This window comes from Clostridium gallinarum (assembly GCF_014836325.1).
Lineage (GTDB): Bacteria > Bacillota > Clostridia > Clostridiales > Clostridiaceae > Clostridium > Clostridium gallinarum.
This window is the reverse complement of sequence record NZ_JACSQZ010000013.1, coordinates 1-57,671: the sequence shown is the minus strand read 5'-3', so window position 1 is coordinate 57,671 and position 57,671 is coordinate 1. Positions and strand designations below refer to the sequence as shown.

Below are 57,671 nucleotides of genomic sequence, written 5' to 3'. Positions count from 1 at the left end.
ATAGTTTGTTTTTCTTAACATATGCATTAACTCAAATACCATTTGGAATTGTAGGTGATAAATATGGAAGAAAAGTTGTTATTTCTATAGGTTTTGTTCTTTTTGGTATAACAACTTACTTAAGTGGAATAGCATCAGCTTTCGGAGTATTTATGATTTATAGAGCCTTAACTGGCGCTGGAGAAGGTGCATACTATGGTCCAGCGTATGCTATGGCAACAGAGGCAATACCAACTAAAAAGATAACTTTAGGAACTGCAATAATAAATAGTGGTATGGCATTTGGTACATCAGGTGGATATTTATTATCAAGTAAATTAGTCCTTGAAAATGGAGAACATTGGAGTAAACCTTTTCAAATAATGGCTATTCCAACAATTATAGTTGGTATTCTATTCTATGTGTTATTGAAAGAAAAAGTAGTTAGACCAGAGGATCAAGCAAATACTGGTGAAATTAAAGTTAAAGAAGTGCCTAAACAAAAAGTATCATTAAAAACTATATTTTCTAATAGAAATCTAGTTTGTACTTTTATATTATGTTTCTTCTCAATATATGCTAATTTCGTTATTCTTACTTGGCTTCCAAGTTTCCTTCAAGCAGAACGTGGTTTTGAAGGTACCAGTGTTGGATTTATTGCCTCTTTAGTTCCTTGGGCTTCAATACCAGGAGCATTAATATTTGCTAACTTATCAGATAAGTTTAAGTCTACTAAAAAATTTGTATTTTTCCTTGTTCCAATATCATTATTAGCGGTATTTGGAATAGCTTTTGTAACTAATAGAACATTATTAATAGTAGTTTTAATAGTATATGGTTTAACTGGAAAATTAGCTTTAGATCCAATTTTAGTTGCATTTACAACTAAAAATGCTCCTAAAGCATCTTTATCAACTACATTAAGTGTATATAACTTTGTTGGAATGTCAGGTTCAATAATTGCACCTTACTTAACAGGATGGATAGCAGATACATTAGGATCAATGAAAGTTGGCTTCTATTTAGCTGCAATACTTTTATTAATTGGTATGATAGTATTTACATTTACAACTGAAAATAAAGAAGAAATAACAGAATAGTTATTGGAGGAGTAAAATATGAGTGGAAAAAGAATAGTAGTTGCTCTTGGAGGAAATGCAATTTTAACTGATGATCCATCAGAAAAGGGACAAAGAGAAGCAATAAAATCAACTTGTGATAAACTTATAAATTTGATAGAAGAAGGAAATGAGTTAATTATATCTCATGGAAATGGTCCTCAAGTAGGAAATTTACTTTTACAACAAGAGGCTATAAATGATGAAAAAAATCCAGCTATGCCTTTAGATACTTGCGTTGCAATGACACAAGGAAGTATAGGATACTGGCTACAAAATGAAATGAGTAATAAATTATATGAAAGAGGAATTAATAAAAAAGCTATTTCATTAATAACTCAAGTATCTGTAGATGAGAATGATTCAGCATTTAAGAATCCTACAAAACCAATAGGACCTTTTTTAACTAAAGAGGAAGCAGAAATTGCAGCTGAAAAAGATAATTCTGTTTATATAGAAGATTCAGGCCGCGGATACAGAAAGGTTGTCCCATCACCAAAACCAGTTGGAATAGTGGAATATGAATCTATAATAAAACTATTAGAAAATGATAATATAATTATTTCATGTGGTGGGGGTGGTGTTCCAGTAATTGAAAAAGAAAATGGATATATTGGAGTAGAAGCCGTTATAGATAAGGATTTAGCTTCTGAAAAATTAGCTGAATTAGTAGATGCAGATAGATTAATTATATTAACTGGTGTTGATAATGTATATGTTAATTTTAATAAGCTTAACCAAGAAAAGCTTACGAGTGTCACAGTAAGTAAATTAAGAGAATATATAAAAGAGGGGCAATTCCCTAAGGGAAGTATGCTTCCTAAAATTGAAGCTGCAATTGAGTTTGTTGAAAATTCAAATAATGGATTAGCAGTAATAACATCTCTAGATAAATTGGGGGAAATAAACAAAGGTGAAGGTACAATTATTACAAGAGATTAATCTTGTATAAAAATTTCCTAAGGAGGAGCAATTATGAAATTTAAAAAATTAAATATGACTTATAAAATAATGATTGCTATGATACTAGGAGTAATAGTTGGGACTATAGGAAAAGAAAAGGTCGAAGGTATAAAAATATTAGGAGATATTTTCTTAAGACTTATACAAATGTCAATTATATTCTTAGTAATGGGACAAATTATAGAAGCTGTAGGGAATTTAAATCCAAAGGAACTAGGAAAGCAAGGTATAAAGGTAATTACAATATTTTTTTTAACATCAGTCTTAGCAGCTGTTTTAGGAATATTGTTTGCATTTATTTTTAAGCCAGGTATTGGATTAAAGATAAGTTCAGTAAATAATATAGATTCTCTTAAAGATGCAAATATAGGGACAATGTCTGAATTACTACTAGGTTTTTTCTCAAATAACATAGTAAAATCAATGTCAGATGGTGTTATAGTACAAGTTATAGTATTTGCCCTATTGTTTGGATTAGCTTTAAGTTTTTATAGAAGTGAAAACAAAGAAAGTAAATTAATTAATATAATTTCAGAGTTTAACAATGTAATCTTAAAAATGATTTCATTGATAATGAAGATTGCTCCAATAGGAATTTTTTCATTAATAACTTCTACCATAGGACAAAACGGTATAGAAGTAGTTATCCCACTTTCTAAATATATTTTAATTTATGCATTAGCAACTTTAATATATTTATTATTATTCTTTATTGTAAGTTCAAGTTATTGCAAGATTAATTTAATAAGCTTAATTAAAGGTATGTTTGGAATATCAGTAATGGCTTTAGCAACTACATCATCAGCAGTAACTTTACCTACAGAAATGAAAGATGCAAAAGAAAAATTAGGTATAAGTGAAAATGTTAATAAATTAGTTTTACCTTTAGGAATGTCTTTAAATAGCAATGGTTCAGCAATGCATATGGCATTTACTATTATTACTATATCACAAATATACAACATAACATATTCTCCATCAGAATATGCATATATAGCTTTACTAGCTACATTAATATCTTTAGCAAATGCAGTAGTTCCAGGAGCAGGACTAATATCTTTAGCAATAATAGTACCTCAACTTGGATTACCATTAGAAGCTGTAGCTATATTTGCAGGAGTTGAATGGTTTGTTGGTATGCTTAGAACAATTTTAAATGTTGATTCAGATACTTTAACAGCATTAATAGTTGCTAAAGGAAGCAATGACATAGATTATAGTGTTTATAGGTAAAGGTAATTTTATATAAATAACTAAATTTCATTTTAATGAAATTAATCAAAAAAGATCCCTTTTGTTAATAATTTAAATTTCAAATTATTAACGACCTCTCTCCAGCATAGAGGGGTCTTTTTTGTATAATTTTGCGAAGCAAAATTATAAATTGATAATGCATAATTGATAATGGATAATTAAGGAGGGTTTGCACAGCAAAACTTAATTTACATTTGTGCAAAGCACCTTTTGTTCAAAAATCCAAAGGATTTTTTTCCTGAATTATGCATTATGCATTATCAATTATCCATTATAAAAATGTTCGCATTTTTATTCTTATGTTTATATATAAAATAATTAGCACATAATATTCTTAAATAACTCTTTGATAGGAGAATATATATGAAAATAAGACTTGGATATGTTGCTATATCAAAAACATTAGGAAAGAAAGTAACAAGTTCTAGTACGGTTACCTTTGCAAATTATAAGAAAATAGTATCTGAAGAAAAAAAGATAGAAAAATTAAAAACAGTAGCATTATCAAATTTAGTAGCTCTTGAAGACATATTAAAATTTAATATAGAAAATAATATACATTTTTATAGAATAACTTCAGCATTAATACCTTTAGTTACTCATCCAGAAGTAGGCTATTGGGGACATAGGGAAATGTTAAGAAAAGATTTTGAATACATAGGTAAATTAATTAAGGAATCTAATATGAGAGTAGATACTCACCCAGATGAATTTAATGTTATTAATAGTAAGAATCCTAAAGTAGTTGAAAATACTCTTATTAATTTAAGTAGGCAAGCAGAATGGTTTGAAGATATGAACTATAAAAATGGAAAGATGGTAATTCATGTAGGTGGTGCAACTGGAGGAAAGAAAGAGGCTTTAGATAGATTTATTATAAATTTTAATAATTTTCCTAAGAATATAAAAGAGAAGCTTATAATTGAAAATGATGATAAAACTTATACAGCAAAAGAAACCCTAGAATTATGTAAGAAAATTAATGTGCCTATGGTTTTAGATATACATCATCATAATTGTAACAATAATGGTGAAGATATTAGGGACTTATTAGAGGAGATATTAAGTACTTGGGATAAAGAAAATCTTCCACCTAAAATGCATTTTTCATCACCTAAGGATACTAATTTAGTTGATAAGATTGATAAAAAACATTCTGATTACATAAATCCTATAGACTTTATAAACTTTGTAGAAATATTAAAATGCTTTAATAGAGATATAGATATAATGTTAGAGTGTAAGGAAAAGGATATAGCTTTGTTTAAACTTTATGAAGATATAAAAGAGCTTAATACTAGTTATAAATGGATTGATAAAACAACAATGCTAGTAAAATAAAAAAGACATCTAGTAATTTTTCGAATTATTAGATGTCTTTTAAGATACAGTAATTTAATATAATATCAACTATTGTGATAATATGTTGTTAAGTGTAAATAAAGTAATAAAAAACATATAAATAATATTTACTTAAATAAACTTGAAAAAAAGTATTAAATTAGAAAAAAGTTATTGACAAAGATTACTTGTAGGAATATAATGGTAAAAGAATAAAGTGAGAAAAGGGGTAGGAACATGTTAAACAGTATATTTAATCTAGGAATGTTAGTGAAAAATAATAAAAGTAAAAACAATATTAAAAATATTAGTAATCCTATCTCGGCGTATAAATTTAGTTTTTAGAATTTATACAAATATGCTTTATTAAATTATATATCATTAGTTTTACAGGATATATATTGAAATTTATATAAAGATAATTAGAGCCAAGGGTTATTAACCTTGGCTTTTTGTTTTGTCAAAAAGGCTAAGGATAACTTTGGCCTTTTTTCTTTTAGGAAAGGAAGAGAAGGATGAGGAACAAATAAGCAAAAAAACTAAAAATATTATATATTAAGGGGGAAAATTTATGACGAGAATACTTAAATATGTTTCAAAATACAAATTATTAGTGATATTTGGGACATTATCAATGCTTATAGTAATTGGGGTAGATTTATTTATGCCTTACCTGCAACAAGTCTTTGTTGATGATGGGGTTATGGCTGGTAATAATAATGTAATAATTAAGGTTTTAATTGGAATTTCAATTATTACAATAATAAAAGCAATCCTTGGATATGGAAAGGAATTTCTTTATGATGTTTTGAGTGTAAAAGTACATCAAGATATTAAAAATGATCTTTTCAATCATATTCAAAAGTTAGAATTCAAATATTTTGATGATATGAATACTGGCGAGCTTATGTCTAGAATAGGAGAAGATGCAGAAAATATATGGCAAACAATAGGATTTGGTCTTAGATTATTTATAGAAAATGTAATTTACTTTGTAGTTTCTACAATTATTCTATTTAAATTAAATTTTGAACTAGCAATTGCTTGCTTTATTATAATGATTCCAATAGGATTTATAGCAATGAAATTAGAAAGTAAGTTTGGTAAGTGTTATGAAGAAATTAGTGATCAAACTGCTAAGATCAATACAACTGCTCAAGAAAATATAGCAGGAGTAAGACTAGTAAAGGCATTTTCAAGAGAAAAATATGAAATAAATAAATTTTTAAAAATGAATAGAAATTATTATAATTTAAATATGAAACAAGGTAAAATAATTGGAGATTACTTTCCACCAATAGAATTCCTAACTAATATATCACTAGTTATAATGATAGTTTTAGGTGGATTTCTTGTTATGGAAGGTGATATTACTGTTGGAGTTCTAGTAGCCTTTAGTGGATATATATGGAACTTAATATGGCCTATGAGAATGCTTGGAGAATTAATAGATTTACTTTCAAGAAATACAGCATCAGCTAAAAAAATATTTGAAATAATGGATAGAGAACCTGAAATAAAAAGTAAAAAAGAAAGCTATAAAAGTGATTCTATTAAAGGAGATATAGTTTTTGACAATGTAAGTTTTAAATATAATGATGAATATGTTTTAAAAAATATAAATTTAGATATTAAAGCTGGTAGTACAGTTGCAATAATGGGAACTACAGGATCAGGAAAATCAACATTAATTAATTTAATAGGAAGATATTATGAAGTAACTGATGGAAATATAAGGATAGATAATGTTGATATAAGAGATTACAATTTAGATTTCCTAAGAAAAAATATGGCTATTGTACCTCAAGACACATTTTTATTTTCAGATTCTATAATTAACAATATAAAATTTAGCAATGATAATGCAGAATATGAAGAAGTAAGAAATGCAGCTTCTTTATCTTGTGCATTAGAATTTATAGATGGACTAGATGATGGTTTATATACTGAAATAGGAGAAAGAGGTATGGGGCTTTCAGGGGGGCAAAAACAAAGAATATCAATTACTAGAGCATTAGTAAGAAAATCAAAAATTTTAATTTTAGATGATTCTACATCGGCTTTAGATATGGAAACAGAACATCAGTTATTAAAAAACTTATTAAAAAGAGAAGAGAAAAGTACAACATTTATTATTGCTCATAGAATATCAGCAGTAAAAAATGCAGATATAATATTATATTTAGAAAATGGAGAAATAAAGGAAAAAGGAACTCATGAAGAATTATTGAGGCTTAAAGGTAAGTATTTTGATATTTATTGTAATCAATTTAAAGATTTTAATGAAATAGTAGAGGAGGTAGTTTAATTTGGAGAATAATTCTATAAAAAAAGATGAAGAAGTAATAAGAAGAAGTAAAAGTGAAATAACAGTTAAATTATTCAAATATCTTAAGCCTTATAAGTTAAAATCTTTTATAGTTATAGTATTAATGATACTTGTTATGATATCTGGAATAGTTAATCCTTTGCTTTTAGAAATAGCAATAGATGATTATGTAGTAAATAAAAATGTAAGTGGTTTATTTATAATAGGTGGAGCTTTAATTGGATTAAATTTACTGGCATGGATTTTATCTAAAATTAGATGGACTCTTATAACATCTATAACGAATAATATTTTAGTAAATATAAGACATGAATTATATAGTCATATACAATATTTATCCTTTGATTTTTTTGATGGAAGACCAGTTGGAAAAATACTTTCAAGAGTAGTATCTGATGTTAATGCTTTAAAAAATTTATTTTCTCAAAGTATTCAATCACTTATACCACAATTATTAAACCTTGTATGTGTTGCTATTATTATGTTTATTATGAATTTTAAATTAGCATTAGCTTCTGTAACATTATTACCTTTACTTGGAATTGCTATGTTTTGTATAGAAATATATTCAAGAAGAAGATGGGAAGTTTATAGAAATAAAAGATCAAATTTAAATGGATTTACTCATGAAGATTTTTCAGGTATAAAAATAGTACAAGGATTTGCTAAAGAAGAAGGAACAGAAAAAAGTTTCAAATCAATGGTAAAAGAATTGAGTGATTCCTTTACAAAGGCTGTTATGTTAAATGATTTCTTCTGGCCACTTGTAGAATTATCCTGGGGTGCGGGGACATTAGTAGTATTTGCAGTTGGATATAAATTGGTAATGAATGGTGAAATAAAGATAGGAACATTAATAGCATTTTCAATGTATGTAGGAATGTTTTGGAGACCTATCATGAACCTTTCAAGCTTTTATAATACATTAATAACTAATTTTTCAGCTGCAGATAGAATTTTTGATATTTTAGATATGAAACCAATTATAAAAAATACAGAAAATGCAAAGAAAATAGGAAAGATTAAGGGCTTTGTAGAATTTAAAGATGTAGACTTTTCTTATGATGAAAATACTAAAGTTCTTAAAAATGTAAACTTTAAAGTTAATAAGGGAGAAAAAATAGCATTAGTTGGAGCTACAGGAGCAGGAAAATCAACAATTGTATCATTATTAAGTAGATTTTATGATCCAACTTCAGGAGAAGTTTTAGTAGATGGGAAAAATATTAAAAATGTTGAATTAGAATCTTTAAGAAGTCAAATGGGAATAATGCTTCAAGATACATTTTTATTTTCAGAAACTATAATGGAAAATATAAGATATGGTAGATTAGATGCTACAGATGAAGAAGTTATTAATGCTGCAAAAGCAGTTAATGCTCATAATTTCATTATGAAATTAGAAGATGGCTATAATACTGAAGTAAATGAAAGAGGAACTAGACTATCCTTAGGACAAAGGCAATTAGTATCTTTTGCTAGAGCTTTACTTGCAAATCCTAGAATACTTATATTAGATGAAGCTACTTCTAATATAGATACAGAAACAGAAAAGTTAGTACAAGAAGGAATAGAAAAATTACTTCATGGAAGGACATCCTTTGTAGTAGCACACAGATTATCTACAATAAGAGATTGTGATAAAATTATGGTTATAAACGGTGGAGAAATTGAAGAAGTAGGTAGTCATGCTGAATTACTAAAAAATAAAGGGAGTTATTATGATTTGTATATGGCTCAATATAATTTCTTAAGTGAAGGAGCATAATTTAAATTAAAAATTTAAAATTAAGAATGTAGAATTGAGGATAAAAGTCCTAAAGGACTTTTTAATAAAGTTCTATACACAAATTTAATTATAGGAAATTATAAAAGATTATGCCTTATTAATAACTATTTATACTTTCCTTCCTTAAGTTTGGAAGTGTTAAATTATCATATCAAGGTGACTTAGATCTGTAAGGCGTAACCTTGATATGATCTTTTAATACTTTTTTATTAATTAAAATACTTATCAATAGAGTAAATATGGTATACAATTAAGTTTGATAAAATAACTATATAATGTTAAATATTATATAAAAATAAATTTAATACAAGGAGAATTAAAATATGAAAAAGAAAGTAGCCTTTATATGTGTACATAACTCATGCAGATCTCAAATGGCAGAAGCCTTAGGTAAATTATATGGAAGTGAAGTTTTTGAAAGTTATTCAGCTGGAACTGAAACTAAGCCTATGATAAATCAAGATGCAGTAAGAGTAATTAAAGATTTATATAATATAGATATGAATGAAACTCAAAAATCTAAATTACTTAGTGATATACCAGAAGTTGATATTGCTATAAAGATGGGATGCAATGTAGTATGTCCTGTTGTATTTGCTAATCATATTGAAGATTGGGGCCTTGAAGATCCTACAGGTAAAAGTGAAGAAGAGTTTATTAAAACCGCAAAAATTATAGAGGAAAAAATTAAAGATTTAGTAATAAGGATTAAAAATGAAGAGATATAGGAGATGACTACGTTTGGATAATTCTAAAGTATATACTAATAGAATAAATATAATTATAATTGCAATTATCTGTACTTTTTTATGGGGAAGTGCTTTTCCAGCAGTTAAAGTTGGATATGAAATTTTTAATATAGCTCCTAATGATATAGGTGGAAAATTATTATTTGCTGGATATAGATTTTTCCTAGCTGGAATATTTGTATTAATACTACAAATAGCAACTAAACAAAATATTTTTAAATTGACTTTTAAAGAGATAGGTGAAATTTCATTATTGGGATTTGGACAAACTACTATTCAATATATATTCTTTTATTTAGGGATGACTTATACAACAGGTGTAAGAGGTTCTATTATAAATGGAACAAGTACATTTTTTAGTATAATACTAGCACATGCTATATATAAGAATGATAAATTAAATTTTAATAAGGTTATAGGATGTATAGTAGGTTTTTTAGGAGTTATAATAGTTAATCTTGGAGACACATCAGTTTTACAAGGTGGATTTTCTTTTAAAGGAGAAGGATTTATAATGATTGCAGCTCTTATACTTTCTATTGGGTCTTTATATAGTAAGAAAATAAGTCAAAATAAAGATGCATATACTGTAACTGGATATCAGTTAGCTATAGGAGGATTAATTTTAATAATTATAGGTTATACTTTAGGTGGAAAGTTAACAAATTTCACTTTTAAATCTACAGCATTATTAGTATATATGGCATTGTTATCAGCAATAGCTTTTGCATTATGGGCACAACTTTTAAAATATAATAAAGTAGGAGTTATATCAGTATTTAATTTTTTAATTCCTGTTTTTGGAACAATATTATCAGCTATAATACTTAAAGAGAATATTTTTGATATAAAAATTCTAATAGCATTATTATTAGTATGTGCAGGAATTTATTTAGTTTATAAAAGGAAAGAATAAATAGACATAATATAAAGTATTTGCTAAAATGTAGTGAAGAAATAATGTGGAGGTAAACTAAATGATTTCTAAAAAAGCACTAAAAGATGAAATTATAACTTATGATATAATAACTTATAAAGATGAAGATGGTAAGCAAATAGAATATGTTGAGGTTACTCTTGTAGATAGAATTATAGACGTATATATGGATACAAGAGAAGTAAACATAGGAATTCTTGCAAATGAAATAATAGAACAAAATTTATATAAATAAAACGGTAGAATATAGAATTCTACCGTTTTTTAGTTAATTTTCAAATATCCTTTTATTTTATATATTTTAATAATATAATCTTATTAGGGGGTATTGGGAATTTATGTATAAAAGAAATATAAGAAATAGACTTTTAATATTCTTTTTAGTTGTTACTTTTTTACCTATAACAACTTTAGGTGTATCTGCAAATTTAATTTACACAAAAATTGTTGAAAATAAAGTTAATCAGCATACAGACCAAATGATAAATCAAATAGAAGTAAATATAGATAATTATATAAAATCAGTAGAAAATATTCTCATGTATATGTCCAATTCAGAAGATATAAAAAGTTTTTTAAATGAATCTGAAGTAAAAATTGAGAGTAATGAGTCAGAAATTTTAGAAGATAGAATAAGAAGGAATTTGGAAATATACACCAATATAAATTCTGAGATATTTAGTATATTGATTGCTAATAATTATGATAAATATATAAGTAATGAATTAGATAAAAAAACAAGAGATGTTTTAACAAAAGAAATATGGTATATGGAATCAATTAATGAAAGTGAAAAAATACATTTCTTTAGCAAGCCTATTGGAAGAAATCTGAAATCATACAAAAACTATAGTGCAGAAGATGTAATAACTATTAGTAAGGCTGTTGTAGATAGAAATAATAATAAAGCAATTGGTGTTGTAATGGCGGATATTAATTTGAAGAAATTTGATGAAATTATAAGAGACAATTATATTGGTGAAAAAGGATTCTTTTATATTTTAGATGATAATAATAACATAGTATATTCTCCTGTTAATCCAATAGTATATAGAATAAATAGTAATAATTTTGATAATGATAAGGATAGTTTTATAAAATCTATAAATAATGAAATATTTAAAATAAGGTACACTACAAGTAATATAACTGGATGGAAAAGCATAGGAGTATTTTCTCTTGAAGATATATCTAAGGATATATCTTTGATGGAAAGGTTTACTTTGGTTATTGCTGTAGCTACGTTGTTTTTAGCTGTATTTTTTTCTCTTCTATTTACAAATAGTATTGTAACTCCTATTAAAGAATTAAAAACTTTAATGAAGGGGGTAGAATCAGGAGATCTTGATTTAAAATTTGAGGAATATAAATATAAAAACGAATTTGGAGAACTTGGTCATAGTTTTAATCATATGGTAAGTGAAATAAAGAAACTTATTAATATGGTATATAATGAACAAAGAAGTAAAAGAAAAGCAGAAATAGAAACTTTACAAGCTCAAATAAAGCCACATTTTTTATATAATACTTTAGATACTATAGCATGGATGGCGGAAGATTATAATGCGAAGGATATTATAAATTTAGTTGGTGCATTAACAAGAATGTTTAGGATTGGCTTAAATAAGGGAAGGGAGTTAATTAATCTTAAAGATGAAATTGAACATATTAATAGTTACTTAATTATACAAAAGTATAGATATGAAGATAAATTAAATTATGAGTTAGAATTTGATAAAGATATTTTAAAGGATTTAATTTTAAAGCTTATAACACAGCCAATAGTAGAAAATGCTATTTATCATGGAATAAAGGAAAAGAGAGGAAAAGGAAAAATACTTATTAAATTTAATAGAATTTTTGATGATATAGTAATTACTGTGGAGGATAATGGTGCTGGAATTTCAGAAGAAAAGCTTCAGAATATAAATTCTATGTTAGAAACAAGTAATAGTTTTTGTATAGATTCAGAAAGTGGATCAGGATATGGAATATCCAATGTTAATACCAGAATTAAGCTTACTTATGGACAAGAATATGGATTAAAATATTATAGTATAATAGGAGTGGGAACAAAAGTAGAAATAAGATTGCCATTTGAAAATAATTATAAGGGGTAGGGGGAAGTTATCTTTGATTAAAGTTTTAATTGCTGATGATGAGCCAAGAATAAGAAGAGGTATAAGAAATATAATAAATTGGGAAGAAGAAGGTTTTAAACTTATTGGAGAGGCTGAAGATGGAGAAGAAGCTTTATTTATAGCTAAAGAGAAAAAACCAGATATATTATTATTAGATATTTGTATGCCATTCATTAATGGAATTCAACTAATAGAAGAGTTAAATAATATTTTATATAATCCAGTTGTTATAATAATATCAGGACATGATGAATTTAATTATGCTCAAGCAGCTTTAAGATTAAAAGTTTTTGATTATATATTAAAACCTATTGATAGAAATAATCTTAGAAATTTAATTCTTAAAGCTAAAGAAGAGGTTATTTCTAGAATAAAATTAAATGAAAGAGAAAGTTTTAAAGATATGGTACTTGAAAATAATCTTTCTTATTTAAAAGAAGAGTTCTTTAAAGCTTGGTTAAATGGAAAATTAGATAAAAATGAATTAAAAATAAGAATGGAGAATTTAAAAATACATTATTCTGATAATATGGGCTTAATATTAATAAAAATATCAGAAAAGAATTTTGTTGGTATTGTTAATAAAAATGAAAGAGAATTAATTTCATATGGAATTATAAATTTATCCAATGAATTCATGAGTAGTTTTACTGATTTATATGTATTTAGATATTCATCTACAAGAGTAGTTATATTATGTAATGTAGAATCTATAATAATATGGAAAAAAGCTTTATCAGATTTAGAAGAAAAAATAAGTAGCTTATTCAAAATTGATATTATAGTAGAAAATTCATTATTAAATAAAAATCCTATGGAAATTAAGGAGGTTTTCAGTAAATTAAAAAATAATGTCTTAGAAAAGAGTAAGAAAACACCTATAGTTTTAGAAGTAGAAAAGTATATAAAAAAGAATTATGGAGATGAAAAACTATCTATTGAAAAATTATCAAATAAACTTGGAATTAGTCAAACTTACTTAACAAGGTTGTTAAAAAAAGAATTAGGAATGAACTTTATAGATTATTTAACTCATGTTAGAATTCAAAATGCTATAGAGCTTATGAAGGATCCATCTATAAAAATATATGAAATTGCAAGTTTAGTAGGATATAATACCCAGCATTATTTTAGTAATGTATTCAAAAAGAATGTAGGAATGGCACCAAATGATTATAGGGTTGGTATGAACAATGAAGAGTAAATATGAAGATTCTATTTACTTTATAGCAATTATATTACTATTAGTTTTCTTTCTATTTTCTTTTGCTTCAGTTTTTTATAGTAAAGAAAGTATGGATAATAAGATAGAAGAAAAAACATTTGTAATAGGTGTTTCTCAATCTCAATTAATGGAACCTTGGCAAATAAAAATTAATGAAGAAATAAAAAAAGAAGCCAGTAATTATGATAACATACAAGTTATATATTTAGATGCTGTAGGGAGCTCAGGCAAACAAATAAAGGATATTGATAAACTAATGGATTTTGATATAGATTTATTAATTATTTCTCCAACCAATTCTAATGGAGTTACAAAAAAAGTTTCAGAAGTTTATAAGGAAATACCAGTCATAGTTTTAGATAGAGGAGTAGAAGGATATGATTATACCTTATATATAGGACCTGACAATAGTACTCTAGGAAAACAAGTAGGAGACAGTGCTATAGACTTTTTGGGCAGAAATGGTGGAAATATAATAGAAATAAAAGGAGATTTAAATTCAAATGCAACTATTGAAAGAAGTGAGGGATTTAGAAGTAGAATTAATCAAGAGCATAATATAAATCTACTAGATGATATAAGTATAAATTGGAATCGTGATGAAGCAGAAGATAGTATGAAAGAAATTTTTAATAAGTATGATAATATTGATTTGGTTTTTGCACATAATGATGCAATGGCTTTAGGAGCATATAATGCATATAAGAATTCAAACTACAAAAAAGATGTAAAATTTATTGGAATAGATGGATTAACAGGAGAAATGGGAGGATTAAGCTTAGTTGAAAAAGGAATATTTGTTTCAACATTTACTTGTCCAACTGGAGGGAAAGAAGCTATACAATATGCAGTAGATATTTTAAACAAAGAAAAAGGAATTCCTAAAAAGGTTATATTAAGAAGCAATTTAATTACTAAAGATAATCTCAATGAGTACACATTACAAAAAGAGTCAAATGAAGAAAATGAGGAAATAACTTTAGGATTTTGTAATGTTGGATCAGAAGGTGGCTGGAGAGAAGCAAATGTAAAATCAATAAAGAATGCTGCAAATGATTTTGGAATTAATCTAATATACGCTGAAGCAGATTTAAATTATGAAAAACAAGTAGATATATTAAACAGATTTATAGATCTTAATGTAGATATAATTTCCTTTTCACCTGTTAAAGAAGATGGTTTTGAAGAGGTTTTAAGAAGAGCAAAAGAGGCTAATATACCTGTTATTTTAGCAGATAGAACTATTAATATAGAAGATAAAACTTTATATAATACATTCGTAGGTTCTGATTTTAGAGAAGAAGGTAGACGAGCAGCTAGATGGTGTATTGAAAATTTAGATAATGATGTAAATGTATTTGAAATACAAGGTATTTTAGGATCAACACCAACTACAGAAAGAAAAAAGGGATTTGAGGAGATTATAAATTCTTCTAATAGTAATATAAAAATAGTTAAATCAGATAGTGGGAATTACACATTTGAAGGTGGAAAAGCTGTAATGGAGAATTTTCTTAAAGAAAGTTATAAAAAGTATAGTGATTCACAAGTTTTAATTTACTCCCATAACGATGATATGGCTCTTGGAGCAATAAAGGCAATTAAAGAATATGGACTTACTCCAGGTAAAGATATAAAGATAGTATCAATAGATGCTATAAAACAAGGGATAGTGGCAATAAAAGAAGGAGAAATAAACTGTATAATAGAATGCAATCCACTTATTGGACCAGAGATAATGAAAATTTCAAAGGATATATTAAGCGGAAAGGATACAACTAGGATGATAATTACAGATGAAAAGATTTTTGAAGAGAAAAATTTTGATATAGAATGGTTAAATAGGCCTTATTAGAATGAGATAAATATTATATGACGGTGACTTGGAGCTTGCGACGGAACAAGGAATATAATATTTATCTCATTTTTAATTTTGTGCAGAAAAGTGAAAATCAGTTATGTTTTTTATAAATACTTGTATGGGAAAATATGTTAGTATATATCTGATATTAATCTAATATTTTTGAAAGGGGGAAATGTAAATGCGAATGAATAAGTTAAGGCGCTATATATCAACTTTGTTAATGGTAGTATTTGTGCTTTCAATGTTCTTTGAAAACGTTGTCCACTCGTTAAATCTAGCGAGTGAATCAAGTTTAAATGATTTACTTTTATATTATGAGTTTAATGAAACATCGTCTATTTCTGAAACTGTAATTAATGATTCTTCTGGGAATGGAAATAATGGGGTATTAAAAGGAAGTGGTGCAACAATTAGTGATGGGGTATTAACATTGCCAGGGGGAAAAGCTAATAGCAATGCAGCTTATGTTGAAATGCCAAAGGGACTTTTTGATAGCAATGATACTTTAACTATTTCAGTATGGTTAAAAAATGAAACTGGTGCAGGAAACTATAGTGCTATGTTTTTTGGTACTACTGAAAGTTTACCAAGTCAATACTGGCTTTTGAATCCATCAGCACCTAATGGTTCTTTTAAATCTGTATTTACTAATTCTGTGAATGCAAATGAGCCATGGTCAACAGAAAAAGGAATTTCAGCAGGACAAAAAACTGATAGTAATTGGGCTTTATTTACAACTGTAATAACTCCAAAAACTGATAGTAATAATGGGGAATTAAAGGCATATTACAATGGAAAATATATTGGAGGAGATGTTTTAACTAGAAATGTAAGTGATTTTGGTAAGGATTTAGTAGCTTATATAGGAAAATCATCCTATTCAGATATTTTCTATAAAGGCAAAGTGAAGGAAGTAAAGGTGCATAATAAGGCACTTTCAGATGAAGAAATAAAAGAAGATTATTTTAATGTAGCAAGTGAAGAGGCTATAAATAATGCATTATTAGAAGATAGTAATGCTTTAAATATAGAAAATACAAATATTATTGAAGACATATCATTACTACAAAAGGGAAGTATAAATTACTCTAAAATAACTTGGACTTCTTCTAATGAAGATTATATTTCAAGTACAGGTATTGTTAATAGACCAGAGGATAGTGATAAAGAAGTATCTTTAAAGGCAACATTAACCTTGGGTGGAAAGAGCATTGATAAAACTTTTAAATTAACAGTTTTATCAAGCAATATTCAAAATGATTTAAATGAGTTGTTAAGAAATTTTAATTTAAACACAAGCTATGTAGATAAAGATTTTATCTTACCCAATACTGCTGGTAAAGATTCTAAAGTAAATTGGACTAGTTCAAATGAAGATTATATAACTAGTGAAGGAAAGGTAATAAGACCTAAAGTAGGAGAAGGAAATAAAGAAATAACTTTAAAAGCTGAAATTGAATTAAATGGTTCAAAAGCTACAAAGGAATTTTTGATAACAGTTATAGAAGAATATTATGGATACCTAATGAGCTATATAAAATCAGATAATGGTGTTTTAGATAATAGCTTACATTTAGGCTATAGTATTGATGGAAGTAATTTTACAGCATTAAATTCTAATAGTGGAATTTTATTTGCTAAAAATACATCTTCTACTAAAAATGATAATAAAAATGGACTTAAATCTCCATTTATATTTAGAAAAAATAATGGCACATATGGAATAATTGCAACAAATAATGATAGCCATTCATACGTTTATATCTATGAATCTCAGGATTTAATTAATTTTTATAATGAGATGAAGATAGCTTTAAATAAAAGTAATACAAAAGTATTATCGCCTCAATGTTATTATGATAATTCTACTGGGGATTATATTATAAATTGGACGGATGGTAATAATAAGTATAAAAATACAACTAAAGACTTTATAAATGTAAGTCAACCTATTGAAAATGAATATGAAGTCTTAGGTAAAAGTGATAATGTAGCTTTACCTGACAAAGCTATAAATGGGAGTATAATTCAAGTTACAAAGGATGAGTATTTTAAGGTAGTTAATAAACTAGGTATGATATCTAACACAGGAATAGAAGTGGTTAATATCAATATTTCAAATAAAGAAGAACTTAATTTACCAAAAGTAGTAACTGGAAATTACAGTGATGGTTCTACTGCATCACTTTCTGTTGACTGGAGTCAGGAAGATATAGATAAAATTAATTTTAGTAAACCAGGAGTTTATACAGTAAGTGGCTCTGTTATTAGAAAAGAATATGAAAATCCATTTATTGAGGAAAAGGCAGATCCATGGATTACAAAAGGTAGTGATGGATATTATTATTTCACAGCATCTTATCCAATGTATGGTTCAGGTGATAAAAATGGATATAGTAAGATTACTTTAAGAAGGTCAGAAACAATAGAAGGCCTTAGGGAAGCAGAAGAAATAACAATTTGGGATAGTAAGAATTCAAGTAAAATATTTAGATATATATGGGCTCCAGAAATTCATGAAATAAATGGAGTTTGGTATGTATATTTTACAGGAAGTACAAGTTCTAATAATGTTTGGGGAATTAAACCGCATGTTCTTCAGTGTACAGCAGATAATCCAATGGATCCAAATTCATGGATAGAAAAAGGAGTATTCCAAACAACTGAAGAAGATAGTTTTTCCTTTAAAGACTTTTCATTAGATATGACTTACTTTGAAAATAATGGTGAGCATTATGTAATCTGGGCTCAAAAGGGGGTAGCATCAGATTTATATATGGCAACTATTAATCCAGATGAACCTTGGAAGTTAACTTCTAAGCCTATGTTATTAACTACTCCTGAATATGCTTGGGAGAGAATATATGAAAATGTAAATGAAGGAGCAGCTGTAATTAAGAGAAATGGTAAAGTTTTTGTCTATTACTCAGCTTCTGCAACTGGTGTTGAGTACTGTATGGGAGTTTTATCTGCAGATGAAAAATCTGATTTAATGAATCCAGACTCTTGGAGCAAAAATCCATATCCTGTTTTGACATCCAATGATGTTCCAGGAGAATATGGACCAGGGCATAATTCATTTACCATAGATGAAAATGGAAATGATGTTTTTGTTTATCATGCAAGGTCTGAGGAGTGTTATGAAGATAAATGTGAATATGCAAATGAGTCTCCTTTATATGATCCATGTAGACATGCAAGGGTTAGAAATGTCCATTGGTCAGCTGATGGAACTCCAATATTAAAGATGACAAGTGAACAAGCTGTTTCTTTAGAAAATAGAACTATAGAGGCAACTATTACTGTTGAAGGAGTATCAGAAGAAAGTAGTAATATACTTCATTATGACATGACTATTGAAAATGGAAGTTTGATAGATAAAGTAGGAAATAAAAATGGTAATATCAAAAATTTAAAGTATGAAGATATAAAAGATGGTAGCTTAGCATTTAATAATGATAGTGAACCTTTATATGTTGAGATACCAGAAGGTACAGTAAATGGATTAAAGGATATTACAATTTCAGCTATCGTAAATTGGAAGGGTGGAGTTAATGCATCTTGGTTATATACATTAGGAAGTGATAGTGGTAAGTATTTATTTGTTACACCATCTAATAATTCATCTAAACTTCAAGCAGGTTTCGCATATGGAAGTAATTTAAATGGTTGGCAGACTGAAAAGCAAGCATCATATACTTCAAGATTACAAGCTAATGAATGGTCAATGGTTACTATTACTTTCGATTCAGATAATAATACATTATCTCTATATTTAAATGGGAAATTAGTAGGGGAAAATAAAAATATTAGTTATGAATTATCAGATATATTAAAAAGCGGAAGTGTAAATGGATATATAGGAAAATCTTTTTATTCTGCTGATCCTTATTTTAGTGGTGAATTAGCTGATTTTAAAATATTTAGCAAAGCTTTAAACTCAGAAGAAGTTATGGAATTAAATAATGAGAGTGATGATTTGATATTAAATCTTTCAGTAAATTCTGTAGAATATGAAACTATATTAAATGGAAATAAGGATAAATATAATGTAATAAGTGATTTAAAGCTTCCAAATTCAATAGGAGCTGTAAGTATAGAATGGGAAAGTTCAGATGAAAGTGTTATATCAAAGGATGGTAAGGTACTATCATCTATAGAAGATAGGGAAGTAGTATTAAAAGCTAAATTTAAATATGCTAATAAATCTATTGAAAAAAACTTTGATTTCAAAGTATTAAGAGAAATGACTGTATTAGAGAAGTTAAACTATGATAAAGATTTATTAACAATTAATAATATTGATGATGTTAGAGGAAATTTAACTTTATTGAATAAGGGCTACTATGGATCTAATATAACATGGACATCATCTGATGAAAGTATAATTACTTCAAAGGATAATGGAGATATTAAGGCAGGAGTTGTTACGAGACAAGATAATGATGAGGAAGTAAAGCTGGTTGCAACATTTACCTTAGATAATGAAATAGTAACGAAGGAATTTACTGCTAAAGTAAAGGCAAAAGTAAATAATCTTGATTATAAAGGATATATATTTACCTATTTTATAGGAGAAAATTTTGCAAATGGTGAACAAATTTATTTGGGAGCAAGTAAGGATGGATTAAACTGGCAAGAGGTAAATAATAATCAGCCAATTTTAACCTCTGATTTAGGAGAAAAGGGCGTAAGAGATCCATTTATAATTAGATCACCTGAAGGGGATAAATTTTATTTAATAGCTACAGATTTAAAAATTTATAATGGAAATGGCTGGGGAGCAGCACAAAGTAGTGGAAGCCAAAGCATTATGGTATGGGAATCCACAGATTTAGTTAATTGGTCTAATCAAAGAATGGTAGAGGTGGCAATTGATACAGCTGGATGCACTTGGGCACCTGAGGCAGTTTATGATAAAACAACTGGAGAGTATGTAGTATTCTGGGCATCAAAGGATAATGATAGACCTGATGCAAATGGAAATTATCATCATAGAATCTATTATGCAAAGACTAGAGATTTCTATACATTTACTGAACCAGAACTTTACTATTCAATAGAACTAGATAATAATTCAGCAACTGATATAATAGATACAACTATTATTGAAGATAATGGAATGTATTATAGATTTACTAAAAATGAAGTAACAAAGAAAGTGTTCTTAGAAAAGAGTGATGCTATATTCGGAACATGGACTAAGGTAGATTCAAATGTTAGTAGCTTTAATTATGTTGAAGGTCCAACTATATTTAAGTTTAATGATAGAGATGAATGGTGTTTATTATTAGATGAATATGGCGGAATAAAATACTTCCCAGCGATAACAGATAGTTTAGATGGAGGAGAATTTGTAAAGTTAGATAGATCTGAGTACTCATTACCAAAGGGAGCTTCACCATATGGACCAAGACATGGAACAGTAATTTCAGTTACTCAAGAGGAATATGATAATATAATGAAGGCTTATGGAGATGGTAGTTATGTTGCTAAGTATAATTTAGAAATAGCAGTTTCAGAAGCGAGAAAGATAAATGCTGAAGATTTAGAAAATGTAATACCAAGTGTTGTTGAAGAATTTAGACTAAATTTAGAAAAAGCAGAAAGTGTATTAGCTGATGAATCATCGAATCAAGAACAAGTTGATATAGCTACAGAGAATCTAAAGGCAATAATGCTAAAATTACTTTCATCCATTAAGGGAGATAAGGGTGATTTAATTGAATTAGTAGATAAAGTAGAAAGTTTAGAAGATGATAAGTATTTCTTAGAAGGATGGACTAAGCTTCAAAGTGAATTAGAAAATGCAAAGATTGTTATAAATGATGATAATGCATTAGAAGAAGATGTTAATAAGGCTTATACAGCATTATTAGAAGCATATTTAAACTTAAAGCCAAGACCAAATAAAGAAGCATTAACTAATTTAATAAATAGTGCGAAAGCTATAGATTCTTCAAAATATACAAAAGAAAGTGTTGAAGTTCTTAAAGAAGTGTTATTATTAGCTGAAGAAGTATTAAATAATGAAGAAGCTACAGAAGAAGAAGTTCATAATGTTGAAGAGGCTTTAAATGAAGCTATTAGTAACTTAAAGGAAGATAATTCTAATAATTCCGGAGATGACGATAATAACGGAAACAATAATGATGACGATAATAACGGAAACAATAATAATGGTAATAATGGAAACAATGATAATGGAAACAGCAACGGAAATAACAATAATAATAACGGAAATAGTAATGGAAGCAGTGGAAACGATGATAACGTAAATAATAGCGGAAATAGTAATAATGGAAATAATGCAAACAATAACAATAATGGGAACAATAATACCACAGGAAATAATAATTCTAACAATAATAGTAATAATAATGAAAATAACAAGTTGCCAATTACAGGCGGAAGAAATGCTTCAATAATTTTGTTAAGTGCACTAGTATTAATTGGAGGAGGGTTCTTCTTAATAAAGAATAAAAAAAGAAAACAAGAAGAAGATAAATAAAAATTTAAATTAGAAAAGATTGGTTACCTAAGTAATCAATCTTTTTTTATAAAAAATAATGATATTTTTAAGTTTTTATATGTAGAAATAATTATAGTATATAATCTAGTGCAGAATTTTACAAAATATATCCTTTTATTGTAAATACATTTTTTGTATATGATATTAAAATATAATTGTAATCGTAATCAAGAAAGGTTTGTGAGGGGGATTAAAAATGAAAATTAAAAAAATATTATCTTTAGTTTTAGCAGGAGCAATGGCTCTTTCTATTGGATGTACTAGTGGAAAACAAGGAGGTAGTGCTGTAGGGGAAAATTCCGGTGGAGATTCAGGCGGAGATAAAAAATTAGTTGTAGGTTATGCTCAATTGGGAGCAGAAAGTGAATGGAGAACTGCATGTACTAACTCTATTAAGGAAGAAGCTGAGCAAAGAGGAATTGAATTGAAATTTTCTGATGCTCAACAAAAGCAAGAAAACCAAATTAAAGCAATACGTTCATTTATAGCACAAGGAGTAGATGTTATAGGTGTATCTCCAGTTGTTGAATCAGGATGGGAAACTGTATTTAAAGAAGTTAAAGATGCTGGAATTCCATTAGTATTAGTTGATAGAAAAGCTGATGTTTCAGAAGATCTTTATACATCTTACTTAGGTTCTGATTTCGTAGAAGAAGGAAGAAAAGCAGCTGATGAGCTCGCTAAATTAATAGATTCTAAAGGAAATATAGTTGAACTTCAAGGAACTGTTGGATCTTCAGCAGCTGTTGGAAGACAAGAAGGATTCCTAGAAAGATTAAATGAAAAATATCCAGATATAAAAATTATTAAATCTCAAACAGGTGATTTTACAAGAGCTAAAGGAAAAGAAGTTATGGAAGCTTTCTTAAAGTCTGATGGAGAAAATATTGATGCTTTATTCTCACATAATGATGATATGGCAATAGGTGCTATTCAAGCTATTGAAGAGTATGGTAAGAAACCAGCAGAAGATATAAAAATAGTTTCAGTTGATGCTGTTAAAGGAGCTTTTGAAGCTATGATAGCTGGTAAATTAAATGTAACAGTTGAATGTAATCCACTACTTGGACCACAATTCTTCGATGTATGTGAAGATATAGTTGCTGGTAAAGATGTTACTAAATATATACCATCAGAAGAAGGTGTATTTAGACAAGATACAGCAGCACAAGATCTTCCAAATAGAAAATATTAATTTTAAATAATTTTCTTTAATTTAATGTGAGCTGTTGCATAGCTAAGTTTAGAATTTGCAACAGCTTATGTTAAATCTAGAAAAAGGAGATGTAGCAATGAAAGAAAAAGATGTATTACTTAAAATGAAAAATATAAGTATAGAATTTCCAGGTGTAAAAGCATTAGATAAAGTAAATTTTACGTTAAGATTAGGAGAGATACATGCTTTAATGGGAGAAAATGGAGCAGGAAAATCAACATTAATTAAAGTATTAACAGGAGTTGAAAAGTTAGATAGCGGGGATATTGTTTTATTAGGAAATAATATAAATCCTAAATCAACTCATGAAGCTCAAGAACTTGGAATTAGCACAGTATATCAAGAAGTAAACTTATGTAGTAACATATCGGTTGCAGAAAATATATTTATTGGAAGAGAACCTATGAAGTTTGGTATGATTAATTGGAAGGAAATAAATAAGAAAGCTACAATAGCTATGAAAAGATTAAACATAGATATTGATGTAACAAAGAGTTTAGATAGTTATTCTCTTGCAATTCAACAAATGGTTGCAATAGCAAGAGCTGTTGATATTAAGGCTAAAATATTAATATTGGATGAACCTACAGCTAGTTTAGACGAAAAAGAAGTAGAAAAGCTTTTTGAAATAATGAGAAATTTAAAGTCTCAAGGCATAGGAATAATATTTGTAACTCACTTTTTAGATCAAGTGTATGAAGTTACAGATAAAATTACAGTTTTAAGAAATGGAAAATTAGTTGGAGAATATAAAACTCATGAACTATCAAAGGTTCAATTAGTTGCAAAAATGATTGGAAAAGATTATGGTGAGATAAATTCGAATATCAAACCCATTGAAAATATAAATAGTGATAAAGAAAGAGAGGTTTTGTTAGAAGCAATAAATTTAGGTAAGAAAAATGTAATGAATCCTTTTGATACAGTTATTTATAAAGGTGAAGTTCTTGGATTAGCAGGACTATTAGGATCTGGAAGAACAGAACTTGTTAATTTATTGTTTGGTATAGAAAAAGCTGATACAGGTAACATAGTTATAAATAATAAAAAGAGCAAAATAGAAAATCCACTGCAAGCCATGAAAAATGAAATTGCATACTGTCCTGAGGATAGAAAAAAAGCTGGAATAATACCTAATTTATCTATAAGAGAAAATATTATATTAGCACTTCAAGTAAAAAGAGGATGGTTTAAATATATTCCAATTAAGGAACAAGAAAAAATTGCAGAAGATTATATTAAGCTTTTAGAGATTAAAACTCCATCATCAGAAAAACTTATAAAGGAATTAAGCGGAGGAAATCAGCAAAAAGTTATTTTAGCAAGATGGTTATTAACAAAACCAAAGCTTTTAATTTTAGATGAGCCTACAAGAGGAATAGATATTGGAACAAAGGCAGAAATCCAAAAATTAGTTTTAGATTTAGCAAAACAAGGAATATCAGTAATATTTATTTCATCAGAACTAGATGAAATGCTTAGAACTTGTAGTAGATTAATAGTTTTAAGAGATAGAGTTAAAATTAAAGAGCTTATAGGTGAAGATTTAGACAGTAACACCATTATGAATACTATAGCAGGAGGTAATTAATATGAATGCACTTAAAAATATAAAAAAACACCAAGTATTTTGGCCTCTTGTGGCACTATTCTTAGTTTTATTATTTAATTTCTTTTTTACACCAGGATTTTTCAAAATAGAAATGAAGGATGGTCATCTTTTTGGAAGTTTAATTGATATTATTAATAGAGGAGCTCCTTTGATGATTCTATCAATAGGACTAACTCTTGTAATAGCAACAGCTGGAACAGATATTTCAGTTGGATCTGTAATTGCAATTACAGCAGCTTTAGTTGCAAGTTTGATTGGTGGACAAATGACCTTTGTAGATGGAGTTCAAGAATATGTTAGTTTAATTCCAATGCCACTAGCAATTTTAATAGGACTTTTATTGGCTTCTCTACTTGGATTTTGGAATGGGATATTAATAGGAAAAATAGGAATACAACCAATTATTGCAACTATGATATTAATGGTTGCTGGAAGGGGTATAGCTCAGCTTATAACAAAGGCACAAATTATCACAATTTATTATAAGCCTTATTTTTTCTTTGGTGGGGGGTATTTATTTGGATTACCATTTTCAATTTATATAGTGGCAGCATGCCTTTTAATTATTACTCTTCTTGTTAAGAAAACCGCATTTGGTCTTTTTGTGGAAGCATCAGGATCTAACTCTACAGCAAGTAAATATGTTGGAATTAAAGTCGATTGGATTAAGGTTTTGGTTTATACAATATCTGGTTTATGTGCAGGGATTGCAGCAATATTATTAAGCTCCAATATTAAATGTGCAGATGCAAATAACTTAGGACTTTATATAGAACTTGATGCAATTTTAGCTGTTGCTATTGGAGGAAACTCTATGTCAGGAGGTAAATTCTCTATTCCTTGTAGTATAGTTGGAGCATTAATTATTCAAAGTTTAACAACTACTATATATTCTTTTGGAGTTCCACCAGAAGTAACATTAGTTGTAAAAGCACTAGTTGTAATAACTATTTGTTTATTACAATCTGAAGAATTTAGAGCTATATTTAGGAATTTGTTTGATAAGAAGAGGGGGGCTAACAATGCAAAGCTTACTAGTGTTGAAAAACAAAATATTACAAACTAAATACTTACCTATTTTTGTAACAATAATTCTTTTCTTAGGATTATGTGCATTTGGAACTTTTAAATATACTGGTTTCTTTAGATTACAAACCTTCTTAAATTTATTAATTGACAATGCATTTTTACTTATAACAGCAATTGGAGTTACATTTGTACTTATTACAGGAGGAATAGATATATCTGTTGGAGCTGTAATTGCACTTATATGTATGTTGTCAGCAGATCTTCTTGAAAATAAAGGTTGGAATCCATGGATTGTTATATTATTTATGCTTATTATAGGATGTATTTTTGGAACTCTTATGGGAGTATTAGTAACAAAATTTAAAATACAACCATTTATTGCAACATTAGCAGGGATGTTTTTAGCTAGAGGGTTATGTTATCTTGTAAGCATAGATACAATAACTATAAGTAATGAAACTTATGCTAAAATAAGTCAAGCTAGAATTAAAATTGGTAATGGTTTTGTTTCTTGGAGTGTAATTATTGCTTTAGTGGTTTTGATACTTGCAATATATATTCTCCAATATACAAAGTTTGGAAGGACTATATATGCCATAGGAGGAAATGAACAATCAGCAAGATTAATGGGACTACCTGTTGATAGAACTAAAATTCTTGTATATACATTAAGTGGATTTTGTTCAGCTCTTGCTGGAGTTGTATTTAGTTTTTATATGTTATCAGGTTATGGTCAACATACAGTTGGATTAGAAATGGATGCAATTGCTTCAGCTGTAATAGGTGGAATAATGCTAACAGGTGGAGTTGGATATGTATTTGGAACACTGCTTGGAGTATTAACACAAGGAGTAATACAAACAATAATAACCTTTGAAGGTACACTAAGCTCTTGGTGGACAAAGATAGTTATAGCTGCCCTGTTATGTTTGTTTATAATATTACAACGTATATTTATTATTATTAAGGATAGAAAAACTGCCTAATAAAAAATATAGAAGTAGCGTAAATAAATTAAAGAATAGAATAAAATGAATTAATTTATTGTAAGTGGTTATAATATAATTAAGAAGAGGTTTATATAATTTAATTGTGTATGTTTTAGCTAGGGGATAAGCATTAATTAGTGAAAGTTTTGCTTACATCCCCTAATTTTTTTATTCTAGAATAATATGAAGAAAATTTTTATATAAAATAATAGATATTTTTACATATACATAGGTAAACGATTTCTAAGACTAATTAATATACTTATCCAATTATTTTATAAATAACAATGTTTAAATAAGGAGGAATTAATATGATTATTAATGAAGAAAATAAAGTGTTTAAAAAGGGTGATTTAGTTCTTTATTCATCTCATGGTATTTGTAAAATAGATGATATCTGTGAGAAGAAGTTTTCAAATATAAAAAAAGATTACTATATTTTACATCCTATGAATGATAAAAAATTAAGTATAAGTATACCAGTAGATAATGATAAAGTATCAATTTTAGAGTTATTAACTCAAGAAGAGGCAGAAGTAATATTAGAATCTTTTAAAGATGAGGGAATAGACTGGATAGATATAGATAGAGAAAGATCTGAAACTTATAATGATATTATAAAAAGAGGAAATCGTACTGAAATAGCTAAGATAATAAACACATTAATGAAGGAAAAAGCGTCTTTAGAGAGTAATGGTAAAAAGTTTCATGAAAAAGATAAAAAAATGCTATTAGGAATTCAAAGTATACTTTTTTCTGAATTAGCATTTTTATTAAATACTACTTCAGAAGAAATAGAGGAAAAAGTAAGTGGATACATAAATTATTAAAGATAAAATCTTCCTAGAATTTTAGGAAGATTTTTTCATTTTAAAATATGTTTTTTTATATAAATATATACAAATAATAATTATCATAATTTTATAAAAATTCTTATTATGATATAATAATGTTGAAATTAAATATAAGGGGAGAGTTTTAAAATGCCAATGTTAAGATTTAAAGCTATAGAAACTAAGGATGTTTGTACAATAAGCAAAGAATTAATAGATGAATTACAAGAACTAATTCAATGTCCAAGAGATTATTTTAGTCTAGCAGTTGATAAAGCTGAATATGTAAGAGATGGTGAAATTGTTAAAGGTGAGCCTATAGTTGAAGTTTCATGGTTTGATAGAGGTCAAGAAATACAAGATAAAGCAGCTAAAATAATCACTAAATATGTTAATTCAGTAGGATATACTAACCTAGATGTTATATTCTTCGTTTTAAATGAAAGTAGATATTATGAAAATGGAGAACATTTTTAAAAGATAAATATTTTGACAAAGTTTGTTACTACTGATAAAGTTGAATAAGATTAGTTAAGCGAAAGAGGTAGATATACAAATGAAATTTGAAGATCTTAAAATAAAGGAAGAAATTATTAAGGGCTTAAGTTCTATGGGGATAACAGAGCCTACTGATATACAAAAGGAAATTATTCCTTTAGCTATAAATGGAGAAAATTTAATTGGACAATCTGAAACAGGTACTGGTAAAACTTTAGCTTACCTTTTACCAGCAATAGAAAAGATTGATACAACTAAAAAAGAAATGCAATGTATAATATTAGCACCAACTCATGAGTTAGCCATTCAAATAAATAATACAATTAATGAAGTAAAGAAAGCAGCATCTTTAGATATTACTTCTACATCATTAATAGGAAGTGCAAATATTAAAAGACAAATAGATGCATTAAAAACAAAACCTCATATTATAGTTGGATCAGCTGGAAGAATATTAGAACTTATAGGTAAAAAGAAAGTATCAGCTCATACTATAAAAACTATTATAATTGATGAAGTAGATAAGCTTTTAGATAAAAATAACCTTCCTGTTATAAAAAACATAATAAAATCAACTCAAAAACAAACGCAAGTTATGATGTTTTCAGCTACTTTAAATAATAAAACTTTAGATATAGCTAAGACTTTAAAAGACGATATAAAGGTTGTATCTGTTAAAAATAACAAGGTTAATGAAAATATAATACATAACTACATAAAAACTGATTCAAGAAAGAAAATTGATACATTAAGAAAGCTTATACATGCATCAAAGGCAGAGAAAGTATTAGTATTTAATAATGATGTTTATACTACAAATACAGCTATTGAAAACTTAACAGCTAGTAAGATAAAGGTAGCAGCCATTGGTGGTAATAATAAAATGGAAGAAAGAAAAAAAGCTTTAGAAGACTTTAGAAAAGGTAATATTAATGTTCTAATTGCTTCAGATGTAGCAGCTAGAGGATTAGATATAAAAGGAATAACTCATGTTATTAATTTAGATATACCAGAAGATCCTAATGATTACTTACATAGATCAGGAAGAGTTGGAAGAGCAGGAGAAACTGGAGATGTATTTTCTTTAGTTGATGAAAGAGAAGAAAAGATAATAAAGTCTCACGAAAAGAACTTTAAAATCAACATTTTAGAAAAACATCTTTATAAAGGGAATATAGAAGAATAATAGTGGAAAAGTTTGAGTCAATATAGTTATAGTGATTCAAACTTTTTTGCATTTATAGGAACTAATTTGAAATGTTTTAATATAATAAAGTGTTAAATACTATATTAAGGAAGACAGATGAGTTTATTTTCAAGGTTAAGATTATTATTTTCAAATTATACAAAGCATGAAAGAATTGTAGCAGAACTAGAGAATGAAATAAGAAAGCTAAATGAAGAAAATTTAAAACTAAAAAATGAGATAGAAAATATTAATATTAAAAATAAGAATGATAAAGATAGTATTATTTTTAAGCTGAAAAGAGAAAAAGATAAATTAAAGGAAGAAATTGAAAAATTAAAATCCGAGTTAGATTTATTAAATAAAGGATTTAATTTTAAATTATTTCACGAAGAAATAGAAGAGAAAATAATAAAACAACTATCTTTAGCTCAAAAAGAAGTAGATATATGTGTAGCGTGGGTAACTTCATCAGATTTAATAAGCAAACTTGAAGAGTTAAAAACAAATAGAATAAAGATAAATGTTATAGTTACTAAGGATAAATCAAAAGAGAATAAGCCATATTATATAAAAAGTATGGAAAAGTTAGGGGAATTAGCCGATTATTTTAATGTGGTTGAAGTAAAGAGAAATAATTCCAACTATTCAAATCTCATGCATAATAAATATTGCATTATAGATAATTATAAAGTTATTGATGGCTCATACAATTGGAGTGATAATGCCAAGTATAACGAAGAACATATAATTCTAGTAGAAAGCGAATTTGTAGCTGGAATGTATAAAGATAATTTCAATAAATTAAAGGAAAAATATGAAAATAATAAAAATACTTTAGTAAGTTAGAAAATAGTAATTTCTTTAAAGAAGAGACAGTAGTTAATTTTGTGTAAAAACAAAACTAATTACTGTCTTATTTGTTTATAGTATAAATTCTTTTAACACTATAATACCATCTTTAGATATTTAATATAGACATTTATAATTGATTTTGCAAGTTCATATTCGTCATCTATAGCTAATAAAATAAGTGCTCATTTATGGAATTTCACTATTTTATACTGGGAAAATTATAAAAAATAACTTCCAAAAGATATTGTGTCGATAATTTAAAAGAAATGTCGAAAATATTTTAATGATATGTATTGATGCTATAATAAAATTATCTACAGCATGTACATATATAATTTCCTAAATAATAAAAAACAAGAGGGATTAGTAAGAATGAAGGAATTAGTTGTATCTTTATCAAGAATCCAAAAGTTAAAGGAAGAATTAAGTAGGTTAAATAAGGAATACTTAAAGCTTTATGAAGAAATGGAAGATTTAAATAAGGAAAAAGAAACATTAGAAAGTTTATATATGAGTAAACTAGGTTCTTTAATATTCTTAAAGTTTGAAAATGAAATTGAGTATAGAAAACTAAAGAAGAAGCTTAACTTAATAATCCAAAATAAAAATAAAAATGAAAAAATAGATATTAATAAAATAGATACTATATTAAAAAGTGAATTAAAAAGCTTTTATGAAGAGTTAGAAGCCATTAGAGAAAAAATGAAAGTATCCAAAATATATTTAGAGTCATCAACCTTAAGTGAGGAAGAGGTTAAGAAAATAAAAGAAATATTTAGAAGCTTAGCAAAGAAACTGCATCCAGATATAAATAGAAATATAACTAAAGAAGAAATAGAGCTTTGGAATAAAGTTAAAGAGGCTTATGAAAATAATGATTTAGTAAGCTTAATTGTACTAGATGGAATAATAAACAATATAGAAATTAAAGAGGATGTAAGTATTAGTAATATAGAAGAAAATATTGAAAAAATAAAAGCTAATATAGAAAAAATCCAAAATATAAATAAAGAAGCTTTAAGAGAATTCCCATTAAATTTAAGGGAAGTAATTAATGATAAAAGCTTTATAGATAATAAAAAGGATGAATTAAATAAAGAAATAAAAGTTTATATAGATAAAATTAAAGAACTTAATAGGATTATAACTGAAAGTATAGGGGGAGAGTTAAATGAGTAGCTCTTTAACTAAATACAATGGAGGTCTAGCAAACATTATAGATAAAGGAGGACTTAGCCTTCCTTTTGAAACAAATATTTATCTACAAACAGTGCTTGTTGCAGGGATAAATTATTATATAAAAGAAGGATTTTCCTTATTAGAAGGAGAAAAATTAATATTAAAAAGAGAGTCAGATAACAAATATGACGATTATGCAATATCAATATATACAGAGAAAAATGAAAAGATTGGCTATATAGCTAAAAGAAATAACAAGGTATTTGCAAGACTTATGGATGCAGGTAAAATATTATATGCAGAAGTAAGAACTATAAATTACTATTTTGAGAAAATAGATGAAATATGGATAAGAATCTATTTAAAAGATATTTAAAAATAATAAATTAATACCAGATTTTATACCATTCTTAGGATATCTAGATGATGTAATATTACTTCAAATATTAATAGCAATAACAATAAAATTTATACCACAGGATATAATTAATAAATGCAGATTAGAAGCAGAAAATCTATGGAATAATGGAAAGCCTAAAAGGTGGTATTATTCTATTCCAATAATGCTAATATAGATAATCTTAATATTCTTAATACTAAAGAAAATATATAAATAAAATTAAAACATTAGATGAAAGAAGGTAAAATGTTGAAAAAAATAAGTTCAGATTCATGGATTGATAATATAGAAGTTAATAATAAAAATTTTTTAGGAAGAAAAACAGTCGATTATAGCATGTTAAATTACGGAACAATTATTCCAATACGATATTACAATAAATTCTTAGAAAACTTATCAAGTAAATTAGAAAGAGGAAATAGAGTAAAAATAGATATAGTATTGAATGGAGATAAATATCCGGGATCAATAGATATGCCTGATGTAAAAAAAAGAAAAACAGCACCTATTAGAATTAATTATACAGACAAGCTATTAAAAGAAATATTACAAAAAGAATTTCAATCGAGTTATGAATATATTCTTGATTATGAAAAGAAAAATGATAAAAAACCTAATACTATTCCTGATGAATATAAAGAATATATTGATTTTTATAAAGGGGATGAATTAGACACGTTTATAATGAATTTATTACCAATAAATTCACAAGAACCATTTGAAAAGGATAATAAAGACATATATTGTGATGATGAAGAGATAGAAAATGAAGACATAGAAGTAAATAATGAATTTTGGAATGTAACAAATATTAAAGAAGAAATAAAATATATACATAATTATATTTCAAGAAAAGGTTTTAATTATAGTAAAGAATTAGTAGAAAATTTATATTTAAGCATTAAAACTAAACCTTTTGTAATATTATCTGGTATTTCAGGGACAGGAAAAAGTAAAATTGTTCAATTATTTTCAGAAGCTATTGGAGCAAATTATGATAATGGAAGGTTTAAGTTAATACCAGTAAAACCAGATTGGTCAGATGCTACAGATCTTTTAGGATATAGAAATATTGAAGGTAAATTTACTCCAGGTATTATTACATTAGCAGCATATGAAGCTATGAAAAATCCTGAAAATCCATATTTCATTTGTTTAGATGAGATGAATCTTGCTAGAGTTGAATATTATTTTAGTGATATTCTTTCATTAATGGAAACTAAGAGATTAGATGGTAATGGGAATATTGTTACAGAAAAATTAATAAGTAAAGAACAGTTTGGAAGAGATACAGCGTCATTTGATAAATATGGTGATGTTTATATACCACAAAACCTATATATAATTGGAACAGTAAATATGGATGAGACTACATTTCCATTTAGTAAAAAGGTTTTAGATAGAGCAAATACTATTGAGTTTAATAAAGTTGATTTAAATTATAATTTTGAACAAGTGTTTAATGAAGAAATTGAGGGAAGGATTTATCATAATGATTTCTTAAAAGCAAATTATTTAAAGATAGCAGAATGTAAAGATGAAAAAGAAATAGCTATAAAGGTTATTGATAAATTAATTAGTATAAATAATATTTTAGAAATCTATAATCAACATTTTGGATTTAGAGTTAGAGATGAAATTGTATTTTATATGATTTATGCTATAAAAAATAATATTATGGATTTTGATAAAGCTTTAGATTATTGTATTGTTCAAAAAATATTATCTAAGATAAATGGAAGCAATAGTGATGTTTTAGAGATACTAGTTAAAATATTTAATCTTTTAAATAATAGTACTTTTAATTGTGAAAATTATTTAGATGATGTTTCAATAAGAGAAATGACTAAGAAGAGTAAAGAAAGTAATTATAAATTAAGTAGTGAAAAACTTATGTATATGATTAGGAGGTTTGTAAAAGATGGATTTACAAGCTTCTGGCAATAATGTTGAATTAATTTTTATTGAAACAGAAGAAATATATTTTTCTATTAAAGGTAATGTTTCTTCGGTAGGTGTTTCAGAAGAAGCTGATTTTAAAGTATCTTCTTTGGTAGAAATTATTAGTTGCGAATTAAATGAAAAGATGTATTTTAAGGAGTACAAAAATTATGAAATAATAATTGAAGCTAAAAATACTTCTAAAATAAAATTTTACCATGATAATCCTACTATAAGAGATAAGGTAACTCCTACAGGAAGATCAGGAAAAATATTAAGTGGAATTATTAATTTTAGAGGTGATATTGGATATTCAGATTTATATGTATTTGTAAATGGAAGAGAGCATATTAAATTAACAGTTGAAGTCTTTCCAAGTAAAATAGATTATAAGGAAGATTATAAGGCTTTAGTTAATGATGTTAATGAGGAAATTTATAATTTAGCTTATGGTTTTTTAAGTAGAACTTATTTGGGAGCTGAGATAGTTAATAATAAAAATAGTACACATAGTGAATTTTATAGTATCTTAAATTATCTTTATGAGAAATTACTTAAGTCAATAGACATAATAATAAGAAATCCACATCATGGGCTTATTAAAGAAAGTAGAGTTTGTAAGTATCACAATTTAAGAAATAGTAGTATGGAAACTGTAAAGTGGCTTGAAAAAAGACCTCATGTAATAAGAAATATAGATGGTAGATATATACCAAATGAAGCTATTCAAGTTACTAAAACATTAACTTATGATACTAATGAAAATAAATTTCTTAAGTTCATTTTATTAAGTATTATAAGAAAAATAGATAACTTTATTTTAAATTACAATAAGTCAGTTTGGAAAAGTGAAGATGAAGTTATTAGTAAATTATCATCTATGAAAAAACAAATAATTAGAAGAATAAATACCACTTTTCTAAAAGAAGTTAATGAAAGTCATATCAATTCTGTTTCATTAGTTTTTAGTATGGCTAGTGGATATAGAGAAGTGTATAAATATTATTTGATGCTACAAAAAGGATTAAATATTAATAGTAATATATTATCTATTTCAATGAAAGATTTGCCTTTGTTATATGAGTATTGGTGTTTTATTAAAATAAATTCTTTACTTAAAAGAAAGTACAAGTTGATAAGTTCTGACTTTATTAAGATAAATAATGACGGAATAGTTGTTGCTCTTCGCAAGGGAAAAGCTTCAACTTTAGTATATGAAAATCCTAAAACTAAAGAAAAGTTCAGAGTTTTATATAATACTAATACTTTATCAGGAACTATTAATCAAAAGCCAGATAATATTCTTTCTATAGATAAAGAAGGAAGTGCTAAAGCATATGAATTTATTTTTGATGCTAAATATAAGGCTGATTATAGTGAAGCATATATTAATAGGTATAATGGTATAGGACCTAAGGAAGAGGATATTAATACAATGCATAGATACAGGGATGCTATTGTTTATAAAAATAAACATGATAATAAATATAAAAATTGTGTTTTTGGAGCTTTTGTATTATTTCCATATAAAGAAGAGAAGAGATTTAAAGAACATCATTTTTATAAGAGTATAGAAGAAGTAAATATAGGGGGAATACCTTTTTTACCTTCTAGCACTAAACTTATGGAAGAGTTTTTAAATGAGATAATTAATGAGTCTACTTATTCTACTTTTGAAAGATCATTAGAACAAGTAGGTAATGAAGAGTATTTAAGAGACGAATATTTTACAAATAGAAATGTTTTAGTTGGACCTATTAAAGACGAAAAGCATCTTAAGGTAACACTTACTGGAAAGTTTTATCATGTTCCTAAGAAAAGTGTCAATTTTATTAAAAATAATATTCAGTATGTTGCATTATCTAAGCCTATAGGTAAGTTTAAAGATGAAGCAGGTATTTCTTATTATGGTAAGGTATCTAAAATAATAGAAGTTAAGAGAAGTGAAATTACAGCTTTACCTAAAAAATCAGATGAGATTTATTATTTAATTAACATTGAAGAGTGGATTAAGTTGCCTAAAAAGATTGAAGTTAATGGATATCCAATTAGAAGGTGTCTTTATACTAGTGACTATTTACTTAATAAGGCTAAGATAATTTCTGAGTTGTTTATTAAGAGCAAGGAAGAGTATAGAGTTTGGTGTGAACTTAGTAGATTTAGTGAGAAAGCTAAGATTAGATTTGAGGATGGTAGTGAAGAGGTATTACATGTTGAATGTGGTAATGGAATTGATATTGTTGCTAAGGGAGATAGTGTTAAGGTTTGTTATGGAGATAAAACTGAAATTTTTGATGTTTATAAATTCAAGAAGAATATTAGAAGAATTATTAGATTAAATTAAAAAGCGTCTTAGAAAATAAGACGCTTTTTGATTGAATCAAAGTATTTAATTTATTAATGAATACTACATATTTGTAATTAATCATATAATAAAAATAATAGATTATAAATATGTATAATTAGTTAATTAAAATAAAATTTAAAAATTTTTTTATATATAACCTAATTTTGGGAGTTGAAAATAGAAAAATATCTAAAAGTGTAATATTTTAAAAAATATTATAAAAAAACAAGTGAAATTCATATATAAAGTAAATACAAATTCCGACAAAATAATTTTTGTTAATATTATATAATAGAATTGGAAAAATATAATAATGAATAAAAGCTAATTAAGGAGTAATAATGATTAAATATTTTTGTGAAACATGTAATATTGAAGGTGATTTAAGTACATGTTCAATTTGTGGTGAAAGAACACAGATTAAGTCAAAACTATATTGGTGTAAAGAATGTAATGTACCTTTATATGAAGAAATTTGTTCATTATGTGGAAATAAAGGTAAAGAAAGTACTACTGATATAAGACCTGTATTTCCTGAAGAAAGATTACTTTTAGAAATTTTAATTGGTGAGCCATTCAAATTCTTAAAAGAATCAGTATGGAATGGATCAGGAAATAGATATATTGTTAATGGAGATTCATTAAAAGTATCTATATCTGACTTAATGAAGATGGATGATAAAGAAGTTATTGAAAAGTTAGAAGAATTAAATGAACAAAATACATATGAGTATTTTGATAAATATATTGGAAAATTCATCAAAGCTAATTCAGGAAGATTTAATTTTATAGTATCAGAAGCTACTCAATTTATAATTGAGGAAAAAAAGAATTATGGAGATGATGAGACGTTTGTGTCTTTTTCTGGCGGTAAAGATAGTACAGTTGTAAGTGATTTAGTAATTAGAGCATTGGGGAATCCAGCTATAATACATATATTTGGAGATACAACATTAGAATTTCCAATGACAGAAGACTATGCTAAGAGATTTAAAGCAAATCATAGAAAAACACCGTTCTTATCAGCTAGGAACAAAGAAAAGAATTTCTATGATATGTGTGAAGTTGTAGGACCACCTAGTAGAGTTATGAGATGGTGTTGTACGGTATTTAAAACAGGAGCTATAACTAAAAAAATTAATTCTACATTTAAAAGCAAAAATAAAATATTAACTTTCTATGGAATTAGAAGGAGTGAATCGGTAAGTAGAAGTAAATATGATAGATCTGCAGATAGTCCTAAGATTATGAAGCAGAAGGTATCATCGCCAATTATAGATTGGTATGATTTTGATATATGGTTATATCTTTTAACTGCAAATGTAGATTTTAATGATGCATATAGATTAGGTTATTCAAGAGTAGGATGTTGGTGTTGTCCTAATAATAGTTTATGGGCACAATATTTAGCGAAAATTTATATGCCTGAGCAAGCCAATGCATGGAGAAATCAACTAATTACATTTGCTAAAAAAATAGGAAAGCCTGATCCAGAGGTATATGTTGATGAAGGTAGTTGGAAAGCTAGACAAGGTGGTAATGGAGTTGATTATAGTAGTAATATATTCGTTTCATTTAAACCATGTTCAAATGAGAATGAAAGCTTTAATTATGAACTAAATAAACCTATAACCGAGGAGTTATATGAGTTCTTTAAGCCTTTTGGATGGATAAATAAAGAAATGGGTAATGAAAGATTGGGACAAGTTTATGTTACTGATAAAATAGGAAATCCTATTCTTAGATTACAAGGAAAAATTGGAAGCAAACAATTAAAAATAACAGCTTTAAAAGTGCCGTTAGGAAAAGCTAGAAGTTTAAAAGAGATTAGAATGAGAATAGATTGTCAATTAACTAAATATCAAATGTGCTTAGGTTGTTTAGGTTGTGAAAGTGCATGTAAACATGATGCTATTATTGTTAAAAAACCTGCGCATGAAAATGAACTAATATTAAATAAGGTTAATGATACTTATAGAATAATAGATGAAAAATGTGTAAGATGTGGAGAATGCATAAATCATTTTGATGGTGGATGCTACATGAGAAAGGTTCTTATCACAAAAAGAGGTGACATTTAATGAGTAATACTAAAATAAAGATAAGAGGGCATGAAAGTTTTTATATAAGAGAAGGATGGTTAAGAAAAGCAGTAGTAGCCATAGAAGAAGAAGCTTATATTCTCTCTAATATTCAAGTTGCTATAGATAAGTTAGGTGTTGGATCGGCTATGATTAAATCAATTCGATATTGGTTGCAGGCAATTGGTTTAACAGAGGAAAAGAGAGGGGATAAGGGAAAGCGATATCAAGAATTAACTAATTCTTTTGGTAGAGTTTTATATGAAAATGATCCATACTTTGAAGATTTAGGAACATTGTATTTACTGCATTATAAGTTAGTAACTAATAAAGAATTAGCGACAAGTTGGAATTTATTTTTTAATTCGGTAAAAGCAACTGAATTAACTAAGTATAATATGGAAGAGATGTTAAAGCAATTACTATTAAATATAGATCCAGAATATCTAATATCTTCAAGATCATTAAGTGATGATTGTAATTGTATTATAAAAACTTACTTTGCGGAAAAAAATGATTTTGAAAATCCAGAAGATAACATGATTTGTCCTTTTTCAGATTTAGGACTAATAAAAAAGGTAAGTATTCGTGGAAAAGAAGAGGTAATATATAAAACGAAACCGGATAAAGATAAGTTGGATAGATTAATTGTATTATTTGTAATTATGGATAATATAGGAGAAAAAACATCTACTACAATTAAAAATTTAATAGAAGATGAAAATAATATAGGAAAAGTTTTTAATTTAGATAAGAATTCTATAAATAATTATGTAGATATATTAGAAGATGAAGGATATTTAAGAGTAAATAGAACGGCAGGACTTAATACTATCTATCCTACAGATCTAGCAGTGGATATTTTAAATAAATATTATTCGGAATTTTAGGAGAGTGTAACTAGATGAAATATGCTGATTTTATTAAAGGAAATGAAGGGTTTCAATACTCAATAAATATTCAATATGATTTTATGAATCTTAATAAAATAAAGGGATATATTCCAACAAGGAAATCTATAGAGATTTTAAAAGAGTATCTATTAAATACCATTGTTGATGATAGAGATAAATCAACGGTTTTAATAGGCCCATATGGTAAAGGAAAGAGTCATCTATTATTAATATTATTAGGGTTAATGTGCGGAAGTAATGATATAAAAGAATTAAATGATTTAGTTAATAAAATAAAGTATATTGATAATACATGTGCAGAATTTGCAGAGGATGTATTAAGTAATAAAAAATATTTACCTATAATTGTTAATTTTAATTCAGGAGATTTAAATCAGGCATTCTTAATAGCGGTAAATAAAGCACTTAAAATTCAAGGAATTCAAAATATACTTCCAAATACATATTTTGACTCTGTTTTAAGTGTATTAGAAAGCTGGGAAAAGTATGATCAAACTATATCATTAGTAGAAAGTTTAATTAAAGAAAAAACTAAATTTGATTTAAATACATTTAAAAGAAAATTAAAATCTTTTGATACCTTTTCATACGAAGTATTTAAAGAAATATTTAAAGTGGTAACTTCAGGAATAGAGTTTAATCCTCTTATAAATACAGATGTTGTTAAACTTTATGAAGAGATAAATCATATATTAAAAGAACAATATGGATTTAATGGAATGATTATAGTTTTTGATGAGTTTAGTAAATTTATTGAAGCAAGTGTAGATATAAATAGTGCTATGAACTTGAAGATATTACAAGATTTTGCGGAGGTAAGTAATAGATTAAAAGATCCACAAATACATTTAGTATGTGTTACTCATAAGACTATAAATGAGTATATAAGTAAAATTCCTCAAGAAAAAATAGATGCATGGAGAGCTATTGAGGGAAGGTTTAAAGAAATATTATTTAATTCTAGTTCTCAACAAAATTATGATCTTATTTCTAATGCTATTGTTAAAGATATAAATAAAGTTAAAGAAGTTTTAATAGAAAAAGATTTATATAAAAACAAATCAGTTTATAGTGCAAAGAATTTATTTAAATATGATGAAAATGAGTATACAGAGCATATTATAGAAGGATGTTTTCCATTAAGTCCATATTCAACATATATTCTTCCTATAATAAGTGAAAAGGTTGCTCAAAATGAAAGAACTTTATTTACATATTTAAGTAAAGAAGAAAAAAATTCTCTAATAGAGTTGTTAGCAAATAAGAATGAATTTGATTTAGTTACTATAGATAAGTTATATGAGTATTTTGAACCTCTTTTCAGAAAAGAAACATTTAATGAAGCTATATATAATATTTGGTTAAAAACTGATACTGCATTAAAGATTGTTTATTCAGAGGAAGAGAAAAGAGTAATAAAAGCTTTAGGTATACTTTATATTGTTAATGATTTTAATTCATTGCCACCTACAGAAAAAGTTATTAGTAATGTTTTAAATATGGATAAGTCAGTAGTAGAGTCTACTATAAAGAATTTAAGACATTTAAATATTTTAATTTTAAGAAGAAGTACTGAAACTTTAGATTTTATACCAATAACATCTGTAGATATAAAAGGTAAAATAGATAATCTAGTTTCAACTAAATTTAAATTACCGAATCTATCAGAAACATATAATGAACTTGTTAATTTAAAGTATTTATTACCTAAAAAATATAATGATACATATAAAATGACAAGATTTTTCAAACGAACTTTTATGACTATAAATCAAATTATGGCTTATATGAATGCTGAAAAATTACTATCTGATTATGAAACTGATGGGATAATAATAGATTTAATATATGAAAATAGTATTGATAAAGAAAAAGTGAATAAATGGCTTGATGAAATTGATGATAATAGAATTATTGTTACTATTCCAAAAGAAGTTATAAAAATAAAAGAAGATATATCAGAATATGAGGCTATTTCATATTTAAAGGCAGATGAGGAGTTCTTAAAGGAGGATTCAGCAATCGAAAGTCAGTTAGATATACTATTTGAAGATGTTGTTCAAAAAATAAGTGATTATATAAATAAGGTATATGATATTTCACAAAAAAATAGCTTCATATATATTAATAATAAAAGATATAGTGGATTAAAACCATATAAATTATCTGCTAAGCTTTCTAAAATTTGTACATGTAATTTTTTAAAGTCTCCTATTATAAACAATGAATTAATAAATAAGCAAGAGATAACAGCTCCTATTAAAAAAGCGAGAAATATAATTATAGATATGATTTTAAATAAATCTTATTTAGATTTTGATTCTAGCAAAAATGCTCCTGAATGTACTTTGTTTAGGGCAACTTTATTAAACAAAGGATTGCTTGAAGAGGAAAAATATTACAACGAAGATATAAAATTAATATTATCAGAAATTAAAGATTTTATTTTCAAATGCAAGAATAAAGAAATCTCATTTGGAGAATTATACAGATCTTTAACTAGTAATGAAAAGAAAATAGGAATGAGAAAAGGTGTTTTACCTATTTATTTAGCATTTATATTAAAGGATTATAAAGAAGAAGCAATAATATATTTAAAAAATGGTAGAAGTAAGAAGGAGGTAGTTTTAGATTCAACAATAATTGAGAATATCAATACAACTCCAAATGATTACTTAATAAAAGTAGAAAAAGTAACTGAAGAAAAAGATTTATATATTAGTTCTTTGCTAAATATGTTTAGTAAATATTTGAATAAAAAATCAAATAATAATTATGTTGATATTGTAAATGGAATGAGGAGATGGATGCAATCTCTGAGTTTATATTCACAAAATCACCAAAGGAATATTAATAGTGATGAATATTTAAGAAGTGAAATTATAAATTTAAGAAAAGAATTAGTTAAGTATGAAATTAATTATAGAGGATTTATATTTAATGATTTGCTTAAATATTTAAATGTAGATTCTTATCATGAATGTATTAATGAACTTAAAGATATAAAAGAATATTTAGATACTCATGATGAAAAAGTAAGACAATATTTAATAAATGAAACAAATAAAATAATAGATAGTAATTATAAAGGATCATTGTCAGGAAATCTGAATACGTGGTATAGTTCTTTATCAGATGAGCAAAAAGGACATCTATATAATACGGAAACTAATGATTTATTAAGATTTATTCAAAAGTCCAATAACAATGAAATAGATATAATAAATAATTTAGTATATATTTTCTCAAATTTAGCAGTAGAAGATTGGAATGATAATTCTATTAACGTGTATTTAAATGGAATAAGAAGTAGTAAAGAACAGGTAGAAAATTATGAATTATCAATTGATAGCGATAATAACAACGGTTTAGTAAAAATCGTTTTTGAAAGTGATGATTCTGAAACAATAGAAAAAACATTTAATAAAGTTGAAGTATCACCACTAGGAAGTACATTGTGTAATGCGATAGAAGAAATTATTGAAGAGTATGGTGATTCAGTTAATGATAATGAAAAGAGAAATATTTTAATGGATATTTTATCAAATTATATTTAGTAAAGAAGAGGGGGAAACCCCTCTTTGGCGCGAAAGGAGAAGAAATGGATAGACAAATATATTTAGATAATGCAGCAACAACATTTCCTAAGCCAGAAGCTGTATATAATTTTATAGATGAGTTTTTAAGAGAAAAATGTGTTAATGCAGGAAGAGGATCCTATAAGTTAGCACAGGATGCTACTAAATTAATAGATGAAACAAGAAAATTAATATTAGAATTAGTTAATTCAAGAAAAAATGATAAAGTTATATTTTCACCATCAGCAACTATAGCAATTAATCAAATTTTAAGAGGATTAGAGTGGAGTGAAATTAAAAATGTGTATGTTTCACCATTTGAACATAATGCAATAATGAGAACACTACATTCATTACGAAAAAATAATGAATTTAAAATAAATATAATTCCATTTGATAATATATCTTTTGAGTTAAATGAAGAAGAACTTCGAATAATGTATTCTAAAAATGAACCAGATTTAATTATTATGTCTCATGTTAGTAATGTTACAGGATATATATTGCCAATAAAAAAATGTCATGAATTAGCAAAACAATATAAACCAATAAATATTGTAGATTGTGCACAATCACTAGGATTAGTGGAAGTAGATATACAAAATGAATTTAGTGAATGTGATTTTATTATTTTTGCAGGACATAAGTCATTATATGCTTCTTTTGGAGTGGGTGGATTTATATCATTAAATAATGATATAAAACTAAATGAAGTAATAACTGGGGGAACAGGATCGGACTCAACTAATTTAGAAATGCCTTTTAATAATGAAATGTTTTTTGAGGCAGGTAGTTATAATATGTACGCTATAGCAGGATTGAATGCAGCTTTAAAATGGCATAAAAATATAGGATGTGAAAGTATATACTCACATGAAAAAATTTTGACTAAAAAATTAATTCAAGGACTACAAGAGATAGATGGAATAGAGATATATATACCAGAAAATCTTGAAAATCATATTGGTGTTGTTTCTTTTAATTTAAATGGATATTCACCACAAGACATTGGAAGAATTTTAAGTGATGAACATAATATAGCTGTAAGAACAGGACATCATTGTGCTCCATTAGTAGGAGAATTTTTAGATGGTTATGCCATTAATGGAACGGTAAGAGTAAGTATTGGTTATTTTAACATTGAAGATGATATTAACAGTGTAATAAAAGCTATAGAAGGTATGTAAATAAAATAGTATAGGGGTGTATATTATGGGGAATGAATTTGTAAATTATTTGAATTCCATGAATAATGCTACAAGCGGAAATATTAATGCGTTAGCAGAATCTCAAGTGATAAATAAATATTACAATTATATTAGAGTTGATAGAAAATTAGGGGAATTTATTGTTAAGAAGATTAATGCAAATGAGAAGAGTTGTTATATCCTAACTGGACATGCTGGTGATGGAAAAACTAGTATATTGATTCAGGTATTAAAATCATTAAATTTATTACCAGAAGGAGAAAGACTAAAAGTAGTAGATACTGTTAGTAATGAGTTTTGTACTTTAAAGTATGTTAAGGACATGAGTGAACTTTCAGAAGAAAAACAAATTAAATTATTAAAGGAGTGTTTGGAAGCTCCACAAAATGGAATGTCTTCAATATTAATTACTAATACAGGACCATTAATAAAGTCGTTTAATATATTATTTGGTGAAGGTAATGATGAAAAGATTGATAAAATAGAAAATATGCTATTAAAGCAGTTAGATGAAAATTCTATTGAAGAATTAAAGGTTAATGAGAATAGATTTAATTTAATAAATATTGCGAGAATTGAAAATTTAAATTTTGCAAGGAAAGTTATTGAAAAGATATGTTCTGATGAACTATGGGGAAAATGTAGAGATTGTATTAATGAATGTAAATGTCCAATATATTTTAATAAAAAGTGTGTATCGGATAATAAGGAAAGAGTTATAGATTTTGTAGAAACATTTTATAGATGGTTACAAGAAAATGATAAAAGAATAACTATAAGACAAATGATTGCTCAGATTAGTTTTGCATTTACAGGAAACATAAATTGTGAAAGAATTAGTAAATTTGATAACAGATTATATAACAACTTTAACTATAATTTTGCAAATCTTTTTTTTGGTTATAAAGGAATTCAAGAAATTTATGAGGCTAAACAAATTAAAGGTATAGAACTAATTCAAGAAATGAAAATAGATTCAGTAGCTCTAAGAGAAGATTATAATATTTTTGTTAAAGGTGATTTTAGTTATTTAAAACCAGATATTAGAATAATTGTTGAAAGTTTATGGAATAAATTTTCAAAGGAAGTATTTATAGGTGATTATTGTGATTCAAAGTATATTGATAAACAAAATGAAATTAGAAAAGCTATAAGAAGGTTTATTTTAGTATTTGGATTATCGGAACAGGAAAATGGAGTAAGTGAGCTTTATAATCAAGTGTATGGAAAAGTTTTTAACATGTATAAAAGTGCTATAACAGAAAAACATACACCAAGAAAATTAAGAGCAATTTCAAAAATGATTTATGAAGCATTGTATATAAAAAATATAGGAGTGCCTCCTATTGATGAAGATACATTGTATTTAACTCTTGCACGATATGATGGAGATTTTCAAAAAGTATTTTTATTATTAGGTAAAGCAAAAGAAAGAAATTTAGTAGTAAATCAAGTAGTAAGGAATGTTGAAATAGAAGATACAGATGGTGGATATAAGTTAGTACTTCAAATATGCAAAGAAGACGGGATAGTTAATGAAAAAGTAAATTTATCTTTACCGTTATTAATGTATTTCTACTCAATAGGTAATGGAGAAATAAGTACAGAAATAAATCCATCATTATCACATGGAGTAGCTGAATTGAATGCTAAATTGTTAAAGGTATTTAGATTTAAAGAAAAAGAAAAGCAGCTATCATTAATTGTTAATACTGTTAGTGGGGCAAAGGAAATTAAAATTGAATTTGAAGATAATAAAATGTTTGTATTATAGGGGGAGAATATATGTTTCCAAATTGTAAAGAAATTCAGGAAGATTATCCATTACAAAGTAAAATATTCGGGCATAGACTTAAGCAAAGTCAATCTCTATATGAATATATATTAGAGTTTTTAATGGTAGCTTTTTCAAAAAAGAAAATAGGTGAAAAAGAATATAGTGAGGATGAATTATTTCCAATAAATATTGATATAGATAAGCAAATTGAATTTTATCCTAACAATAATGTAGGATTAAAAAGATTTATTTTTTTTGAAAAATCAAAGCAAGAAGGAAGATATGAGTATGATGCTTTTGCGTACAAACAGCATATTAAATATATAAAGAATATTATAGAAATTGAATCTAATAGTGAGTTTATAAATAGTAAATATGTAGTAGAGTTAATACAAAATCTACTGTATGAATTTGGAGCAGTAATAGAGAATAGATCGTGGTTTGCTCAAAGTTTATTACCAATTTGTAAACAAACATTAACTGCAGAAATAATGGGAACAAAATCTAAAAGAAATAAAAAGATTATTAATGAATTTGATGAAAATTATTTATCAAAAGTAGACTGTGAATTTGAAGCTAATAGATATAATTTCATGTGTAGGGGTGGAGAAGTTTATTATCTTCATATATTAAAAGCAATAAATAATTATCCTCAATATCGGAATCAATTAGAAGAAGGATTTAAGAAATTAATTAATCAATTTGAAGAATTTTCTGAGTTATGTGAGTTGATTCAAAAAACTTGGGAAGATGGATCAAATGCAAAACCAAGAAAAATAACTAAAAAATTAGGTACAATTCCTGATGGATTTTCAAGTAGAGAAGAATATACATTAATTGAATTATGTAATATCTTGAATAGTGATATGCATCCTTTTGAGAAAATTGAAGTAATATCATATGGCGTAATATTCCAAATAATAATTATGAGTTATAATCAAGCAAGATATTCATCAGAAAAAGATCAAGGATATTTAATTTTTGATATTAACTGCTATAAAGGAAAATCTGATGAAGAAATTAAAAAACTAGCTACAATTAATTATTCAGTGTTTGAGCAAGATTTTTTCGATGCTTTATATAACAATTTAGAAGGGAATATTAAAGAAGGAAAAGATATAAAACAAACAATTGATTCAGCGATTGATGATTCATTAAAGGTTTATAAAAAGATAGGAAAAAAAATAGGGATAATTAGACCAGTAAATGAAAAATCAACGAGATTTACAATAAATGAAAAGACTTTAAAATTTCTCGTTGCTTCAGTTGTAAGACCTAATACCAAGATTACATTAGATAGATTTTTAGATAAACTTTATAAACATTTTAATATAGTTATTGCTAAAGAACAATATTATTCATTAAATACAGATATGAATAAAGTTGATGTATCTTTTTTGGATAAAAATAAAAATGACATTCAAGTAATGCTAAAGGAATCAGGATTTTTAAGAGAATTATCAGATTCAACTTCTATAGTAGAAAATCCATATGGTAATAGGGGAGGCCAGTATGAGGAGTTATATTGATCAAATAGAAAATGAAATAGAATTGCAAGTATTAAAAAATGATAATTTAGCCATAATTAGGGTTGAGGGGTTTGACTCACCAGTAATATATAAAGAGATTTGCAGTTATTTTAAAAATACTACTTTAGTAGACTTGCATGCAAAACTTTCAAAGGAAAAATATGAAGAATTTAAAAATGAAAATAACCACTTATATTACAATGCATTAGAGTTTTTAGAAAAAAATAATTATATAGATTTAGATGGGGCAATGACAAGATGGAGAAATAATAGTACTGAAGTAGAAAATGGTGATAAAAAGACTTTAGTTTTATTAATGGGAACAGAAGTAGTACCTGATAAGGGAGGATTAGCTGATTTTTATAAGATATCTCCTGAAATAATATTAGATATAATTAAAAAAGATTATTCAATATGGTTCAGAGATATTTTAGCGGAAAATGGAATTGATAAAAAGTATTTAAAATCACTAAATACTATGTTTACTACATTATTTAAAAATGTTAATACTGATTTAATAAAGTTAAGTAATTTAGTAGATTATTTAGAAAAGTTAGAGTTATTAACTATTGATGATATAATACAGGAAATATGTATGAGACTTGATAAAGATTGGGGGATTCCAAGTATATCGACTGAAAAAAAAGTGCCTAAGGCTAATAATTTATTGAAAGGCAAATTAAAATCTGCAGAAATAATAGATAAGTCTTTTAAATTTATTACACGTATTCAATTTAAAAAAGGAACAACCAAGAGTGCATACTCAAAATTAATACAAAAAATAGATAAATATGCAGAAGAAAAAAATATTGATATTCAAGATAAATTTCCAATAGATACACAGATATTTAATAATTATGAAGAATTTAAAGAAAATCTTTTGGATTTTATAGAGGGAAAAAATTATTTAGAATTAAGAAATAAATTTCTTAAAATAGATTTTTCATTAATTGATGATATATTAAATTTTAAACTCCCAAATGAACCAACAATAGCCAAAGATAAAACAAATAAAGTATTTGGTGAGCCTATAGAAGCTTATATAACAATGATTTCAGAATTAATATTAGAGTATAAGAAAGAATATAGAGAGATGCCCGAATCACTAGAGATTAGAGTTAGTTCAATTAAATTATCGAATTGTAGTACTGATGAAGAGAAGGATCACTTATATTCGTTAATATGTATGTGTTTAGGTGGAATTATAGAATATCTACAAATTAGTGAAGGTATAATAGCTGAAAATATTGATATTAGTTATATTAATAATTTAGATCCTTTTAATAAAGAAACTATTAACAATGGACTTATTGATGTACCTATTACTAAGAGTTCTAATATTAATGAACTAAGTAAAATAACGTTTGATATTAGAGTAAGAGGGGAAGAAAAAGCTAGGAAAAAAGAATATGTATATTGTTTTTCGCCAGTTGATTCATGGATAGTTGATTTTATTATTTTAAATAATAGCAATTTATTAGATATTGATTATTCTACAGTAAAAGTTCCACTATATATTGAGGCTTCAAATTTATCAGATTATTTTAACTGCGAATCTGATGAAGAGTTTTTTATGAAATTATATAAAATTAGTACACAAGTATATGATGGAGAGTATCAAATAACTATTGGAAGCGAATTAGAGAATGATGAAATTAATAATGAGTTTGGAAATTTGATTTATGAATATAAAAAATTATTAAATATAATAAGCAATAATGGATATTATTATACTCTTATAAATGATAATTGTAATAAACGTGTATTCATGAGATATGCTAGTTTATTAAAAGTAGCAAGGGATAATTACGATAATTTAACAAGCACGCAAAGGGAATCATTATTTTTACTTTTAAATATGTTTTTAATAGGTGAGAAAAACTTTAATGAATTTAGATCTAATAAATGCAATTCAATATTAATTCCTGCATATCATCCTGTTATGTTAGAAAAGATGTACTATAAAGTAGAGTATCTAAAGAAGAGCTTAGAAGAAGTGATATCATTTATTAATATTGATAAAGTAAATAATGAGAAAAAATTAAACAAAATATTGTCTTATAATTACAGAATGTGTTCAATAACTTCAGGGCTTGATGTGTATTGTTTTAATGGTAATAGATTAATAACTTCAGAAAAAATACATGGAAGATATGCAATATATGCTATTGATAATTCAGCATATAATTTAATATCAGATAAATCTTATGATACTAATTTCGTTGAAGATTCAGAAATTGATAAAAAAGAATTAATAAAAAGAACTCATAAATCGAATATTATTACTCAAAATATAGTTGATTATTTAAAGACTTTTCCAGCAAGGGTTGATGGAATAAATATTTTATTTGTGAATCCTGATGATATGCAACATATTGTTGCTGGAGTGCATGATGCAGTAGAACAGTTAAAGGATAAGATTAGTACAGTTAATATTAATATTAGAATTGTTGTACCTAAAAATAGAGTTGGAGGAAGTGATTATGTAAAGTTTTGGTTAGATAATTGCTTTGAGGATGATGGAAATACTAATATTAGCACATGTATAAACTATATTGATTTTGAATCGTCTAAGCTTCAAAATCAACTTACAAAAATTATTGATTTTGAGGATTTAACATATATTTATAAGGTTCTTAATGAAAGTGAGATCGAATTTGTTAAAGTAAATAATGAAAGTATATATGAAGAGTGTAAATATCCAGCAGTATATACTCCTATGCCTATTTCAGTTACACAAGAAACTAGAGGGGTTGATATATCCCAAAGACAATTTATAACTTCAAATGAGCACTTACAATTGACTCATAAATATATGAGACCAAATGAAATAGAATCTATGTATAGAGTGGTAAAAAAGCTACAAGTAGTTGAAAAGAAAAGGGAATTAGTGGATTATATTCATGAAAAATCAAATTGGGTTATATGCTTAGATGAAACTATAGATAAAAATTTATTGAATACTGATAAATCAAAAATAATAGGATTTTCAACAGGGCAAGGGGTTTTTGGTGAACTTAATACTACTGTATCAGCAAGAGCAGATATTTTATTAGATGTTCAAATGAAGCTTAAAAATAAATTGATGTATAAATTTACTAAATGGTTACCTGAAATAGCTGATAAAGCTGCCAATAATTGTATAGATATTAGTAAGGATTTAGATGGATCTAAAATGCTTAAGGCTTTAAATCCACATGATTATGAGATTCATAATTATCTTGCATATGTATTAACTATGCAAAGTATTCATATGAATAATGACGATAATAGATATGTAATTAGAACATTAATTAATTTGGATAATTATATGCATTGGTTTGATAATAATATAAGTGTTGAAGTTAATAGAGAATCAAAATTAAGACCAGATTTTTTAGTATTGGAAGTTGAAAAAAATAATGAATTGTTTGATAAAGAAATTCCTCTAAAAATTAAAGCTACTGTTATAGAGTGTAAGATGGCAAAAGAAAGTAAAGCGTATATTGAAGAGGCTAAAAAACAAATAATTGAAGGAATTAAAGTATTAGCCCAGAATTTCTCTCAATTTAATAAATCTGTAAATAGAAGATATTGGTATAATCAGTTATATAGAGCGTTAATATTCTCTAAGATAAAAATAAGTGATAATGAGCCAGGATATGATGTTTTAATAGATAAAATATCTAATATTTATGAAGCTAAATTTGAAATTGAATGGAATGGAAAAGTTTATGCTTATTGGATTGATAGAAATGATGATAAATTTAATCTTGAAGAAATTAAAGAAAGAGAAGATATAGAGTTTAACTTAAATAAATTAGAGGTATATACTGGAGGACAATTATTTATTCAAAAGTTATTATTACCAAAGGAAAGTAGAAAAATAGACTTAGAGTTTAGTGAAGATGTAGAAATAAATCAAGAAAAATCTCAATTTGCATTGGAAGTTTTAGAAGTTAATATTGATGAGTTTGATGATATAGTGAGTGATATAAAAGATGGTGGTGAAGATGAAGTTTATACTGAGCCGATAGATGAAAACAAAGATACAGAAGGTGCTATATTATCATCAGTAGTAAAAAATAATTATACTGATAATAATAAAAATAGTTATGAAATTAGTAAAGATAATAAATTAACACAGGTAGTTAGTGATGATTTCGAGAATATAAAAGAAGAACAAAAATCTGATATAAGATTTTTGTTGGGAGAAGATATTAGAACAAAGGAAAAGATATATTGGGAATATAAACATAAACAATTAAATAATAGGCATCTATTAATTAATGGAAATTCAGGATCTGGAAAAACATACTGTATTCAAACTTTAATTTTAGAAGCAACTAGAAATAATATTTCTACTATTGTATTTGACTATACCGATGGTTTTACTAGAAATAAGCTTTCACCATTATTGTTAGAAAGCTTAGGTGATAAATTTGAAGAAAGATATGTAAAATATCAAAAATTTCCTATAAATCCTTTTAAAAGAGGAAAAGTTACTTTTAATGGGCAAGAGTTTAATGAACCAGATGTTGATGTAGCAAATAGAATAGCGTCATCTTTTAAAAATGTTTATAATTTTGGGCCTCAGCAAAGAAATACCATATATTCTGCAGTATTAGATGGAATAAAAGAGTATGGAGATAATATGACTTTAAAATTACTAGAAGAAAAGCTAGAGGAAATAGGAGATAATACCGCTAATACAGTAATAAGTAAAATTAGACCATTAGTTGATTATGATCCATTTCAACAAGATTCAAGTTTTTCATGGGAAAATATTATTTCTAAAAATGGTGAAATGTATGTTATACAGTTAAGTGGATTTGATAGAGAAATACAAGTAATATTAACTGACTTAATATTATGGGATATATGGAGTTATGCAGTAAGAAATGGTAGTGAAGAAGTTCCTATTCCTTTAGTATTAGATGAAGCACAAAACTTATCTCATGGAGAAAATACTCCAAGTGGTAAGATATTAGCTGAAGGAAGAAAATTTGGTATATCAGGATGGTATGCAACTCAATTTATGAAAGGAAGACTAGACTCTGGTGAAATAGGAAATTTACAGCAAGCAGCTCAAAAATTATATTTTAGTCCTCCAGAAGAAAGTATTGTAGAAGTTTCAAAATATATAGATATTTCTAGTGATGGAAGCAAAATGTGGGCTGAAAAATTATCTAAGTTAACTAAGGGATATTGTGTAACTACAGGGTATAAGGCTAAAGAAAATAAAATTGATAAGTATGAGCCTAAAATAATTAAGATAACTAGTTTGGAGGATAGAATAAATGACTAATATGAAATTTAGATTCCATGAAACATTTCCACCACAAATAATTTATCTTGCTGAAATATTAAAATTATCAAGTGAAAACTATTGTGGAAGCAAAAATGATATTAGTAATATTACAGGTATACCAACTGGAGATTCAACTGGCAAAGTTGTACCCCATATAAGATATTTATCTTATATGGGATTGATACAATTTGAAATGGAATTAGGTAAATATAAATTATCATTAACCGAATTAGGAAATATTGTATTTAATGAAGATCCATATATAATGCAAGATATAACAAAGCTAATATTACATTATAATATGACTCGTTTGATAGAAGGAGCTCCTCAATGGAGTTACTTTTTTAGAGAATATCCTTATGAATATAATATAAAAATAATGTTTTCAGATATTGAAGATCAGGGGAAAAAGAAGTTTGCTAAAGATATAGAAATAGGACCGTTAAAGTCAATGTATATTAGTGATGATTTTAATATAATATCTAACTTAGATATTTCAAAAGGTAATAGACAAGAAGTTATTTTTAATGTTAATAATCCAATGTTTGAAGCAACGAATTTATATGCTTATGGATTATTATATGATTGGGAATTGATTTTACCAGAGAGTAAAGAGATAACAATAGACGATATATTAAATTTATTAAGGTGGGAAAAAGCATTTGGATTTGATTATGATACTATGCTTGAAGTATTGGATGAAATAAGTGCTAGAGGGATTATTAAAATAAATAAGCAGTTAAATCCAGTAACTATAATTAGAAATATGAACTCTAGTGATTTAATAGAAACATTATATGATGATGTAATATAGGAGGGTATATGACTAGAATATCAGACTTAGTAGATATTAAAAAGGATACTTTTTTTAATGGTGCTGTACAAGCAGAGTGGTTTTATGATGAAAATAAAAGAAAGGCTACTTCAGAAAGTTATATTTTTCATGGACCTAAGTATTATGGAGTTAGTAAGAGTGATATAAAAACATTAAATCATAATTTATATGATACGGCTAGTTTTGTTGAAACTATATATAATAAAATATATATAGATAGTGAAAGTAGTAGATTTGCATTAACTATTGCAGGTTATGGAACCGGCAAATCACATTTATCTGTGACAATGGCCTCTTTATTTTCAGGTGTTGATATAGAATTGCAAAAAAAAATACTTAACAATATTAAAGAAGCTGATAAACAAATTTATGAGAATATTAAAGAACATATTAATGATAAACAATTTGTAATTATATTGAATGGAATAAATGATTTTAATTTGAATAGAGAGATTTTGAAGGTTGCTAAGCAAACATTAAATTTATATGGATTAGATTCATCAATATTTGATGATATGACTGGAGCTTATAAGACAGCAAGAAAATTTTTAGAAAACTCATTTGAATATTTAGAAGAAAAGTATGAAAAACAAGCAAGTATGTATTCAAAATATAAAAATTACTCAGGAACAATATTGAAGAAGAGAATATTAGAAAATATTCAGTTAGATTATGATGCATATAATATTATTAATAGTGTGTATACTGAGCAAACAGGAAATAGCATTAGAGTAGATGAAGCCATTTCAGCAAGTACAGTATTAAATAAATTACATCAAAAATATGTTGTTGAAGAAAAAGTGTTTAAAAGTATTGTTGTATTATTTGATGAGTTTGGAAGATATTTAGAGTTTGCTAGCTCTCAACCAGCTCTTGCAGGTGATACTGGTTTACAACAGATTTTTGAATCTGTTCAAAATGCTTCACCTTCTATTATTTTTGTAGGATTCATTCAGTCAGATTTAAGTGCATATATAGCAAGAGTTAGTAACGATAACATTATTAGATATGTAGGAAGATATCAGAATAGTGATAAATATTATCTATCTTCAAACTTAGAGACTATTATTGCAAATCTTGTAAAGAAAAGAAATGAACAATCTGAAGCAATAATTAGTAATCTATTTGATAACAGTTTACAATCATATGGAACTAAGATATTTAATAATGTTACTAGATGGTATCCTGAGTTAAACAGCAAAAGCGTATGGAATAATAAATTAATGTTTTCTAAGGTAATATTAAAGGGCTGTTATCCAATTCATCCTTTGACAGTTAGTTTATTATGTGCTTTATCAAATTTTATGCAACAACGTTCTACATTAAGTTTTTTAAGTGATATCTTTAGTGTATATATGGATAGTGAAATTGATGAAAGTATTCCATTTATTTATCCTGTTAGCATTATAAATTCATCTATATTTACAGAATTATTAAATGCTGAAGAACGTGGAAGAACTAGTGGACAAGAATGTACTCAATTTAGAGAATTGATGAATATTAATGAAGAAAGCTTAATAGAAATTGATAAGGATATACTTAGAGCAATATTAATTAGTAATATTACAAAATCAAAAGCTTATGACAAAGAAGATGCAAAATCAGCTTTACAAATGATGGTATCTTATGATATGGACAAAGTAGAACAATCTATAAATAAATTAGAACAAAATCTAGGAATAATTTATTATGATGATATAAAAAATAGATATATCTTTATGACAGAAGGAAATTCTAAAATTGATTTTAATAGGGAGTTTATTAAAAAGAAAATTCAAGTTAATAAAACTGACATATTATCAAGTATTAATGATAATATAAAAAAAGATTTAAAGCTTGATATTATAGAGCCTACTGCTTTTAGTATTGAAACAAATATTTCAACTAATGAGTGGAAATTTTCTAGAGATGTAATAGATATTACTGATTTTACAAGTGGTTTAGCTAAAAATATTAAATTTGAAATAGAAAATAATAGACATCCTGATATTCCAAAAGGAAGGATTATTTATTTATATTGTGGATCGAAGAATTACGATAAAGTTGAAGAGATTATAAAAATTTTAAGGGAGTATAATTATGATGTTTTACCAATATTATTAATATTAATTAATGATGTTGATGATGTTATTAGCGATAATTTATTAGATTTAAGAACTTTAAACTCTTTTGATATGGATCAAAGAAAAAACTTTGAAAAATTTTATAAGGCAAAGCAAAATGAATGTAATAAAAAAGTTGTAAAAAGTTTTTTAGAACTTGTTAAACAAAGACAATTTTTAAATGAAGATGGTATATATATTTCAAATAATATATTACAAAAAGAAATAACAGAAAAATTTAGAAAGATTTATACTAAAACAGTTCCTTTTACAATGGATGGTTTTGAAAAGAAAGTTATGCCAAAAGTAAGGAAATATTATAATTCAGTAATAGAAAGTTTAATATTAGGTAAAATAGAAGATCCAGTTGAATTTAATAATTTATCTATTGATGTTAAGAATAGAATTAATTCTTTATTAAGTGTTGATAATCATAAAAGTTGGAGAGTGTTATATAAGGGAAATGTAATAGATGTTTCTCAAAATGAAAATATAGATAATTTATATAATGAAATTATAGAGAATATTAAAAATAATGGGCCAATAACAATTAATAAATTAGTAGACAAATATATGAAAGTTCCATATGGAATGAATTTATATTCAGTATCTTTATTAATAGCATATGTAATTTCTATGAATAAAAATAATATTAAGGTTTATAAAGCTGGTGTAAGTAAAAGAGTAACAGATATTTTATCTTCTTTTAATGATGATAAGAAAGAACAGTTTAATGATTTCTTTAAATATGAATTAGAATATACTGAAGAAACATATGAAGACAAGCTTGAGTTTTTGATAAGTAAAATCGAAAAAAATAGGTTTATTGATATTGAAAAGGCTGTAGAATTAAGGGAAGAATTAGAGCAGATTCAAGAAATTGATGTTCCGATGGATCTTAGAGGTAGGTATTTTAATTGTAAAGAAACATTAAATTTAGCATATTCAAAATTTGGAGAAATTGAAAGACAGTTAAAGTCAGCTAATGAAGATTTTAATATAAAGTTATCTAAAAATCCATTTATTATAAGAAATATATTAGCTAATATATTAAATATTAAAGATGATGTTATTGAAGGTTCATCATATAGATATTCAAAAAGGCAAATTAAAATAGCAGAGGATTTACGAAAAAAGTCAGTATTATTATGTAATGATATATTAGAAGAATTTATGGTTAATTTAGATATATCTAAGTTTAATGAGTATAAATCAATATTTATAAGTTCAATAAAACAACTACCTAAATTAGGAGAAATAGCTTTAGCTAATAATATGAAATTAATTTTTAGTGAATATGAAGAAAAATATAAAAAATTGTTAGAAAGTAGAAAGATTATAGATAGTATTAAGTCTGATATTTCTGACATAAGAATAAATGTATCATTAGTTGAAAATATAGATGAGTGTGAAGCGAAAATTAATAAGTGGCTTGTTAAAAGTACAAATTTGATAGAGTTAAATAATAATGAAATTTCAATTTTGTTAAAACAACTTAAGGAAGAATTAGATAAAATACAAGAAGTAAGAGGAAATGGGATTAAGTTACTAGAGGAGATAAATTTAAAACTAATATCAACTAATTCTATAAGAGAAGTGAGAACATTAAATGATTATATATTAAAATGTCTAAATGAAAAGATGTTACCAAAATATAAAGTTATAATTAGTGAATTATTAGAATCATTAAGATTGGCATATGATAGTATTGCTCCATTTGAATATAAAAGATTACATAATGATGAATTAAATAATATCATTAATGAAGTATTAAAAAAGGGTAATTTTAATAAACAGATTATAGAGTTATTGAAAAGAGTGGAAAATTCAATTATAGAGAAAAATAAAAATAATGAAAATGAATGGAGAAAAAAATATTTAATAAGTGATAGAATAATAAATAGTTATGATGTTAGAAAACTAAGGGAATGGCAAATACAATCACTTAAGGAGTTAGAATATTTAAGTGAAACTTCTAAAATTGATGTTGCCTTTTCAATATCTTTTCCTGTTAAAACAACATTACCATCAGCATCTTTAAATTCTAAGTT

The 57,671-nt window shown here is 26.1% G+C and carries 35 protein-coding genes (1 of these 35 running past the window's edge); all 35 read left to right on the top strand.

Annotated elements, in window-relative coordinates; all coding sequences use genetic code 11:
- A protein-coding gene (locus tag H9660_RS05580) for an MFS transporter (RefSeq protein WP_207729420.1) crosses the window boundary here: on the top strand, window positions 1-1,079 show its 3' portion. The gene continues 196 nt to the left of window position 1, outside the view; 1,079 of the gene's 1,275 nt are visible here — the last part of the coding sequence; its start codon lies beyond the left edge, outside the window; it ends in the stop codon at window positions 1,077-1,079.
- Between the two features lie 18 nt (window positions 1,080-1,097).
- Window positions 1,098-2,039: a carbamate kinase gene (arcC, locus tag H9660_RS05575; protein WP_191749371.1), complete on the top strand. Its 942-nt coding sequence runs from the start codon at window positions 1,098-1,100 to the stop codon at window positions 2,037-2,039.
- 33 nt (window positions 2,040-2,072) lie between these two features.
- On the top strand, window positions 2,073-3,293 hold the full coding sequence (locus tag H9660_RS05570; protein WP_191749370.1) for a dicarboxylate/amino acid:cation symporter: 1,221 nt from the start codon (window positions 2,073-2,075) through the stop codon (window positions 3,291-3,293).
- A gap of 384 nt (window positions 3,294-3,677) precedes the next feature.
- A complete protein-coding gene (uvsE, locus tag H9660_RS05565; RefSeq protein WP_191749369.1) occupies window positions 3,678-4,655 on the top strand; it encodes a UV DNA damage repair endonuclease UvsE in 978 nt (325 codons plus the stop codon).
- A 571-nt stretch (window positions 4,656-5,226) separates the two neighbouring features.
- Window positions 5,227-6,963, top strand: a complete 1,737-nt coding sequence (locus tag H9660_RS05560) for an ABC transporter ATP-binding protein (RefSeq protein ID WP_191749368.1) — start codon at window positions 5,227-5,229, stop codon at window positions 6,961-6,963.
- Between the two features lies 1 nt (window position 6,964).
- A complete protein-coding gene (locus tag H9660_RS05555; protein WP_191749367.1) occupies window positions 6,965-8,752 on the top strand; it encodes an ABC transporter ATP-binding protein in 1,788 nt (595 codons plus the stop codon).
- A gap of 344 nt (window positions 8,753-9,096) precedes the next feature.
- Window positions 9,097-9,501 (top strand): arsenate reductase ArsC, encoded by a 405-nt coding sequence (locus tag H9660_RS05550; RefSeq protein WP_191749366.1) that lies wholly within the window; start codon window positions 9,097-9,099, stop codon window positions 9,499-9,501.
- A 13-nt stretch (window positions 9,502-9,514) separates the two neighbouring features.
- Window positions 9,515-10,438: a DMT family transporter gene (locus H9660_RS05545; RefSeq protein WP_191749365.1), complete on the top strand. Its 924-nt coding sequence runs from the start codon at window positions 9,515-9,517 to the stop codon at window positions 10,436-10,438.
- A gap of 61 nt (window positions 10,439-10,499) precedes the next feature.
- Complete coding sequence (locus H9660_RS05540) at window positions 10,500-10,694, top strand: hypothetical protein (protein ID WP_191749364.1); 195 nt, start codon at window positions 10,500-10,502, stop codon at window positions 10,692-10,694.
- A 103-nt stretch (window positions 10,695-10,797) separates the two neighbouring features.
- Complete coding sequence (locus H9660_RS05535; RefSeq protein ID WP_191749363.1) at window positions 10,798-12,579, top strand: sensor histidine kinase; 1,782 nt, start codon at window positions 10,798-10,800, stop codon at window positions 12,577-12,579.
- 13 nt (window positions 12,580-12,592) lie between these two features.
- Entirely contained in the window at window positions 12,593-13,804 is a 1,212-nt protein-coding gene (locus tag H9660_RS05530) for a response regulator (protein ID WP_191749362.1), read from the top strand.
- Window positions 13,794-15,680, top strand: a complete 1,887-nt coding sequence (locus H9660_RS05525) for a substrate-binding domain-containing protein (RefSeq protein WP_191749361.1) — start codon at window positions 13,794-13,796, stop codon at window positions 15,678-15,680. Before H9660_RS05530 ends, H9660_RS05525 begins: the two co-directional genes overlap by 11 nt.
- A gap of 187 nt (window positions 15,681-15,867) precedes the next feature.
- Entirely contained in the window at window positions 15,868-22,200 is a 6,333-nt protein-coding gene (locus tag H9660_RS05520) for an immunoglobulin-like domain-containing protein (protein WP_191749360.1), read from the top strand.
- A 217-nt stretch (window positions 22,201-22,417) separates the two neighbouring features.
- Window positions 22,418-23,416, top strand: coding sequence for an ABC transporter substrate-binding protein (locus tag H9660_RS05515; RefSeq protein ID WP_191749359.1), 999 nt, complete (start codon window positions 22,418-22,420; stop codon window positions 23,414-23,416).
- Window positions 23,417-23,513: 97 nt separating this feature from the next.
- Window positions 23,514-25,028: a sugar ABC transporter ATP-binding protein gene (locus tag H9660_RS05510; protein ID WP_191749380.1), complete on the top strand. Its 1,515-nt coding sequence runs from the start codon at window positions 23,514-23,516 to the stop codon at window positions 25,026-25,028.
- Window position 25,029: 1 nt separating this feature from the next.
- Entirely contained in the window at window positions 25,030-26,115 is a 1,086-nt protein-coding gene (locus tag H9660_RS05505; protein WP_191749358.1) for an ABC transporter permease, read from the top strand.
- The gene (gene yjfF, locus H9660_RS05500; protein WP_191749356.1) at window positions 26,072-27,064 is read left to right on the top strand and encodes a galactofuranose ABC transporter, permease protein YjfF; all 993 of its coding nucleotides are present in this window, start codon (window positions 26,072-26,074) and stop codon (window positions 27,062-27,064) included. The genes H9660_RS05505 and yjfF overlap by 44 nt, the downstream gene beginning before the upstream one ends.
- 314 nt (window positions 27,065-27,378) lie before the next feature.
- Window positions 27,379-27,897: a CarD family transcriptional regulator gene (locus tag H9660_RS05495; RefSeq protein ID WP_207729419.1), complete on the top strand. Its 519-nt coding sequence runs from the start codon at window positions 27,379-27,381 to the stop codon at window positions 27,895-27,897.
- A 153-nt stretch (window positions 27,898-28,050) separates the two neighbouring features.
- Window positions 28,051-28,377 (top strand): DUF1904 family protein, encoded by a 327-nt coding sequence (locus H9660_RS05490; protein WP_191749354.1) that lies wholly within the window; start codon window positions 28,051-28,053, stop codon window positions 28,375-28,377.
- 79 nt (window positions 28,378-28,456) lie between these two features.
- Window positions 28,457-29,584, top strand: coding sequence for a DEAD/DEAH box helicase (locus tag H9660_RS05485; protein WP_207729418.1), 1,128 nt, complete (start codon window positions 28,457-28,459; stop codon window positions 29,582-29,584).
- A 117-nt stretch (window positions 29,585-29,701) separates the two neighbouring features.
- Window positions 29,702-30,433: a phospholipase D-like domain-containing protein gene (locus H9660_RS05480; protein ID WP_191749352.1), complete on the top strand. Its 732-nt coding sequence runs from the start codon at window positions 29,702-29,704 to the stop codon at window positions 30,431-30,433.
- 378 nt (window positions 30,434-30,811) lie between these two features.
- Window positions 30,812-31,618, top strand: coding sequence for a hypothetical protein (locus H9660_RS05475; RefSeq protein ID WP_191749350.1), 807 nt, complete (start codon window positions 30,812-30,814; stop codon window positions 31,616-31,618).
- Window positions 31,611-31,994: an HIRAN domain-containing protein gene (locus H9660_RS05470; protein ID WP_191749348.1), complete on the top strand. Its 384-nt coding sequence runs from the start codon at window positions 31,611-31,613 to the stop codon at window positions 31,992-31,994. Before H9660_RS05475 ends, H9660_RS05470 begins: the two co-directional genes overlap by 8 nt.
- Complete coding sequence (locus tag H9660_RS05465; protein ID WP_191749377.1) at window positions 31,987-32,193, top strand: DUF1232 domain-containing protein; 207 nt, start codon at window positions 31,987-31,989, stop codon at window positions 32,191-32,193. Before H9660_RS05470 ends, H9660_RS05465 begins: the two co-directional genes overlap by 8 nt.
- A 71-nt stretch (window positions 32,194-32,264) precedes the next feature.
- Window positions 32,265-33,965, top strand: coding sequence for an McrB family protein (locus H9660_RS05460; protein ID WP_191749346.1), 1,701 nt, complete (start codon window positions 32,265-32,267; stop codon window positions 33,963-33,965).
- Window positions 33,940-36,303, top strand: a complete 2,364-nt coding sequence (locus H9660_RS05455) for a restriction endonuclease-like protein (RefSeq protein WP_191749344.1) — start codon at window positions 33,940-33,942, stop codon at window positions 36,301-36,303. The genes H9660_RS05460 and H9660_RS05455 overlap by 26 nt, the downstream gene beginning before the upstream one ends.
- A gap of 344 nt (window positions 36,304-36,647) precedes the next feature.
- Window positions 36,648-38,387, top strand: a complete 1,740-nt coding sequence (locus tag H9660_RS05450) for a phosphoadenosine phosphosulfate reductase domain-containing protein (RefSeq protein ID WP_191749341.1) — start codon at window positions 36,648-36,650, stop codon at window positions 38,385-38,387.
- Complete coding sequence (locus H9660_RS05445; RefSeq protein ID WP_191749340.1) at window positions 38,387-39,277, top strand: DUF4007 family protein; 891 nt, start codon at window positions 38,387-38,389, stop codon at window positions 39,275-39,277. The genes H9660_RS05450 and H9660_RS05445 overlap by 1 nt, the downstream gene beginning before the upstream one ends.
- A 14-nt stretch (window positions 39,278-39,291) precedes the next feature.
- Window positions 39,292-42,858 carry a hypothetical protein gene (locus H9660_RS05440; RefSeq protein ID WP_191749338.1) on the top strand — a complete coding sequence of 1,189 codons (3,567 nt, stop codon included), beginning with the start codon at window positions 39,292-39,294 and terminating at the stop codon, window positions 42,856-42,858.
- Window positions 42,859-42,902: 44 nt separating this feature from the next.
- Window positions 42,903-44,066 (top strand): aminotransferase class V-fold PLP-dependent enzyme, encoded by a 1,164-nt coding sequence (locus tag H9660_RS05435; protein ID WP_191749336.1) that lies wholly within the window; start codon window positions 42,903-42,905, stop codon window positions 44,064-44,066.
- Window positions 44,067-44,091: 25 nt separating this feature from the next.
- Complete coding sequence (locus H9660_RS05430) at window positions 44,092-45,861, top strand: hypothetical protein (protein WP_191749334.1); 1,770 nt, start codon at window positions 44,092-44,094, stop codon at window positions 45,859-45,861.
- Between the two features lie 11 nt (window positions 45,862-45,872).
- Window positions 45,873-47,393, top strand: coding sequence for a hypothetical protein (locus tag H9660_RS05425; protein ID WP_191749332.1), 1,521 nt, complete (start codon window positions 45,873-45,875; stop codon window positions 47,391-47,393).
- Window positions 47,377-52,680 carry an ATP-binding protein gene (locus tag H9660_RS05420; RefSeq protein WP_191749330.1) on the top strand — a complete coding sequence of 1,768 codons (5,304 nt, stop codon included), beginning with the start codon at window positions 47,377-47,379 and terminating at the stop codon, window positions 52,678-52,680. Before H9660_RS05425 ends, H9660_RS05420 begins: the two co-directional genes overlap by 17 nt.
- A complete protein-coding gene (locus H9660_RS05415; RefSeq protein ID WP_191749328.1) occupies window positions 52,673-53,497 on the top strand; it encodes a DUF4007 family protein in 825 nt (274 codons plus the stop codon). Before H9660_RS05420 ends, H9660_RS05415 begins: the two co-directional genes overlap by 8 nt.
- 8 nt (window positions 53,498-53,505) lie before the next feature.
- Window positions 53,506-57,671 (top strand): hypothetical protein (locus H9660_RS05410; RefSeq protein ID WP_191749326.1); only part of this gene is annotated, 4,166 nt, incomplete at its 3' end.

Excerpts from the sequence above, each read along its gene's own strand:
- arcC (WP_191749371.1), top strand. The coding sequence starts at position 1,098 with ATGAGTGGAAAAAGAATAGTAGTTGCTCTTGGAGGAAATGCAATTTTA.
- H9660_RS05570 (WP_191749370.1), top strand. The coding sequence starts at position 2,073 with ATGAAATTTAAAAAATTAAATATGACTTATAAAATAATGATTGCTATG.
- uvsE (WP_191749369.1), top strand. The coding sequence starts at position 3,678 with ATGAAAATAAGACTTGGATATGTTGCTATATCAAAAACATTAGGAAAG.
- H9660_RS05560 (WP_191749368.1), top strand. The coding sequence starts at position 5,227 with ATGACGAGAATACTTAAATATGTTTCAAAATACAAATTATTAGTGATA.
- H9660_RS05550 (WP_191749366.1), top strand. The coding sequence starts at position 9,097 with ATGAAAAAGAAAGTAGCCTTTATATGTGTACATAACTCATGCAGATCT.
- H9660_RS05540 (WP_191749364.1), top strand. The coding sequence starts at position 10,500 with ATGATTTCTAAAAAAGCACTAAAAGATGAAATTATAACTTATGATATA.
- H9660_RS05535 (WP_191749363.1), top strand. The coding sequence starts at position 10,798 with ATGTATAAAAGAAATATAAGAAATAGACTTTTAATATTCTTTTTAGTT.
- H9660_RS05525 (WP_191749361.1), top strand. The coding sequence starts at position 13,794 with ATGAAGAGTAAATATGAAGATTCTATTTACTTTATAGCAATTATATTA.
- H9660_RS05520 (WP_191749360.1), top strand. The coding sequence starts at position 15,868 with ATGCGAATGAATAAGTTAAGGCGCTATATATCAACTTTGTTAATGGTA.
- H9660_RS05515 (WP_191749359.1), top strand. The coding sequence starts at position 22,418 with ATGAAAATTAAAAAAATATTATCTTTAGTTTTAGCAGGAGCAATGGCT.
- H9660_RS05510 (WP_191749380.1), top strand. The coding sequence starts at position 23,514 with ATGAAAGAAAAAGATGTATTACTTAAAATGAAAAATATAAGTATAGAA.
- H9660_RS05505 (WP_191749358.1), top strand. The coding sequence starts at position 25,030 with ATGAATGCACTTAAAAATATAAAAAAACACCAAGTATTTTGGCCTCTT.
- yjfF (WP_191749356.1), top strand. The coding sequence starts at position 26,072 with ATGCAAAGCTTACTAGTGTTGAAAAACAAAATATTACAAACTAAATAC.
- H9660_RS05495 (WP_207729419.1), top strand. The coding sequence starts at position 27,379 with ATGATTATTAATGAAGAAAATAAAGTGTTTAAAAAGGGTGATTTAGTT.
- H9660_RS05490 (WP_191749354.1), top strand. The coding sequence starts at position 28,051 with ATGCCAATGTTAAGATTTAAAGCTATAGAAACTAAGGATGTTTGTACA.
- H9660_RS05485 (WP_207729418.1), top strand. The coding sequence starts at position 28,457 with ATGAAATTTGAAGATCTTAAAATAAAGGAAGAAATTATTAAGGGCTTA.
- H9660_RS05480 (WP_191749352.1), top strand. The coding sequence starts at position 29,702 with ATGAGTTTATTTTCAAGGTTAAGATTATTATTTTCAAATTATACAAAG.
- H9660_RS05475 (WP_191749350.1), top strand. The coding sequence starts at position 30,812 with ATGAAGGAATTAGTTGTATCTTTATCAAGAATCCAAAAGTTAAAGGAA.
- H9660_RS05470 (WP_191749348.1), top strand. The coding sequence starts at position 31,611 with ATGAGTAGCTCTTTAACTAAATACAATGGAGGTCTAGCAAACATTATA.
- H9660_RS05460 (WP_191749346.1), top strand. The coding sequence starts at position 32,265 with ATGTTGAAAAAAATAAGTTCAGATTCATGGATTGATAATATAGAAGTT.
- H9660_RS05455 (WP_191749344.1), top strand. The coding sequence starts at position 33,940 with ATGGATTTACAAGCTTCTGGCAATAATGTTGAATTAATTTTTATTGAA.
- H9660_RS05450 (WP_191749341.1), top strand. The coding sequence starts at position 36,648 with ATGATTAAATATTTTTGTGAAACATGTAATATTGAAGGTGATTTAAGT.
- H9660_RS05445 (WP_191749340.1), top strand. The coding sequence starts at position 38,387 with ATGAGTAATACTAAAATAAAGATAAGAGGGCATGAAAGTTTTTATATA.
- H9660_RS05440 (WP_191749338.1), top strand. The coding sequence starts at position 39,292 with ATGAAATATGCTGATTTTATTAAAGGAAATGAAGGGTTTCAATACTCA.
- H9660_RS05435 (WP_191749336.1), top strand. The coding sequence starts at position 42,903 with ATGGATAGACAAATATATTTAGATAATGCAGCAACAACATTTCCTAAG.
- H9660_RS05430 (WP_191749334.1), top strand. The coding sequence starts at position 44,092 with ATGGGGAATGAATTTGTAAATTATTTGAATTCCATGAATAATGCTACA.
- H9660_RS05425 (WP_191749332.1), top strand. The coding sequence starts at position 45,873 with ATGTTTCCAAATTGTAAAGAAATTCAGGAAGATTATCCATTACAAAGT.
- H9660_RS05420 (WP_191749330.1), top strand. The coding sequence starts at position 47,377 with ATGAGGAGTTATATTGATCAAATAGAAAATGAAATAGAATTGCAAGTA.
- H9660_RS05415 (WP_191749328.1), top strand. The coding sequence starts at position 52,673 with ATGACTAATATGAAATTTAGATTCCATGAAACATTTCCACCACAAATA.